General features: G+C 54.5%; 55 protein-coding genes and 1 pseudogene (2 of these 56 cut by a window edge). 10 read left to right on the forward strand and 46 right to left on the reverse strand.

The window, feature by feature from the left end:
- From H8K27_RS09605 to rplM, 11 genes are all read right to left on the reverse strand, one after another.
- A protein-coding gene (locus tag H8K27_RS09605; RefSeq protein ID WP_186862952.1) for an LrgB family protein crosses the window boundary here: on the reverse strand, window positions 1-489 show its 5' portion. The gene continues 237 nt to the left of window position 1, outside the view; 489 of the gene's 726 nt are visible here — the first part of the coding sequence; its start codon is at window positions 487-489; its stop codon lies beyond the left edge, outside the window.
- The gene (locus H8K27_RS09610; protein WP_186862953.1) at window positions 486-818 is read right to left on the reverse strand and encodes a CidA/LrgA family protein; all 333 of its coding nucleotides are present in this window, start codon (window positions 816-818) and stop codon (window positions 486-488) included. The genes H8K27_RS09605 and H8K27_RS09610 overlap by 4 nt, the downstream gene beginning before the upstream one ends.
- A gap of 32 nt (window positions 819-850) precedes the next feature.
- Window positions 851-2,074 carry a glycolate oxidase subunit GlcF gene (gene glcF, locus H8K27_RS09615; protein ID WP_186862954.1) on the reverse strand — a complete coding sequence of 408 codons (1,224 nt, stop codon included), beginning with the start codon at window positions 2,072-2,074 and terminating at the stop codon, window positions 851-853.
- A 6-nt stretch (window positions 2,075-2,080) separates the two neighbouring features.
- Complete coding sequence (glcE, locus tag H8K27_RS09620) at window positions 2,081-3,145, reverse strand: glycolate oxidase subunit GlcE (protein ID WP_186862955.1); 1,065 nt, start codon at window positions 3,143-3,145, stop codon at window positions 2,081-2,083.
- A 30-nt stretch (window positions 3,146-3,175) separates the two neighbouring features.
- Entirely contained in the window at window positions 3,176-4,663 is a 1,488-nt protein-coding gene (locus tag H8K27_RS09625; protein WP_186862956.1) for an FAD-linked oxidase C-terminal domain-containing protein, read from the reverse strand.
- Window positions 4,664-4,799: 136 nt separating this feature from the next.
- The gene (gene erpA / locus H8K27_RS09630; protein ID WP_176802756.1) at window positions 4,800-5,150 is read right to left on the reverse strand and encodes an iron-sulfur cluster insertion protein ErpA; all 351 of its coding nucleotides are present in this window, start codon (window positions 5,148-5,150) and stop codon (window positions 4,800-4,802) included.
- Window positions 5,151-5,201: 51 nt separating this feature from the next.
- Complete coding sequence (locus tag H8K27_RS09635; protein ID WP_186862957.1) at window positions 5,202-5,594, reverse strand: bactofilin family protein; 393 nt, start codon at window positions 5,592-5,594, stop codon at window positions 5,202-5,204.
- Between the two features lie 70 nt (window positions 5,595-5,664).
- Window positions 5,665-6,390, reverse strand: a complete 726-nt coding sequence (locus H8K27_RS09640) for a DUF6776 family protein (protein WP_186862958.1) — start codon at window positions 6,388-6,390, stop codon at window positions 5,665-5,667.
- Between the two features lie 6 nt (window positions 6,391-6,396).
- Complete coding sequence (gene argC / locus H8K27_RS09645) at window positions 6,397-7,434, reverse strand: N-acetyl-gamma-glutamyl-phosphate reductase (RefSeq protein ID WP_186862959.1); 1,038 nt, start codon at window positions 7,432-7,434, stop codon at window positions 6,397-6,399.
- Window positions 7,435-7,575: 141 nt separating this feature from the next.
- Complete coding sequence (gene rpsI / locus H8K27_RS09650) at window positions 7,576-7,968, reverse strand: 30S ribosomal protein S9 (RefSeq protein ID WP_176802760.1); 393 nt, start codon at window positions 7,966-7,968, stop codon at window positions 7,576-7,578.
- 9 nt (window positions 7,969-7,977) lie between these two features.
- The gene (gene rplM / locus H8K27_RS09655) at window positions 7,978-8,406 is read right to left on the reverse strand and encodes a 50S ribosomal protein L13 (protein WP_176802761.1); all 429 of its coding nucleotides are present in this window, start codon (window positions 8,404-8,406) and stop codon (window positions 7,978-7,980) included.
- Between the two features lie 413 nt (window positions 8,407-8,819).
- Here rplM and H8K27_RS09660 point away from each other — a divergent pair, with 413 nt between their 5' ends.
- The gene (locus H8K27_RS09660; protein ID WP_186862960.1) at window positions 8,820-9,275 is read left to right on the forward strand and encodes an OsmC family protein; all 456 of its coding nucleotides are present in this window, start codon (window positions 8,820-8,822) and stop codon (window positions 9,273-9,275) included.
- 84 nt (window positions 9,276-9,359) lie between these two features.
- Here H8K27_RS09660 and H8K27_RS09665 read toward each other — a convergent pair whose 3' ends face one another.
- From H8K27_RS09665 to H8K27_RS09740, 16 genes are all read right to left on the reverse strand, one after another.
- A complete protein-coding gene (locus tag H8K27_RS09665; RefSeq protein WP_186862961.1) occupies window positions 9,360-10,124 on the reverse strand; it encodes a BPSS1780 family membrane protein in 765 nt (254 codons plus the stop codon).
- Entirely contained in the window at window positions 10,121-11,086 is a 966-nt protein-coding gene (locus H8K27_RS09670; RefSeq protein ID WP_186862962.1) for a homoserine kinase, read from the reverse strand. Before H8K27_RS09670 ends, H8K27_RS09665 begins: the two co-directional genes overlap by 4 nt.
- Window positions 11,087-11,107: 21 nt before the next feature.
- Window positions 11,108-11,545, reverse strand: coding sequence for a hypothetical protein (locus H8K27_RS09675; RefSeq protein ID WP_186862963.1), 438 nt, complete (start codon window positions 11,543-11,545; stop codon window positions 11,108-11,110).
- Window positions 11,546-11,728: 183 nt separating this feature from the next.
- Window positions 11,729-12,754, reverse strand: coding sequence for a porin (locus tag H8K27_RS09680; protein ID WP_186862964.1), 1,026 nt, complete (start codon window positions 12,752-12,754; stop codon window positions 11,729-11,731).
- Between the two features lie 347 nt (window positions 12,755-13,101).
- Complete coding sequence (locus H8K27_RS09685; protein WP_186862965.1) at window positions 13,102-14,340, reverse strand: multidrug effflux MFS transporter; 1,239 nt, start codon at window positions 14,338-14,340, stop codon at window positions 13,102-13,104.
- A 70-nt stretch (window positions 14,341-14,410) separates the two neighbouring features.
- The gene (locus H8K27_RS09690; RefSeq protein WP_186862966.1) at window positions 14,411-15,892 is read right to left on the reverse strand and encodes an NAD-dependent succinate-semialdehyde dehydrogenase; all 1,482 of its coding nucleotides are present in this window, start codon (window positions 15,890-15,892) and stop codon (window positions 14,411-14,413) included.
- 156 nt (window positions 15,893-16,048) lie between these two features.
- Window positions 16,049-17,269, reverse strand: a complete 1,221-nt coding sequence (locus H8K27_RS09695) for a THUMP domain-containing class I SAM-dependent RNA methyltransferase (RefSeq protein ID WP_408058430.1) — start codon at window positions 17,267-17,269, stop codon at window positions 16,049-16,051.
- Window positions 17,270-17,408: 139 nt separating this feature from the next.
- Window positions 17,409-17,831: a CopD family protein gene (locus H8K27_RS09700; protein WP_186862967.1), complete on the reverse strand. Its 423-nt coding sequence runs from the start codon at window positions 17,829-17,831 to the stop codon at window positions 17,409-17,411.
- A gap of 65 nt (window positions 17,832-17,896) precedes the next feature.
- On the reverse strand, window positions 17,897-19,162 hold the full coding sequence (locus H8K27_RS09705; RefSeq protein WP_186862968.1) for a glutamate-5-semialdehyde dehydrogenase: 1,266 nt from the start codon (window positions 19,160-19,162) through the stop codon (window positions 17,897-17,899).
- 136 nt (window positions 19,163-19,298) lie between these two features.
- Window positions 19,299-20,318, reverse strand: coding sequence for a DNA polymerase III subunit delta (gene holA / locus H8K27_RS09710; RefSeq protein ID WP_186862969.1), 1,020 nt, complete (start codon window positions 20,316-20,318; stop codon window positions 19,299-19,301).
- Window positions 20,319-20,828, reverse strand: coding sequence for an LPS-assembly lipoprotein LptE (locus H8K27_RS09715; RefSeq protein ID WP_186862970.1), 510 nt, complete (start codon window positions 20,826-20,828; stop codon window positions 20,319-20,321). It lies immediately after the preceding gene.
- 23 nt (window positions 20,829-20,851) lie between these two features.
- The gene (gene leuS / locus H8K27_RS09720; RefSeq protein WP_186862971.1) at window positions 20,852-23,488 is read right to left on the reverse strand and encodes a leucine--tRNA ligase; all 2,637 of its coding nucleotides are present in this window, start codon (window positions 23,486-23,488) and stop codon (window positions 20,852-20,854) included.
- Between the two features lie 89 nt (window positions 23,489-23,577).
- A complete protein-coding gene (locus tag H8K27_RS09725; RefSeq protein ID WP_186862972.1) occupies window positions 23,578-24,027 on the reverse strand; it encodes an ExbD/TolR family protein in 450 nt (149 codons plus the stop codon).
- On the reverse strand, window positions 24,024-24,698 hold the full coding sequence (locus H8K27_RS09730) for a MotA/TolQ/ExbB proton channel family protein (protein ID WP_186862973.1): 675 nt from the start codon (window positions 24,696-24,698) through the stop codon (window positions 24,024-24,026). Before H8K27_RS09730 ends, H8K27_RS09725 begins: the two co-directional genes overlap by 4 nt.
- 44 nt (window positions 24,699-24,742) lie before the next feature.
- The gene (gene dapB, locus H8K27_RS09735; protein ID WP_186862974.1) at window positions 24,743-25,549 is read right to left on the reverse strand and encodes a 4-hydroxy-tetrahydrodipicolinate reductase; all 807 of its coding nucleotides are present in this window, start codon (window positions 25,547-25,549) and stop codon (window positions 24,743-24,745) included.
- 11 nt (window positions 25,550-25,560) lie between these two features.
- Window positions 25,561-26,118 carry an outer membrane protein assembly factor BamE gene (locus H8K27_RS09740; protein WP_186862975.1) on the reverse strand — a complete coding sequence of 186 codons (558 nt, stop codon included), beginning with the start codon at window positions 26,116-26,118 and terminating at the stop codon, window positions 25,561-25,563.
- A 75-nt stretch (window positions 26,119-26,193) separates the two neighbouring features.
- On the opposite strand from H8K27_RS09740, the gene fur reads away from it, so the two are divergent.
- Window positions 26,194-26,625, forward strand: a complete 432-nt coding sequence (gene fur / locus H8K27_RS09745; RefSeq protein ID WP_176802777.1) for a ferric iron uptake transcriptional regulator — start codon at window positions 26,194-26,196, stop codon at window positions 26,623-26,625.
- Window positions 26,626-26,737: 112 nt separating this feature from the next.
- Here fur and H8K27_RS09750 read toward each other — a convergent pair whose 3' ends face one another.
- Genes H8K27_RS09750 through H8K27_RS09760 form a run of 3 tightly spaced genes read right to left on the reverse strand, consistent with a single transcriptional unit; the run spans window position 26,738 to window position 28,899 of the window.
- Window positions 26,738-27,136: a response regulator gene (locus tag H8K27_RS09750; RefSeq protein WP_186862976.1), complete on the reverse strand. Its 399-nt coding sequence runs from the start codon at window positions 27,134-27,136 to the stop codon at window positions 26,738-26,740.
- A 12-nt stretch (window positions 27,137-27,148) separates the two neighbouring features.
- Window positions 27,149-28,168: a heat-inducible transcriptional repressor HrcA gene (gene hrcA / locus H8K27_RS09755; protein ID WP_186862977.1), complete on the reverse strand. Its 1,020-nt coding sequence runs from the start codon at window positions 28,166-28,168 to the stop codon at window positions 27,149-27,151.
- A gap of 44 nt (window positions 28,169-28,212) precedes the next feature.
- On the reverse strand, window positions 28,213-28,899 hold the full coding sequence (locus H8K27_RS09760; RefSeq protein ID WP_230419136.1) for an HAD family hydrolase: 687 nt from the start codon (window positions 28,897-28,899) through the stop codon (window positions 28,213-28,215).
- 74 nt (window positions 28,900-28,973) lie between these two features.
- Between H8K27_RS09760 and H8K27_RS09765 the strand changes: the two genes are divergently transcribed.
- The 4 genes from H8K27_RS09765 (at window position 28,974) to H8K27_RS09780 (ending at window position 33,613) form a co-directional block, all read left to right on the forward strand.
- Window positions 28,974-29,867: an NAD kinase gene (locus H8K27_RS09765; protein ID WP_186862979.1), complete on the forward strand. Its 894-nt coding sequence runs from the start codon at window positions 28,974-28,976 to the stop codon at window positions 29,865-29,867.
- A gap of 76 nt (window positions 29,868-29,943) precedes the next feature.
- Window positions 29,944-31,590, forward strand: a complete 1,647-nt coding sequence (recN, locus tag H8K27_RS09770) for a DNA repair protein RecN (protein ID WP_186862980.1) — start codon at window positions 29,944-29,946, stop codon at window positions 31,588-31,590.
- 77 nt (window positions 31,591-31,667) lie between these two features.
- Window positions 31,668-32,774: a ferrochelatase gene (gene hemH, locus H8K27_RS09775; RefSeq protein WP_186862981.1), complete on the forward strand. Its 1,107-nt coding sequence runs from the start codon at window positions 31,668-31,670 to the stop codon at window positions 32,772-32,774.
- A 2-nt stretch (window positions 32,775-32,776) separates the two neighbouring features.
- Complete coding sequence (locus tag H8K27_RS09780; protein WP_186862982.1) at window positions 32,777-33,613, forward strand: symmetrical bis(5'-nucleosyl)-tetraphosphatase; 837 nt, start codon at window positions 32,777-32,779, stop codon at window positions 33,611-33,613.
- A 125-nt stretch (window positions 33,614-33,738) separates the two neighbouring features.
- On the opposite strand, the gene H8K27_RS09785 is transcribed toward H8K27_RS09780, so the two are convergent.
- The 6 genes from H8K27_RS09785 to H8K27_RS09810 all read right to left on the reverse strand — a co-directional run bounded on the left by H8K27_RS09785 (window position 33,739) and on the right by H8K27_RS09810 (window position 38,409).
- Window positions 33,739-34,479, reverse strand: coding sequence for a lysophospholipid acyltransferase family protein (locus H8K27_RS09785; protein WP_186862983.1), 741 nt, complete (start codon window positions 34,477-34,479; stop codon window positions 33,739-33,741).
- A gap of 159 nt (window positions 34,480-34,638) precedes the next feature.
- Window positions 34,639-35,925, reverse strand: coding sequence for a dihydroorotase (locus H8K27_RS09790; protein ID WP_186862984.1), 1,287 nt, complete (start codon window positions 35,923-35,925; stop codon window positions 34,639-34,641).
- Window positions 35,926-35,935: 10 nt separating this feature from the next.
- Complete coding sequence (locus H8K27_RS09795) at window positions 35,936-36,910, reverse strand: aspartate carbamoyltransferase catalytic subunit (protein ID WP_186862985.1); 975 nt, start codon at window positions 36,908-36,910, stop codon at window positions 35,936-35,938.
- On the reverse strand, window positions 36,903-37,415 hold the full coding sequence (gene pyrR / locus H8K27_RS09800; protein WP_186862986.1) for a bifunctional pyr operon transcriptional regulator/uracil phosphoribosyltransferase PyrR: 513 nt from the start codon (window positions 37,413-37,415) through the stop codon (window positions 36,903-36,905). The genes H8K27_RS09795 and pyrR overlap by 8 nt, the downstream gene beginning before the upstream one ends.
- Window positions 37,412-37,801 carry a Holliday junction resolvase RuvX gene (gene ruvX, locus H8K27_RS09805; protein ID WP_408058431.1) on the reverse strand — a complete coding sequence of 130 codons (390 nt, stop codon included), beginning with the start codon at window positions 37,799-37,801 and terminating at the stop codon, window positions 37,412-37,414. The genes pyrR and ruvX overlap by 4 nt, the downstream gene beginning before the upstream one ends.
- Window positions 37,802-37,812: 11 nt before the next feature.
- Entirely contained in the window at window positions 37,813-38,409 is a 597-nt protein-coding gene (locus tag H8K27_RS09810; RefSeq protein WP_186862988.1) for a YqgE/AlgH family protein, read from the reverse strand.
- A gap of 442 nt (window positions 38,410-38,851) precedes the next feature.
- On the opposite strand from H8K27_RS09810, the gene H8K27_RS09815 reads away from it, so the two are divergent.
- Complete coding sequence (locus H8K27_RS09815; RefSeq protein ID WP_186862989.1) at window positions 38,852-40,354, forward strand: cryptochrome/photolyase family protein; 1,503 nt, start codon at window positions 38,852-38,854, stop codon at window positions 40,352-40,354.
- Window positions 40,355-40,418: 64 nt separating this feature from the next.
- On the opposite strand, the gene H8K27_RS09820 is transcribed toward H8K27_RS09815, so the two are convergent.
- The 7 genes from H8K27_RS09820 to H8K27_RS09850 all read right to left on the reverse strand — a co-directional run bounded on the left by H8K27_RS09820 (window position 40,419) and on the right by H8K27_RS09850 (window position 51,852).
- Complete coding sequence (locus H8K27_RS09820) at window positions 40,419-41,060, reverse strand: glutathione S-transferase family protein (RefSeq protein WP_186862990.1); 642 nt, start codon at window positions 41,058-41,060, stop codon at window positions 40,419-40,421.
- A 345-nt stretch (window positions 41,061-41,405) separates the two neighbouring features.
- Window positions 41,406-47,645 (reverse strand): Hpt domain-containing protein, encoded by a 6,240-nt coding sequence (locus H8K27_RS16530; RefSeq protein WP_230419139.1) that lies wholly within the window; start codon window positions 47,643-47,645, stop codon window positions 41,406-41,408.
- 91 nt (window positions 47,646-47,736) lie between these two features.
- On the reverse strand, window positions 47,737-50,079 hold the full coding sequence (locus tag H8K27_RS09830; protein WP_230419146.1) for a methyl-accepting chemotaxis protein: 2,343 nt from the start codon (window positions 50,077-50,079) through the stop codon (window positions 47,737-47,739).
- Between the two features lie 55 nt (window positions 50,080-50,134).
- Window positions 50,135-50,719: a chemotaxis protein CheW gene (locus H8K27_RS09835; protein ID WP_186862991.1), complete on the reverse strand. Its 585-nt coding sequence runs from the start codon at window positions 50,717-50,719 to the stop codon at window positions 50,135-50,137.
- Window positions 50,720-50,792: 73 nt separating this feature from the next.
- Window positions 50,793-51,158 (reverse strand): response regulator transcription factor, encoded by a 366-nt coding sequence (locus tag H8K27_RS09840; protein ID WP_176802791.1) that lies wholly within the window; start codon window positions 51,156-51,158, stop codon window positions 50,793-50,795.
- 26 nt (window positions 51,159-51,184) lie between these two features.
- Window positions 51,185-51,583, reverse strand: a complete 399-nt coding sequence (locus H8K27_RS09845; RefSeq protein ID WP_186862992.1) for a response regulator — start codon at window positions 51,581-51,583, stop codon at window positions 51,185-51,187.
- A 116-nt stretch (window positions 51,584-51,699) separates the two neighbouring features.
- Window positions 51,700-51,852, reverse strand: coding sequence for a rubredoxin (locus H8K27_RS09850; RefSeq protein WP_186862993.1), 153 nt, complete (start codon window positions 51,850-51,852; stop codon window positions 51,700-51,702).
- Window positions 51,853-52,016: 164 nt separating this feature from the next.
- On the opposite strand from H8K27_RS09850, the gene thiD reads away from it, so the two are divergent.
- Both thiD and hemL read left to right on the forward strand, forming a co-directional pair.
- The gene (gene thiD, locus H8K27_RS09855; protein ID WP_186862994.1) at window positions 52,017-52,835 is read left to right on the forward strand and encodes a bifunctional hydroxymethylpyrimidine kinase/phosphomethylpyrimidine kinase; all 819 of its coding nucleotides are present in this window, start codon (window positions 52,017-52,019) and stop codon (window positions 52,833-52,835) included.
- Between the two features lie 39 nt (window positions 52,836-52,874).
- Window positions 52,875-54,155: a glutamate-1-semialdehyde 2,1-aminomutase gene (hemL, locus tag H8K27_RS09860; protein ID WP_186862995.1), complete on the forward strand. Its 1,281-nt coding sequence runs from the start codon at window positions 52,875-52,877 to the stop codon at window positions 54,153-54,155.
- Window positions 54,156-54,223: 68 nt separating this feature from the next.
- On the opposite strand, the gene H8K27_RS09865 is transcribed toward hemL, so the two are convergent.
- Window positions 54,224-55,501 carry an amidohydrolase family protein gene (locus H8K27_RS09865; RefSeq protein WP_186862996.1) on the reverse strand — a complete coding sequence of 426 codons (1,278 nt, stop codon included), beginning with the start codon at window positions 55,499-55,501 and terminating at the stop codon, window positions 54,224-54,226.
- An 87-nt stretch (window positions 55,502-55,588) separates the two neighbouring features.
- Between H8K27_RS09865 and H8K27_RS09870 the strand changes: the two genes are divergently transcribed.
- Window positions 55,589-56,599 carry a LacI family DNA-binding transcriptional regulator gene (locus H8K27_RS09870; RefSeq protein ID WP_186862997.1) on the forward strand — a complete coding sequence of 337 codons (1,011 nt, stop codon included), beginning with the start codon at window positions 55,589-55,591 and terminating at the stop codon, window positions 56,597-56,599.
- Window positions 56,600-56,621: 22 nt separating this feature from the next.
- Here the strand turns inward: H8K27_RS09870 and H8K27_RS09875 are convergent, their stop codons facing one another.
- Window positions 56,622-57,176 carry a YggT family protein gene (locus H8K27_RS09875; RefSeq protein ID WP_186862998.1) on the reverse strand — a complete coding sequence of 185 codons (555 nt, stop codon included), beginning with the start codon at window positions 57,174-57,176 and terminating at the stop codon, window positions 56,622-56,624.
- Window positions 57,177-57,268: 92 nt separating this feature from the next.
- Window positions 57,269-57,671, reverse strand: a pseudogene (locus H8K27_RS09880) (transcriptional regulator); its annotated part runs 229 nt beyond the window's last position; the annotation flags it as partial.

A 57,671-nucleotide genomic window follows, 5' to 3' on the forward strand; every position in this document is an offset into this window, starting at 1 on the left:
CACCAAAGCAGCCGTCAGGGAAGGCAGACCACCGACCTTTTCCGTGATGCCCATTGCGATTGCCATCGTGACTGACTTTGATGCCAGCGATAGAACGGTAATCCTGGATGCCCCTGTGATATGCGCAATCCCCATTGCAGTCACGATAGCAACCGCACTGCCAAGAACCGATGCCGTTAAAAATGCCAGCCAGTTCCGGCGCAGCTGATTGATTTGCTGATATAGCGGAACTGCCAGCGCCACAGTCGCTGGTCCCAGCAGGAAGTGTACGAACTGAGCACCAGAAAAATACGTACTGTAAGAAGTATTCGTCAGCGTCAGAATCAGGATAAGCAATGCCACAGCAATCGCAACAGGATTTGCCAGTGGACTAAACCGGCACCGGACATAAATCGCATAAGCGAGCTGGTATGCCAGCAAAGTGGCAGTCAGCCCCAGCAAGGGCGAAGTCGCCAGATAAACCCAGATTTCACTGAAACGGCTACTCATTTTTGCAGGTGCTTCGCACACAAGGCAGTGACGACAATCGATAACGCCGTGCTGACCAGCAAAGCCAGCAGCAGCGGCAGCCATTCATTCAGCACACGCTGTCCATGCACCATGATTCCGACGCCGGCAGGTATGAACAGTAACGATAAATGTCTGAGCAAGGCCTGAACATCCGGCAGTAATTTTTCTGCCATGCCTTTTCGCGCCAGCAGGCACAAAAACAGCATCAGCATACCGATTACCGGCCCCGGAACCGGCCAGCCGAACAGATGCACGATCCCCTCACCGATCGACTGGAAAATCAGTAATATCGAGAAAGTCCGCAGCATGTCTGCCTCTTTTCAGAATCAGCAGTAATCACTTAATGCAGGGCCTGTTCCAGCAATTCTATCCAGTGCAGAACAGGTTTGTCGGTACCGGACTGCAAATGCGTGATGCAACCGATATTGGCGGAAACAATCGTATCTGGCGAGGTTGCCAGCAGTTTTTCCAGTTTATTGTCCCGCAAACGGTAAGATAAATCCGGCTGCAATACCGAATAAGTACCGGCAGAACCGCAGCACAAATGGCTGTCGGCGCACAATTGCACATCCACGCCGGCAGCACGCAGGATACCTTCGACTTTGCCACGAATCTGCTGCCCGTGCTGCAACGTGCACGGCGGGTGCCAGGTAATGCGCTGCGTGATTTTTCCTTGCATTCTGGCGGCAATCTGTGACTCGAAGTCCGGCAGGATTTCGCTTAAATCTTTGGTCAGTGCGGAAACCTGACGGGCCTTTTCTGCATAGGCAGTATCGTGCGCCAGCAAATGGCCGTAGTCCTTCACCGTTACCCCGCAACCGGATGCCGTCATGACAATCGCTTCGGCACCGGCTTCAATAGCCGGCCACCAGGCGTCGATATTACGCCGCATGTCGTCCAGTGCGGCTTCCTGATCATTCAGGTGAAACCGGATCGCGCCGCAGCACCCTGCTTTGGGAGCCACGATCAGCTGCACGCCCAGCATATCCAGCACCCGTGCCGCGGCGCTATTGATGTTCGGCGACATGGCAGGCTGTACGCAGCCATCCAGCAGCAGCATTTTGCGTGCATGGTTTGTTACCGGCCATGTAATCGCAGGTTTTTTTTCCGGTACTTTTGCGCGTAACGCCGCTGGCAGCACAGGACGCATCGCCTGTCCCAGGCGCATGGCGGGTTTGAATATCCATGGCCTCGGCAAGAGTTCTTTCAAGCCTGTCCTTAACATCTGCTGCACCGGCGACCGTCCCACTTGCCGCTCGACGACCTGCCGGCCGATATCGAGCAGACGGCCATATTGCACACCGGACGGACAGGTGGATTCACAATTACGGCAAGTCAGACAGCGATCCAGATGCTGTTGTGTTTTCCGGGTCGCCGGCTTACCTTCCAGCACCTGCTTGATCAGATAGATACGGCCACGCGGTCCGTCCAGCTCGTCACCCAGCAACTGATACGTCGGGCAGGTTGCAGTACAGAAGCCGCAATGCACGCATTTCCGTAAAATGTCATCAGCTTCTTTGCCTTCGCGGCTGTCTTTTATAAAATCGGCGAGATTGGTTTGCATGATGAATCAGAAATCCTTATACAAGCGACCCGGATTAAAAATCCCGGACGGATCAAATGCTGCTTTCAGGCGTTGGTGAATACCGGCAATCGCGGGCGCCAGCGGCGTAAAGACGCCAATGCTTTTATCTCCGCCACGAAACAGCGTGGCATGGCCGCCGGCAACCTGTGCCGCAGCACGGATCGCGGCAGGACTCTCGTCTGTGAACAGCCAGCGCTGTGCGCCACCCCATTCTGTGAGGGATTTGCCGCTCAGTGTCATTGGCGGTGCGGTCGAGGCAATGGATAGACGCCAGAGTCCGTGCGCATCGTCCTGACTGAAAAAATCATGCGTCTGATCCTGCAATGCCCGCCAGCTAGCAGCGGCATCCTGCATCACTTCGCCCCCCAGCTTTTGTCTGGCAGCGCGGACCGCAGCTTCAGCCCCCGACAAGCGCAACATCAAGCGACCAACATGCCAGCAGCTGCCCGTGACCGGCAGCGCCTGTCCGGCCCATTCATTCATTTTTCTGATGGCATCGGCCTCAGACATCGCAAACAGCAATGTGGTTTCCGCAAATGGGCGCGGCAATACTTTGACAGACACATTCAACACCAGCCCCAGACTCCCCATGGAACCTGCCAGCAGCCGGGACACATCATAGCCCGCCACGTTTTTCATGACCTGTCCGCCAAACTCCAGTATCTGCCCTTTGCCGTCCATCAGCGTCACACCCAGCACGAAATCCCGCAACGCCCCCAGGTAAGGTCTGCGCGGCCCGGATAGTCCGGCAGCCAGCATTCCGCCCAGCGTGGCGTCCGACCCGAAATGCGGCGGATCAAATGCCAGCATCTGCTGATGTTCTGCCAGCACCGCTTCAATCTCGGCCAGGGGTGTTCCGCAACGTGCGGTCAGTACCAGCTCGGTTGGTTCATAGGCAATGATTCCACGATAAGCCCGGGTATCCAGCAATTCACCCTGTAGTGATTGCCCATACCATTGTTTGCTGCCGCTTCCCTGTATCTGCAACGGCGTTTTCCGCTCGCCAGCCTGCTGAATCCTGCTACGGAAATCATCGAGTATGCTTTTCATGGTGATATCTGTCCCGCTATTTTTTATTTTTCAGAAACGTGGCAACTCAGGAAATGCCAGCCGGCCTTTACTCACGTGCATACGTCCGTATTCAGCGCAACGATGCAGGGTTGGAATCGCCTTATCGGGATTAAGCAGCATGAATGGATCAAACGCTTTTTTGACGTCCCAGAAGGCATCCATTTCCTCGCGGGAAAATTGCACGCACATGGAATTAATCTTTTCAATACCCACGCCATGCTCTCCGGTAATCGTGCCGCCGACGGCAACACACAGCTCCAGGATTTCAGCCCCAAATGCCTCTGCCCGGTGAAATTCACCTTCCTGGTTGGCATCAAATAAAATCAGCGGATGCAGGTTGCCATCACCCGCATGAAATACATTGGCGCAGCGCAAACCGTACTTTTCTTCCATTTTGGTAATGCCGATAAGGACTTCCGCCAGCCGCTTGCGTGGAATCGTGCCGTCCATGCAGTAGTAATCCGGTGAAATCCGGCCGGCAGCTGGAAATGCATTTTTGCGCCCGGACCAGAAACGCAGACGTTCCGCCTCAGTCTGCGACACGGCAATGGCAGTCGCACCTGCCTGCTCCAGCACAGCACTCATACGTGCAATTTCTTCGGCCACTTCTTCTGCCGTGCCGTCGGACTCGCAGAGGAGAATCGCCTCGGCATCAACGTCGTACCCGGCATGAACAAAGGGTTCAACCATGCGGGAAGATGTCTTGTCCATCATTTCCAGACCAGCGGGAATGATACCGGCAGCAATCACATTGGCAACGGCATTACCACCTTTCACCACATCATCAAAGGACGCCATAATGACACGGGCTGACTGCGGTTTAGGAATCAGCCTGACCGTCACTTCGGTCACCACACCCAGCATTCCTTCCGAACCGATCAGCACGGCCAGTAAATCCAGACCCGGTGCATCCAGCGCATCACCACCCAGCTCAATCACCTCGCCGTCCATGGTGACCACCCGCGCACGCAACACATTGTGTACTGTCAGACCGTATTTGAGGCAATGCACGCCGCCCGAATTTTCAGCGACATTACCGCCGATGGTACAGGCAATCTGGGATGACGGATCCGGCGCGTAGTACAGCCCCAACGCCGCAGCAGCGTCCGAAATAGCGAGATTGCGTACGCCAGGCTGCACAACTGCAGTCCGCGCATAGGCATCGACCCGGATAATTTTATTCAGCTTCGCCGTGGATAACACCAACCCGTCAGCAATCGGCATGGCGCCGCCTGACAGTCCCGTACCTGCGCCGCGCGGAACGATCGGTATCTGCAGACGCCGGCAAATCTCCATGACCGCGATTATTTGCGTTTCATTTTCCGGCAGGCAAACCACCATCGGTAATTGCCGGTATGCCGCCAGCCCGTCGCATTCATAAGGCCGGGTGTCTTCTTCCTGCGCCAGAACGCAATGTGCCGGCATGACTTGCCGCAATGCTTCAGCCAGTGTGGTTTGCCTGCTCCGGTCGATCTGCACAGAATTACTTTGCTCCATACCCTCACCTCATTATTTTTTTACCAGTGTAATCGGCTGCCAGCAATTATGGATGAATAGTTTGAAGATGATTCACTGAATAGTTTTCAGGAAAAAAAAAGGACGCCGCAGCGTCCTTTTGTTCTCATTCCGGCGATTAAACCGAGAAAGATGAACCACAGCCACAAGTCGTGCTGGCATTCGGATTTTTAATCACGAACTGCGCGCCTTCCAGATCATCTTTGTAATCGATCTCGGCTCCTACCAGATACTGATAGCTCATGGAGTCAATCAGCAACTGCACGCCGTTCTTGGTCATCGTAGTATCGTCTTCATTGGTGATTTCATCAAAAGTGAAACCATACTGGAAGCCGGAACATCCGCCGCCCTGCACGAAAACGCGCAGTTTCAGTTCAGGATTACCTTCTTCCTCAATCAGCTGCGCAACCTTTGCAGCAGCGCTGTCAGTAAAATTAATCGGTGCGGGCATTTCTGCAACGGCATTCATTTTTTGCTCCTTCAATCGGTGATACCTGACATTATAGTCCTGTGCGCTGAACTATGCATTGGATGCAGCGAGCTTCAGCACTGCATGCTCTTGTTCTGCATCATGTGTCAGCTTGCCGGAGACCAGCGCACCGCTCAGCATTTCCAGTGTTTTATAGTGCACATCGCCCGAAATTCTGGCCTTTGGTTGCAATTCGAGCAATTCCGTAGAGATGACGGGGCCGTGGATCACACCATTGACCACCACATGCGCAGCGCGCACCTCGCCATCAATAATTGCCTGTTCGGAAATGATGAGCATGCTGGATGACTCGGTATCGGCAATGACATTGCCACAGATATGTCCGTCAATCCGGAGTCCGCCCTTGAAATGCAGATCACCTTCAATCTTGGTGGCAGAACCAATCAGGCTGTCTATCGTATTTTTCACTTTGCGGCTAAACATGCGAATCTCCTGTGCGGGACGTACATCAGATCCAGACGCTCCAGAAAATTGGGATAGGTTCTGATGCAGGTTATAAATTGACCGTTTGCTGGGCACGTATCTGGCCTTTATCCAGCACTTTTGCCAGAACAGACTTCACCGCCGTGCCATCCGGAAGGGTAATCAGGCCTTCCACCCTTTGATAATGCCTGAATGACAATTTCAATTTTCCGGCATCCCCGGTTTTCGGATCGGGGAACAGCATCGTAACAGGTTTACCGGCTTGTACCAAGCCCAGAGAAAACTGGAGTTCGCCAGAAAAATCCTTACCGTTTTTCACCCCTTGCATGACGAGCGCACGGTAGCGGATCTGGGTTGGAGACACGACTTCGACCTTCAGATTTTGCAGGGCAACGCCATCCATCCCGGTTGCAGAAGGCATCAGCCCTTCAAAAAAAGCCAGGTCATCTTTCAGCTTCTGGTTTTCCGCAGTCAGAGTTTTCACCTGCTCGGTTAACTCTTTCTGCATGGACCTGTCGATATTTATCTTGCTGTCAATCGTGTTTGCCTCCAGCCGGAGCTGATCGCGCTCGGCAGTCAGCAGCTCAAGCTTCTGGCGCAAGGACTGCACCTGATCCTGATTGAATTGCGGGCCAAATGCAAAATTCCGCCCCAGATCATAAGTCCACCATGCCACAGCGCCGATCAGCGCAATCAGCAGCAAAGACATGGCAAGCTTCATCGGCCAGGGCTGCTGATGCGTAATGGTCATTTTCGACACCAGGTGACGCCGCTGCCAGGTTTGTCTTTTTGCCATACCGAATCAGGGGAGGACGGGTACGTGCATCAAGCCGGTCGTTTCCGGCAGGCCAAACATCAGATTCATACACTGCACAGCCTGTCCTGATGCGCCTTTCACCAGATTATCCTGCACCACCAGCACGATCACGGTATTACCGTTATTTGGACGGTGCAGGGCAATACGCAGCATATTTGAACCACGGGTCGAGCGCGTTTCAGGGTGACTGCCAAATGGCATGACGTCAACGAATGGTTCATTCCGGTAAGCCTGCTCAAACAATGCCTGCAGTTGCTCATTGCTGACATCCGCCGTCAGGCGGGCATACAGCGTGGAATGCATACCACGGATCATCGGAACCAGATGCGGCGTGAACAACAAGCCGACAGGCTGATCGCTCATCCGCTGCAACTGTTCAATGGTTTCCGGTGTATGACGATGCCCGGAAACACCATAGGCTTTGAAAGAATCACTGGTTTCCGAGAACAAAATACCGATTTCTGCCTTGCGTCCGGCTCCGGAGACACCTGATTTGCAATCCGCAATCAGGCTACCGGCATCAATCACTTTCGCCTGAAGCAAAGGTGCGAATCCCAATTGCATGGTCGTCGGATAACATCCCGGATTGCCAATCACACGGGCAGACCGGATAGCGTCGCGGTTGAGCTCAGGCAAACCATACACCGCTTCTGCCAGTACATCTTTACAAGTATGCGGAATACCGTACCACTTCTCAAACTGGGCGACATCCTTCATGCGGAAGTCTGCCGCCAGATCAATGACCTTCACTCCGGCAGCGAGCAATTCCTGCGCCTGCGCCATCGCCACGCCATGCGGCGTTGCAAAAAACACGACATCACACTGCGTCAGATTTGCTTTATCCGGCGAAGAAAACGCGATCTGCACGCGTCCGCGCAAAGATGGGTACATGTCCGCAACCGGCAAACCATCTTCTTTGCGGGATGTAATCGCCGTTAATTGCGCATCGGGATGGGTCGCCAGAATACGCAACAGCTCCACGCCTGTATAACCTGTGCCGCCAACAATGCCAACTTTAATCATTTACTTTCCTTGCAAGAAATTTTTACGCTATTCTAACAGCAGACTTCTTCAACTGAACGATTCAGATAAAACTCGTTACACGGTAGCAGGAAAGAAAAAAGCCGCCTGAACAGGCGGCTTTTTTGCTCCAGCAATAAAATATTAACGCTTGGAGAATTGCTTTGCGCGACGTGCTTTACGCAGACCCACTTTTTTACGTTCAACTTCACGTGCATCACGAGTAACGAAGCCAGCTTTGGACAATTCAGATTTCAAAGTTGCATCGTAGTCGATCAGGGCGCGAGTGATACCGTGACGAACTGCACCGGATTGGCCGGATTCGCCGCCGCCGTGAACGTTCACCATAATGTCGAATGTTTCGAGATTATTAGTCAGTTCCAGAGGTTGACGGATCACCATCAGGCCAGTTTCACGAGAAAAATATTCGCTTGCTGGTTTGCCGTTGACAACGATCTTGCCGCTGCCAGCTTTCAGGAATACACGAGCAACTGCGCTCTTGCGACGGCCAGTACCGTAGTTGTAATTACCGATCATGGCTAATCCTTAGATGTCGAGTACTTGTGGTTGCTGTGCAGAATGCGGATGCGTTGCATCAGCATATACTTTCAGCTTCTTGATCATTGCGTAGCCGAGTGGGCCTTTTGGCAACATACCTTTTACCGCTTTTTCCAGCGCACGGCCTGGGAAACGCTCTTGCATTTTCTGGAAATTGGTTTCATAGATACCGCCTGGGTAACCAGTGTGACGGTAGTATGTTTTGTTCAGGGACTTGGTGCCAGTCACGCGCAGTTTGCCTGCGTTGACGACGATAATGAAATCGCCTGTGTCTACGTGCGGTGTGAATTCTGGTTTATGCTTGCCGCGTAAACGGAGTGCCACTTCGCTGGCAACACGTCCGAGTACTTTATCTGTCGCGTCAATCACGAACCAGTCGCGCTGAACCTCATGGCCCTTAGCGGAAAAGGTTTTCATGTTGAATCCTAAAAAGTTAAATACGCCCTTGGTTACGGTGGTTCTGCCAGTATTTCAGCAGACTCTCCCTTTTCATATCTCGTTCGGGCAAATCGAGAATCGAAAATTATAAAGCCTTTCAAAGACTTAAGGCAAGAAATGTTTAAAAATTAGGCAGTTTTTTTGTTTAAGGCAAAAAAATACCCGAAGACCAGGCTTCGGGCTGAATCCACCAAAGGAGGAGGTGGAGGAGACAATTGCGTGGTAGTCAACAGTAATCTGGAAGAAAACAATTAACTAACCGATGGGTCAATAATAGGATAGGAAATTGTGCAGTGCAAGATAATTCGATCACATTCACAGGAGGACTCCCTCTAATTTCAGATACAGTAAAATCCAGTCCTGATATCAATTAACGTCGAAATGAGGATCACATGGAAGCAACTGTACGCTGGACAGGTTTATCGGGCATGTCATTTCTGGCCGAAACCGGTTCCGGTCATGCTGTACTGATGGACGGCGCACCCGACGGGGGTGGCCGCAATCTGGCGCCACGGCCAATGGAAATGGTCTTACTGGGAACGGGCGGCTGCACTGCGTATGATGTGGTACTGATCCTGCGCAAAAGCAAACAGGATGTCCGCGGCTGCGATGTTCGCCTGCAGGCAGAAAGGGCCGAGGCGGAACCCAAGGTATTCACACAGATACATTTTCATTTCACTGTCCGTGGGCGCAATCTGAAACCTAATCTGGTTGAACGGGCAATCAAGCTATCGCATGAGAAATATTGCTCTGCGTCCATCATGCTCGAAAAAACCGCCACGATCACACATAGCTACGAGATTATTGATGACCTGAGCCTGCCATCCGAGCACGAAGCAGCAGAATAAGCGAAGCAACTCACGACAGCAGGTCAGAAGCGGAGCAGTGATTGCCAAAGATCACTGCTCCGGTATAAGCATTGACGCAACCTTCTATAATGAGTCCGGCTTGCCGAAAATGTCTCTGAAACTGGGATAAAACGAGCAGTACCGGATCGTGGTCAATAGTGCAAGCACCGGCATCATGAGCAGGATCACAAAAACCGTATTATCAGTCATCGCGATGAGTATTTCCACCAGCATGGCTGGCAGTAAGCCGGAAATGACGAACCAGGCGGCGGCATAGACCAGGAATGCGCGCCCTGCACGCTTAACCGAAAAAAAGCTGTAAAACAATGCTTTTCCAACAGACATGCGATGCCACATGATCAATGGTCCCGCAAACCAGAACGCCATCAGCGCCGGAAGAAAACTGAGAGCAGCAACCAGCATGCCGAGCAACAAACGTCCTTGCGGGACATCTTTGGGGTCAAGCGGCTTCTGACTCGATATGAGCTGATATAAGGCACCGTCATCAACCAGTTGGGAAATCAGGGTTGCCAGAGAGATCGCCAGTAAATACAGGCATCCCAGCCCTAATAAGCGCGGTAGCGCAGGTGACCGGAATCCCGCCAGCAACACGCCAGGATGAACCTTTACGCCCTGCTCAATCAAAAAACTGGCATGCATGAAGCTCATTGCAAATACGGGAATCAGCAATAGCGGCATAAAATGCCCCAGCAAGGGCAGCAGGCTGATTGCCATGTTGAGGAACATGTAGGCAAAAAACAGCGTCAGCATTTCCGCAGGCTGGCGGCGAAACAACTGAAACCCTTGTTTTACCCAGGACCATCCGGCGGATGGATGAATCTGACTCATACGTCGCAAGTCAAAGGAGGCACCGGGAATGATTCCCGTAAACGCAAAATCCGCTCAAAATGAGCAGGATCATGCGGCGTCAGCATTTCCGCATCCCGGGGCTGATAATAATCATACAGACGAGACAGCCAGAAGCGCAGTGCGGCAGCCCGCAGCATCGGTTTCCATGCCACCGATTCGTCATCGGTAAAAGGCCTGACTTCGTGATAGGCCTTCAGCAGCGCACGAACCCGCTCAACATCCAGCTCGCCAGTGGCAACATCAATACACCAGTCATTCACGGTCACCGCCACATCAAAAATCCAGGTGTCGCAACCCGCAAAATAAAAATCGAAAAATCCGGTCAGGCGATCACCCTCAAACATGACGTTATTCCGGAACAGATCCGCATGGATCGGGCCTCTCGGTAATGCACGGTAAATCGCGGTACTGTCAAAAGCATCCTGAAAATGCACTTCGGCACACAACAGATGTTTCAGTTCATCGGACAAAAATGGCATGACCTTCGGTGTCGTTTCATGCCACCAGTCAAGAGAACGCAGATTGGCCTGATACATCGGAAAATCCTGTCCGGCCAGATGCATTTTAGCGAGCATGGCACCAACCTCAGCGCAGTGCAAAGGTGCCGGTGCCATTTGCGAACATCCTTCCAGTTTGCTGACGATCGCCGCTGGCTTCCCATGCAAAGACACCACCAGCTCGCCATGAGCATTCGGCACCGGAGCCGGCACCAGTATGCCGCGGTCAGCCAGGTGACGCATTAATTTGAGATAAAACGGCAGTTGTTCAAAATTCAGATTTTCAAATATGGTGAGCACATACTCACCAGACTCGGTGGTCAGAAAAAAATTACTGTTCTCAATTCCTGAAGTAATGCCTTTAATTGCCAGTGCCTTCCCAAGTGGAAACTGCTCCATCCAGGAACTGAGGTCATCCAGTGTAACCGAGGTAAAAACTGCCATTATTAATCGCCAGAAATCAGATTATTTATTGGCAGACGCCGCGCTGGCGGGTGCCGCTTTTTTAGGTTCGGGAGGCAGGACCGGCAAAGGCTCTGGTGCTTCTTTGCTTTCTTTCTTACCGCCGAATTCCAGCACTGTCCATTGCGGTGCCCGATTGGTGCTCGCAGTTCCTTTCGGCGTATTCCCCACTTCCGGGTCAGCTTTCAGCGTGTAATTGCTCTTACCTGACTTGACCTGAACTTCAGTGACTTTACCGGCATTATTACGTTTTTCCGTGACCTTATTCCTGGGCTCTGGCTTACCGACAGACAAGGCGGCTTCCGATGCTGAAATTTCTTCAAGCTTTTCCAGTTTCGGCGGCGCAGGATCGGTTTTAGCTGGCGTCTGCGCAAAGGCTGTGCCCGCTATCAGCAACATACTCAGCGCGTTGACCCAAATATTTTTCGATAGTTTTTTCATCAAGGCATCCCAGAAATAGAGGCAACGAAGCGTTTCTGTCATTGTAACAAACGACTATGATCAACGATACCAATTAACAGAAGGAAAAACACAAAATCACAGTATATGAAAGCGCAATAAAAAAGAGCGGCTGAAAAGCCGCTCTTTTTAGCAAACCATTATCAGGCTAGAGCCTGAGCATGATTAGAACTGGTGACGAACGCCTGCTGTGAATTCAGTAACGTTGGAACCAGCAACAGAACCCAGGAATTTGGATGCTGCGTCTTGAGTAGTACGTGCGTATGATGTGTACAGATCAGTACGCTTAGACAGTGCGTAGGAATAACCCAATGCGAACTGCTTGGAATCAGCAGCAGTATTTGCGCTATCTTTCACTTTTGTGAAGCCAGCCAATACTTTGCCTGTTGCGTCAACAGGTACTGTCACTGCCAGAGAGTAGATCTTCTTGTCGATACTGGATGTATCGTTAGATTGCTTCTGGTAGAAGAATACTGGCTTAGCAACGCCGAAGTCGTAAGAAGCAGCAACTGTGTTTGCTTTCACTGCGTTCACTGTGGAGCCAACAACTGCATTGTCTTTTGCGAAGTTGTAGCCAACTTCCAGAGCGTCAACTTTATAGCCCAGGTTCAGACCGATAGAACGGTTAGCAGAAGTATCGCCAGCAGCTTCACCGAAGCCGTAGGAAACCAGTGCTGTGAAACCGCTCAGGTTAGGTGTGCCGTAGAATACTGCGTTGCTGACGCGACCAGTTGTGTCAGCAGCTGGGTTAGCTGTGCCGCCAACGAAGTAAGCAGCACGGATACCTGTGCCGTTGTTGATCAGTGCGGATACAAACGGATCGAAGTTATCAAAGAACTTCAAAGTTGTTGTCTTGTCACGACCCAGGTTCAGGGAACCGAAATCACCGGACAGACCAACGACGGATGTACGACCGAAAGTACGACCTTGGTCAGAAGCGCCTGTATCCATCTGGATGCCCTGTTCCAGAACGAAACTTGCTTTCAGACCGCCACCCAGATCTTCAACGCCTTTGAAGCCCAGACGGGAACCAGCTTCCTGACCGCTTTGAATACGGGACATACGGCCGTTACCCAAATCCAGGCTTTGGAAACCAACGTCAGCGATACCGTAGATGGTTACGGAAGATTGCGCGAAAGCCGCACCAGAGAATGCACTCATCAGAGCGAGTGCGAGGAATGATTTTTTCATTGTCTAGTATCCAAAAAATGAATGTTAATTTTTGCTGCAGCACAATACTTCATGCGGCAAAAAGCTGAATTGCAGGTCTATTTACAGCCTTGAACCAAAAATTGATTCAATGACAAATGTCACGATACCTGCGAAAAATGACACTTTGATGAAATCGGGCTTTTTAATAAACAAGGACTTACAGAATGTTGCAATTAAAAGACGCGGAATTTTTTACAACCCGGCTTCAAATATTTGCTGCTACGTCATAGCCCAGACCGACATTATAGGCATTTTTTCCATTTGCTGCACAGCATCAAAGATATAAGGGGTATCCACATCTTTTCAAGGGCAGCGAAAAAAATTATTTAGCCGACCGTTTCCCAGGCATTTTGTTTCTGAGCAGTCATCGAACGCCAGTACGCTCTGCCGGTATACCAGAGTGCTGCGCCAATCAGCGCACACGCCAGCTGCCCAGTCGCCAGTGCCAGTACAGAATGATCGAGTACCGGGGCCACCACACCTGCAATCACTGCGCCGATCAGCGTCACAGATGCCGACTGGCAGGAGGCAACGATGCCGCGGATGGAAGGAAACAGGTCAAGCACCAGCAAAGTCGCACCCGGCGCCACTAAAGACATGCCGAAAGTGTAAAAAAATAAAGGTATCACTGACCAGAACAGGACAGGCGCAGAAAACAGGTGAAAACCGACGTTAAACATGGATGCGCCAATTAAAAAGCAGAAACCAATGCTCACCTGTTTCCAGACTGATATCTTCCCAGCCAGCCGGTTAGCCGTTAAGGCTCCCAGAAAAATACCACCGACCGAAGGAATAAATTGCCAGCCAAACTGGTCCGTTCCCAGATGAAGGTGTTGCGTGATAAAGACAGGCGCCGCGGAAATATATAAAAACAGGCCGCCGAAATTAAATGCGATCGTGCCAGCTTTCAGATGAAACAACGGTGATTTAAATACTTTGGCATAGCTTTCCCACAAAAACTCCGCGCTGAATTCCTGACGTTTCTCTTTGGGCAAAGATTCGGGTAACAGTTTGAAACAGGCGAACCACAAGACAATTGTGTAGCCAAATAACAACAGAAAAATAGCTCTCCAGCTCATAAAAACCACAATCCAACCGCCCAGAATCGGTGCAATGGCGGGAGCAATCGAAAAAATCATGGTGACCAGCGACAGCAAACGTTCTGCCTGTGCACCGGCATATAAGTCGCGGATGATGGCGCGTCCGACGACCATCCCGGCGCCTGCTGAGACACCCTGTAAAATACGGAATCCCCACAAGTAATGAATACTGTGCGCCGAGGCACAGCCAAAGCTGGCCACCGCAAAGACGGCCAGCGCAACCAAAATGACATTACGCCGGCCAAAAGCATCAGACAAGGCGCCATGCCACAAGGTCATGACCGCAAATGACAGCATATAGGCAGTCAGTGTCTGCTGTACTTCTAGTGACGTGGCCTGCAAACCGGCCTGAATGCTTGGGAAAGCAGGCAGGTAAGTATCGATCGAAAACGGCCCCAGCATCGCGAGCGCCGCCAGAATGATGGCAAGTCCGGCGCGACCGGGACCGGAATTGTCTGATTTCATTGATTCTCCAATTTCCTGCTAATGCCCCAATCCATGCCCTTACCGCCGGCATGGACTGAGACCGGCGGCATCAGATGCCGCCCATGCATAAATATTTCATTTCCAGATACTCATCCATACCGTACCGGGAACCTTCGCGGCCTAATCCGGACTGTTTCACGCCGCCAAACGGCGCCACTTCATTGGAAATCAGTCCGGTATTAATGCCGACCATGCCGTATTCGAGCTTTTCAGCGACCCGCCAGACCCGGCCGATGTCGCGGGCATAAAAATAGGAAGCGAGGCCAAAATCCGTATTATTGGCCGCAGCGATCACTTCGTCTTCGGATGTGAATGGCATGACGGCAGCAACCGGACCGAATGTTTCTTCATTCATCACCAGCATGTCGGGTGTGACATCCGCCAGCACGGTTGGTTCATAAAAAAGCATACCGGCGGAATGCCGCTTACCGCCCGCCAGCAGCCGCGCCCCGTTTGCCAGCGCATCGGCGACGTGTTCGCTGACTTTGGCCACGGCCTGATCGTCAATCATCGGTCCCTGCTGAATCCCTGTGGTAAAACCGTCGCCGACCTGAATTTTCTGCGCGCCGGCAGCCAGTTTGCGGACGAACTCGTCATAAACCAATGTATGCGCATAAAACCGGTTGGTACAAACGCAGGTCTGCCCAGCATTGCGGTATTTGGACTGCAGTGCACCTTCCACTGCGGCATCGATGTCGGCGTCGTCAAACACGATGAACGGCGCATGGCCGCCGAGTTCCAGCGCCAGTTTTTTGACTGTCGGTGCGGACTGACGCATTAGGATGCGTCCGACCGGTGTTGATCCGGTGAACGACAGATGACGTACAACCGGGCTGTCGCACAAGACCTGTCCGATCGCAATCGAACGTTCCGAATCGGCGGTCAGCACATTCACCACACCGGGCGGAATACCGGCACGGTGCGCCAGTTCAGCAATCGCCAGTGCCGACAAAGGGGTCTGCTCTGCCGGCTTGATCACGATGGAACATCCGGCAGCCACCGCAGGAGCCACTTTACGGGTAATCATCGCAATCGGGAAATTCCACGGCGTGATCGAGGCGCAGACGCCGATCGGCTGCTTCAGCACCACCATGCGCTTGTCGGTCCAGGTGGAAGCCATCACATCGCCGGAAACGCGCTTGGCTTCTTCGGCAAACCATTCCAGAAAACTGGCGCCGTACACGACTTCGCCCCGTGCCTCAGCCAGCGGCTTACCTTGCTCGGCAGTCATGATCGCCGCCAGATCGTCCGCATGGGCAATCATCAGATCAAACCAGCGGCGCATCATCCCGGCGCGCTCTTTGCCGGTCTTTGCGGCCCAGGCCGGAAATGCTGCCTGCGCTGCAATGATGGCCTGTTGCGCATGTTCTGCACCCAGATTGGCAACCTGCGCCAGCACTGCCTGCGTGGACGGGTTGCTGACCTCAAAACGATCCGTGCAAGCTACCCAGTTGCCATTGATGTACGCCGTATCCCGGAGCAGGCTGGCATCTTTCAGTTTCAGGCTGCTGGCTGTTTGTTGTAAGGACATGACTCAGTCTCCGTATTGATCTGAACTAACATTATGAACAGGAAAAGGCATCCGTTCCTGAACAGATGCCGTTAAGAATGAAAGCCTAAAGCAAAACAGCCAGGTCTGCGCTGACTTGGCTGTTTTTTTCACATGAAACAAATTAATCGGCACAGCTTACTGTGGATTCTGGTCCGGTTTCGGTTTTGCTTCTTCGCGCCGGTTAAAGCCGGACACCATATCGAAACGGAACAGACGACATTCCAGCGCACCGTTAAAAAATGGCGTCTTGCGTGATTCCTTGAGACGCAGCAATTTCGGCACTGTCAGATCGGCAGTGAATAGGAAAACGCTCCAGCCGGCAAAACGCTGCTTCAGAGTGGCGCTGAATGCAGTGAAAAACTCTTTTGCCAGATCATCGGATTCCAGGCTGCTGTCACCGCGCACGCCGATCCGTTCTCCATATGGCGGATTGGTCAGCAAAATTCCGGGCTGCGTCGTTGGCGCTTTGATTTCCTGCGCTTCGATCTGCTTCAGCGGCACATCGAAACGGATACCGGCCTTGTTCAGGTTATTGCGCGTCATGACCACCATGTCGCCGGAAATATCGCTGCCGAAAATCGTCGGCTCTGCCGGCAGGGGATGCGGTTTGACTTTGGCTTTGATGTCTGCCCAGATCGCAGGATCGAACTGATGGAATTTTTCAAAAGCGAATTCGCGCCGCATTCCCGGCGGAATTCCTGCCAGAATCTGCGCTGCTTCGATCAGGATCGTGCCGGAACCGCACATCGGGTCAAACAGGGGAACGCCGGGCTTCCAGCCGGAAGTGCGCAACAGGCCGGCGGCCAGGTTTTCACGCAAAGGCGCATCGCCCGTTTCCATGCGCCAGCCGCGCTTGAACAAAGGCTCGCCGGACAAATCCAGATAAATCGTGAAAGTGCGCGCATCCAGAAAACCGACGATGCGCATGTCCGGATTGCGGGTGTTGACGGACGGACGCTGGGTGAACTGATCGCGGAAACGGTCGCAGATCGCATCCTTGATTTTCAGGGTGATGAATTCCAGGCTCTTCAATGGCGATTTCACCGCCGTCACATCGACCCGGATGGTATGGTGATAACCAAACCAGTCTTCCCAGTGCGTATCAAGCACCAGATCATAAATATCGTTTTCGTTGCTGTAACTGGTGTGTCCCATACGCATCAGCACACGCGAGGCAATGCGTGAATGCAGATTGATGCGCCAGCCGTCCTGCAGGCTGCCAGAGCAATGCACACCGCCCGGAACCTGATTGTGGACGGTCATGGTTTGATCCAGCGCTGCGATTTCACCGAGCTCCTCGGCCAGTGCGGCTTCCATGCCGCGCGGGCATGGACAAAAATAAGAGTAACGTGTCATGGGGAACCTTTTATCCGTTGTGTGTCTGTATCAAAAAAAATACCGGCGAAAACAAAATGTGTTTTCGCCGTTGCGCGGAAACCGGAATCCAGACCAAATCCCTGTCCCGCCCTTCCTGCCTGCAGCCATCAGGCATTCCTCAGAATGGCTTGACGATCACCAGAATCAAGACGATCAGCAGTAAAACCACCGGCACTTCATTAAACCAGCGGAACCAGACATGACTGCGCTGGTTACGCCCCTGCTCAAATTTTTTCAACAAGCGGCTGCAGGCATGGTGGTAACCAATTAACAGGATCACGCACAGCAGCTTGGCGTGCATCCAGCCGTTACCCGGCCCTTTGCCGATACCGTATCCCAGCCATAAATACCCGCCCAACAACACCGCGGGCACCATCAGTATGGTCGAAAAACGGTACAGCTTGCGCGCCATCAGCAACAGGCGCTCTGTCGTTGTCGCATCATTTTCCATCGCCAGATTGACCAGAATGCGCGGCAGATAAAACAATCCCGCAAACCAGGAAATCACAAACAAGACGTGCAGCGCTTTGATCCACAGCATAAACTTTTTTCCTCATCGAAATGGCGCGCCAATCCGGTGCGCCGCGTATGACCACGAAGCCTTATTTACTGGCGGACCTCGCCATGCCCAAACACGATGTACTTCAGGGATGTCAGCCCTTCCAGCCCGACCGGGCCGCGTGCATGCAGCTTGTCGTTGGAAATGCCGATTTCGGCTCCCAGTCCGTATTCAAAACCATCGGCAAAGCGGGTGGAGGCGTTCACCATCACCGATGCAGAATCAACTTCGCGCAAAAAGCGCATGGCGCGGCTGTAGTCTTCCGTCACGATCGCTTCCGTGTGTTTGGAAGAATACTGATTGATGTGATGGATCGCCTCGTCCATGTCTGCCACCACTTTGACCGCCAGCACCGGCGCCAGATATTCCGTGCTCCAGTCTTCTTCGGTCGCACTGGCAATCCAGGCATAATCATGCAGCAATGAAGCCGCAACCGGATCGCAGCGCAGTTCGACTTTCTGCGTCGCATAGCGCTCTGCCAGCAACGGCAGAATGCGGGGAGCAATCGCTTTCGCGACCAGCAGGGTTTCCATGGTGTTGCAGGTGCCGTAACGGTGGCATTTGGCGTTGAACGCGATATCGGAGGCTTTTTGCAGATCGGCCTTGTCGTCGATATACACATGGCAGATGCCATCCAGATGCTTGATCATCGGCACCGTGGCTTCCTGCATCAGGCGGGCGATCAGTCCCTTGCCGCCACGCGGCACGATCACGTCCACATATTGCGGCATGGTGATCAACTCACCGACGGCAGCACGGTCGGTGGTCTCGACGATCTGCACCGCATCGGCCGGCAGGCCGGCGCCAGCCAGACCTTCCTTGACCAGTTTTGCCAGTGCCTGATTGCAGTGAATCGCTTCTGAGCCGCCGCGCAGTATCGTCGCGTTGCCGCTCTTGATGCACAAGCCTGCCGCATCCACCGTGACATTCGGACGCGCTTCGTAAATGATGCCGATCACGCCCAGCGGCACGCGCATCTGGCCGACCTGAATGCCGGTCGGACGATATTTCATATTGGAGATTTCACCAATCGGATCGGCCAGGCTGACGATCTGCTCCAGACCTTCTGCCATCGTCGCAATTGCTTTATCGGACAAACTCAGGCGGTCCAGCATCGCGGCTTCCATACCGGCGGCTTTGGCGGCCGCCAGATCGAGTTCATTGGCTGCGCGTAAAGCCGCAGCCTCACGGCGGATAGCTGCCGCAATCAGGCTCAGGGCTTTGTTTTTGGCTGCGGTGTCGGCTTTGGCCATCGCGCGCGATGCAATGCGGGCACGCTGACCAAGGTCGCTCATGTAGTGTTTGATATCCATGATGTTATTTCAGGAGCAAATATACTCCCCCCGTGTATTTTTAAACGCCCTTTATTTTCAAGGGTATCAGGCATGATTTTAGTGATACCCCCCTGTTTTCAGGGTTGCCGGAGATTATTCCGGCAGCATCCGGCAATCAGGCAGCGCTGGCGACCTGCAGACCAAGCTGCAACAGCGCATCCCAGGCATCGCCGGCCAGTGTTTTGGCACGCAAGCCCTTCACCATCTTATCGATTTGTGAGGCTTGCTGCAGCGCAGTCTGCAAGGTCTGCAAACTGACTCTGCGCAGTGCCGGGTCCATGAGCTTTTCTCTGGGCCCCCAGATCCGATATTCCTTCAGCAAAGCCGGCAAGGGCCGTCCCTGGCTCATGCCGGCTTTCAGCTTGAGCAACGTGCGAATTTCTTCCGCCATCGCCCACAGCACCAGCGGCAGGGCTTCGCCCTCACCTTTTAGGCCATTCAACATCCGCGACAAGCGCTTCACGTCGCCCGCCAGCATCGCTTCATTGAGCTTGAAGACGTCGTAGCGTGCCACATTCAACACGGCGTCGTGAATCTGTTCAAAACCGAGCCGGCCAGCCGGGTGCAGCAAGGCCAGTTTCTGAATTTCCTGATGCGCCGCCAGCAAATTGCCTTCGACGCGTTCAGCGATAAATTCCAGACCCTGCCGGTCAGCGCTCTGTTGCTGCAAAGCCAGACGCTGACTGATCCAGTTCGGCAAATGCGCACGTTCAACCAGCGGAATATCAACATACACCGCCGCCTGCTGCAAACTGCCAACCCAGGCGGCTTTCTGCGTAGCCCAGTCCAGCTTGGGCAGGGTAATCAGCGTCAGGTTATCGGGTGACAAATGCGTCACATAATCCTGCAACGCCTGCCCGCCGTCCTTACCCGGCTTACCGGTCGGGATGCGCAGGTCAATCAGTTTTTTATCACCGAACAGGGATTGCGACTGATTCGCCGCCAGCAGCGCACCCCATTTGAAACTGCGCTCCACCGTCAGGATTTCACGCTCAAAAAACCCCTGGGCTTTGGCCGCCCGACGAATCTTGTCGGCAGCTTCCAGCGCCAGCAGATGTTCATCGCTGGTCACCACATACAACGGCGCCAGCGTTTTCGCCAGATGGCCGTCAAGGGCATCAAAGCGCAGCTGCATTTACTGATCCATTTTCACGACTGACAGACGACGCATGATCTGCTGCACCAGATCGGTCTGCATGTCGCGGTACAGCAGGGCTTCTTCGGATTCCTTCGCCAGCACCTGGGATTCGTTGAAGGTGATGCTGCGTTTCAACTGTATCGATACCGGTTCCAGAAATTCCTTGCCTTCGGCATCGCGCAGGCGAAACTTAAACCGGTATAACAGATTGTATTCACGCACGCGGCCCTGGCTGTTGAGCGACAGAATCTGCTTTTCACGCGTCTCGCCGAGCACATCCAGAATCACTTCTGCGTCCTTGGCATCACCGGCAATCTGCGTCTGACCATTGGCACGGATCTGGCGTTTGAGCTCACCGCCTAACGGCGACGCATCCGGCAAGCCGATGTAGATGCTGTGAAACGGAAAACTAACCGGTCCGCGCAAAGCGAAACCGCACGCAGACAACATCATCAGCGCCAGCAAAGCCAGCAGCCATGTCTTGCGGTGGATGATCCATGAACGCATGCGGTTTCTCCTTTTTCTCTTGCTCAGGCCACGATATTGACCAGCTTGCCCGGCACCACGATGATCTTCTTCGGCGTGCCTTCGATAAAACGCTGCACGCTTTCATTGGCAAGCGCGGTGGCTTCGATCGTCGCTTTATCGGCGTCCTTGCCAACCTTAATGCTGCCGCGCAGTTTGCCGTTCACCTGCACCATCAGTTCGATTTCATCCTGCACCAGCGCGGTTTCATCCACCAGCGGCCAGGGCGCATCAATGATTTCTCCCAGCTCTGCGGCAAAGCCAAGTTCCTGCCACAGCGCATGTGTGATGTGCGGGCAAACCGGATACAGGCCGCGTAACAGAATGCTGAACGCTTCACGCAATGCCGCTGCCGATCCTTCAGCTTCCGATTTGAATGACTCGATCGTGTTGAGCAATTTCATCGCGCCGGAAACCACAGTGTTGTATTGCAGGCGCTCATAATCGGCATCAATCTGCTTCAGGGTCAGATGCACTTCACGGCGCAAGGTCTTCACCTCACCGGCATAAGACGCCGGCGCTGCGGCTCCGGTGGCGATAGTGGCAGACAGTTTCAGGGCAGACGCCCACAAACGGCGCAGATAGCGCGAGGCGCCTTCGACACCGCTGTTGCTCCATGCGGCGCTCTGATCCGGAGGTCCGGCGAACATCGTGAACAAGCGCGCAGTATCGGCACCGAACTGGGTGATGATGTCTTTCGGCTCGACCACATTGTTTTTGGATTTCGACATTTTTTCAATGCCGCCCATCTGCACCGGCTGACCATCAGATTTCAGGCTGGCCGATACAGGACGGCCTTTGTCGTCATGCTGGACTTCGATTTCATTCGGATAGAACCAGGTTTTCTTGCCGCTCTCGTCTTCGCGGTAGAACGATTCGTTCAGCAACATACCCTGCGTGAACAGATTTTTGAAAGGCTCGTCAATCTTGACCAGCCCCAGATCGCGCATCGCCTTGGTCCAGAAACGGGCGTACAGCAGATGCAACACCGCATGTTCAACGCCGCCGATGTACTGATCCATTCCCTTAGGACTCATCCAGTAATCATTGCGTTCATCGACCATGGTTGTCGCATCCGGGCAGGTATAGCGCATGAAATACCAGCTGGAATCGACGAAAGTATCCATGGTGTCGGTTTCACGCTGCGCAGGTTTGCCGCATTTCGGGCAAGGCACATTCAGGAAAGCCGCATGCGTTTTCAATGGATTACCGGAGCCGTCAGGGATGCATTCGGTTGGCAATACCACCGGCAAATCTTCGTAAGGCACCGGCACGTCGCCGCAGCATTCGCAGTGAATGATAGGAATCGGCGTACCCCAATAGCGCTGACGGGAAATACCCCAGTCACGCAGACGCCAGGTCGTTTTTTTCTCGCCGACGCCTTTGGCTGCGAGGTCGGCAGCGACCGCATCTACCGCCGCTTTGTAACTCAAACCGTCGTATTTGCCGGAATTGACGGTCACGCATTTTTGTTTATCGCCATACCATTCGGCCCAGGCATCGGTCGTGAAACTTTCACCTTCAACTGCCACCACTTGCTTGATTGCGATACCGTACTTTTTGGCAAATGCAAAATCACGCTCATCATGTGCGGGCACCCCCATCACAGCGCCGTCGCCATAAGTCATCAGCACATAATTGCCGACCCAGACTTCGACCTGCTCGCCGGTCAGCGGATGCGTCACGAATAAGCCGGTCGGCAAGCCTTCTTTTTCCTTGGTCGCCATTTCGGCTTCAGTGGTACCGCCGGCTTTACATTCTTCGATGAACGTTGCCAGTTTTGCGTTATTTTTTGCAGCAACAGTAGCCAGCGGATGTTCCGCTGCCACGGCGCAGAACGTCACACCCATGATGGTGTCAGGACGGGTCGTGAACACATGCAGTTTGCCGTCCTGTACCAGCGCACCGGACTCACCGGCAATCTGGTGCGTGAACGCAAAGCGCACGCCTTCGCTCTTGCCTATCCAGTTGCGCTGCATGGTACGTACCTGCTCCGGCCAGCCATCCAGCGTATCAATACTGCTCAGTAATTCCTCTGCGTATTGGGTGATTCCAAAGTAATAACCAGGGATTTCACGTTTTTCCACCAGAGCGCCGGAGCGCCAGCCGCGACCATCGATCACCTGCTCATTGGCCAGCACGGTCTGGTCAACCGGATCCCAGTTCACGACCTGGGTTTTTTTGTAGGCGATGCCTTTTTCCAGCATCTTCAGGAACAGCCACTGGTTCCAGCGGTAGTAATCCGGATCGCAGGTCGCCACTTCACGCGACCAGTCAAACGCCAGCCCCAGCGGTTCCATCTGCGACTTCATGTCTTCGATATTGGCGTAAGTCCACTCTGCCGGCGATTTTTTATACGCAATCGCGGCATTTTCGGCTGGCAGACCAAATGCATCCCAGCCCATCGGCATCAGCACGTTGTAACCCTTCATACGCAGCTGGCGTGCCAGCATGTCGTTAATCGTGTAGTTGCGCACGTGGCCCATGTGCAGCTTGCCGGAAGGGTAAGGCAGCATGGAACAGGCGTAGTACTTACCTTTAGGGAAACGCGGATTATTTTCTACGGCTTTATAGGCGTCGATTTTTTTCCAATGGGATTGCGCCGATTGCTCGACGTCGGAGGGCGTGTATTTTTCTTGCATGGCGTGACCAGAAGTAGATGCGGAAATGACTCAGAACCTTTGATTATAACTGGTTCGGTGCCAAGTTTGAGTAAAGCAGGCGTTGCAGATCAGGGGCTGGTTGCCTGCACGCCGGCGGGATCGGTGACAAAGGCAATTTTTCCCAGTCCCAGTTTCTGGGCTACGGCCATGACCTGGGCAATCGTTTCGTAGCGTGTCGCCTTGTCTGCACGTAACTGGATTTCCGGTGCGAGCGGCTGGCGCGCAGCAGCTGCGAGCTGGCGTTCCAGCATTACCGGGTCGGTCAGCTGCTGCTCAAAAAAAATCTTTCCCTGCGCGTCAATCGCAATATGCAGGCTGGCAGCTGGCTGCGGCGCAGGCTGCGCGCCGGTTTGCGGTAATTCCAGCCGGATGCTGGGCGCCAGCATGGGGGCTGCCAGCATGAAAATCACCAGCAAAACCAGCATGACATCGACCATCGGTGTGACGTTGATGTCTGCCATCGGGCCAGACATCCTGACGCCGCTGTCGGCCTGGGCTGAAAAGCTGCCGAAACTCATGCGATGTCCCGGGATGCAGGGGGAGGACAAAAATGCAGCAGCAAGTCGTGCGCAAAACCATCCAGTTCCGCCAGTGTGACTCTGTGTACGCGCTGCAAGGCGTTGTAAGCCAGAACGGAGGGAATGGCAACGATCAGTCCGAAGGCTGTCATGATCAGCGCCTCGCCAACCGGTCCTGCCAGCTGATCAATCTGCACCATTCCTGCCGCGGAAATCGAGGTCAGTGCATGATAGATGCCCCAGACGGTTCCCAGCAAACCCACGAAGGGAGCCGTTGCGCCGATGGATGCCAGCACAGTCAGCCCGTTTTCCAGTTTGCGCGTGAGTTTTTGCAATCTTTGCCGCAGATGACGGGTCAGCACTTCGCGCAAGTCACTTGCTGCGCTGAGTGTGGCGGCACGCTCGCTGCGCGCTGCCTCTGCAGCGCTGTCTGCCAGCGACAGGAAAATCTGCTCTTTGTCATGCAGGCGCAGCAAGGACAGCGCATCGTCCAGTGTCGGTGCCAGCCAGAATTGCTGCAGGAAAGGTGCGGCTCGCCGGACGCGCCAGAACGACCAGGTTTTGGCAAAGATCAGCGTCCAGCTCAGCAGAGACAGGCCGAACAATAGATACGCGATCGCATGACCGAACTGATCGGCCTGTTCCCAGTATTGTGCGATAGCAGAATGCATCGTCTGTGGTCGGTATGGAGTCCGTATTGGTTCAGTCAGCCGGATTAATTCAGTCCCAGCACATCGTACATGTCAAACAGCCCGCTGGCCTTGTTGCTCAGAAAACGTGCCGCACGCAGACTGCCATGGGCATAAGTGACCCGGCTGGAGGATTTATGGGAAATCTCGACCCGTTCGCCGATGCCGGCAAACAATACCGTGTGATCGCCGACAATGTCGCCACCGCGGATGGTGGCAAACCCGATCGAAGACGGATCGCGCTCGCCAGTCACCCCCTCGCGCGCAAACACGCCGACTTCGTTCAGATCACGACCCAGCGCGCTGGCGATGACTTCGCCCATTTTGAGCGCAGTACCGGAAGGCGCGTCCACTTTATGACGGTGATGCGCTTCGATAATCTCAATATCGTAGCCGCTGGCAAAGCTTTTGGCTGCCATCTCCAGCAGTTTCAGCGTGACATTAACGCCGACACTCATGTTCGGGGCAAACACAATCGCCGTCTTTTTACCTGCTTCTGCAATCGCTGCTTTACCGGCCTCATCGAATCCGGTGGTGCCGATAATCATCTTGACGCCATGCGCAGCGCAATATGCCAGATGTTTCAGCGTTCCTTCCGGGCGGGTGAAATCAATCAGAAATTCAGCGTCTGCCAGCGCCACATCCAAATCCGATGTAATCAGTACACCGCATGGCTTGCCCAGCGCAGCCGCAGCATCCGAGCCGATCGCCGGCGAGCCGGCCACATCCAGCGCACCTGCCAGCACCATATCATCTGCGCTGGCAATCGCTTCAATCAACATCTTACCCATACGGCCGGATGCACCGGCAACGGCTACTTTCAATACTGTCATACAAGCTTTCTTTACTTTTTATCTTTTTTCTTGGTGGCGCCATCGAAATCGGCCAGCGATTCCACTTTGCTGCCCACCAGTGCCGACTCGGTAATCCGCGCCAGATATTCCTGTTCCGTCGGCAGGTTGCCGCCTTCGAATTTGGCAACCGTGTTATTTTTGAAGAAAATAGTAACGCGGCTGACAATCTGTTCGCCACTCGGCTTGGTCAGGCGGAAAGGGTAATCCCAGCGGTCTTCGTGGAACATATCGGTCAGTAACGCCGTGCCGAGTACGAAACGCACCTGCTCACGGGTCATGCCTTCCTTGATCTGGGACATCATTTCCTGCGACACGAAATTGCCCTGCTGCACGGTGACGCGATACGGTGAGATATAGCCCAGGAATTTTTTCACCCCGGTCGGGGTATACACCTGTGTTCCCGCAGCAGCGGTACTGGTCTGCGCTTTAGCTGCCTGATCCGCCGATAACGGCGTCTGGGATGCGCAGGCAGTCAGACTTGCCAGGACAGCGATGAGCGCCAGATGACCTGTCTTACCCTGAAGGAATTCGGAAAACAACAATCGCATAGGAACCTCAGTAATTGAGCAACATGCCCTAAAACCCGATATCATAAAGCAGATAGCATTCTTTTGACTGAAAACATGACAAACAGCACTCCAAACCTGAAAGCCAGCGGTCTCAAAGCGACCTTGCCACGTCTGAAAATTCTGGAAATTTTCCAGAACAGCAAGGTGCGGCACCTGACTGCGGAAGATGTCTACAAGATTTTACTGAATGACAATATGGATGTCGGACTGGCAACAGTATATCGGGTGCTGACCCAGTTTGAACAGGCCGGTTTACTGCACCGCAATCACTTTGAGACTGGTAAAGCCATTTTCGAACTCAACGAAGGCTCACACCACGACCATCTGGTCTGTCTGGATTGCGGACGTGTGGAAGAATTTTTTGATGCCGGTATTGAGCAGCGCCAGACCGCCATTGCCGCCGAACGCGGTTTTAAGATCGCAGACCATGCACTGGCGATCTACGGTAATTGCACGAAAGAAAACTGCGAACACAAAAACAGGTGATCGTCACCGGACAAAGGGATTGATTCATCATTCATCCACCAACAACGGAAACCTCTGCAACCTGTCCGTCCTATCATGACTGTCAGACGGTTTCCGGCGGCGATCCGGCAAATCATCGCCCAGCGCTATTTTTATTCAGCTTGGCTGCCACCGAATTAACAGTATCAATAATTTTCTGCGCATTGAAGGGTTTCAGGATGAAGCCGTGTATGCCTGTTCTGACCGCCGCACTCACGGTTTCCTGATCCTTGCTGGCAGTAATCAGCAGCACCAGCGAATCCGGCAGCATATCCTTGAGCTTGGGCAGGATATCCAATCCGCTGACTTTCGGCATCACCACATCAAGCAGGATAATGTCCGGTCTGAGCTTCAGCGCCATGTCCAGTCCGGTTCCGCCATCGGTCGCTTCGCCAACAACATGATAGCCCTCGCCACGCAATATCACACGCAAGATCTCCCGCGTGATTTCATTGTCGTCAATGAGCAAAATCGCGATATTTTTTTTATGCATGTCCCCGTCCTTTCAGTGACTCAGGGCACTGGACAGCAATTTTGCAGTGATATCCACAATCGGAATGACTCTCTCGTACGCCATCCTGGTGGGGCCGATCACGCCCAGCGTGCCGACAATCTTGCCATTGACGCCATAGGGTGCCGTCACAATGCTCATTTCTTCCATCGGTACCAGTTGTGACTCGCCGCCGATAAAAATCTGTACACCGCCTGCCTTGCTGGAAACATCCAGTAATTGCATCAGCCCGCTTTTCTGTTCAAACATATCAAACAATTTACGCAGCGATGCCATATTCGATGACCAGTCCTGCACATGCAACAGATTGCGTTCGCCGGAAATCACCACTTCGTCGGCCTGATCTGCCAGCGCGTCGCTGCCAGCCGCAACGGCAGCCTGCATCAGCCTGCTCATGTCGCTCTGGAGCTGCTGCAATTCATGATTGAGCCGCAAACGCGCCTCTTCAAAACCGTGACCGCTGAAATGCTGATTCAGATAGTTGGCAGCCTGGGTCAGTTGTGCCGGGGCGTAATCCACGTCGGTCAGCAGCAGGCGGTTATGCACTTCGCCGCTGGGTTCCACGACGACCAGCAGGATCCGCTTTTCCGACAGGCGCAAAAACTCCACCTGCTGGAATACCGATTCGGTGCGCGGCGTCATCACCACACCGGCAAACTGGGACAGGGAAGACAGGGTCTGCGCCGCGTTGGCAATAATTTTCTGCGGCGGCTGCGACAGGATACCGGGCTGCATGCGCGATTCCAGCGCCGTTTCGTCGATTTCCTGCACCGTCAGCAATTCATCCACAAACATGCGGTAACCGCGCGGTGTCGGGACCCGTCCGGCAGAGGTGTGCGGGCTGGCGACAAAGCCCATGTCTTCCAGGTCTGCCATGACATTTCTGATGGTCGCCGGCGATAACTCCAGTCCGGAAATTCTGGACAAAGCACGGGAACCGACTGGCTGACCATCCGCAATGTAATGTTCAACGAGGGCTTTTAATAAGGTCTGGGCACGATGGTCGAGTTGCATGTCTTCATTCTAGGCGAGTCACAAGGCGATGAACACAGGAAACTTCACAGCCATTGTGTTAAATCGTGTAAATCTTTAAATTCGGCATCCGGCCGGATGTGCTGATGACGCGGATCAGCAGACGGCATACCGCTGCGATTCATCCAGCCTGCGCGCAATCCGGCCTGTTGCGCGCCCTGCACGTCCAGCAGCAGATCATCTCCCACGTACAGGACTGCCTGCGGCGCCAATCCCAGCGCGTCACATGCCGCAAGAAAAATCCGCGGATCGGGTTTGGCGCAACCGAACTGATGCGCGGCGACAGATACTTCAAAATGCGGCGCCAGGCCGATGGCCTGCAGATCGGCAAAGCCATTCGATACCGTGCCCAGCCGCACCCGCTGCGTCAGTGCTTGCAATGCGGGCAATACATCCTCATACAGGCTGACCTGATTGCGGGCTGCCGCAAACACTGCCATCGCCTGATCGGCTTTTGCCGGGTCCTCGTCATGTTCAGCCAGAATCTGGCGCAACAATGTATGACGCAAGGCCCATAAATCATAGGAAAACCGGGGATCGCTCGCCACCAGCGCCTGCCGCCGTTCGCGCAGGCTGTCTATGGTATGCAGGGCAGTGACAGCCGGTGCGTGTTCCTGCATCCAGGCATGCAGGCGGCTTTCTGCATGGCGGATGACCGGTGCGACCGGCCACAGCGTATCGTCCAGATCCAGCAAGACTGCTTTAATTGTCATAAATAGCATTCAATCCGTTCATTTCTTCCTTAATTATGGTCTAATCTGAGGCGTTACGTCACTACTCTTTCTTTATGACTGTCCAGGCCAAAACAATCGCCCTTGTCGGAAAATACAATGCGGCAGGTATTGCCGGTTCTATCAGTGCGCTGGCCAGTTTTCTCGATCAGTCCGGTCATACCGTCGTGCTGGAAGCGGAGACCGCCAGTTATATCGAACTTGATGCGTTTGCCGTCATGTCGGTGCCCGATATCGGCAAGCAGGCAGATGCGGCGATTGTGGTCGGTGGCGACGGCACCATGCTGGGGATTGCGCGCCAGCTGGCACCGTACAATGTGCCGCTGATCGGCATCAACCAGGGCCGGCTGGGTTTTATCACCGATATTCCGCTCGATCGCATGATGCCGGTCGTTGCCGAAATGCTGGAAGGAAAATACACCTCCGAACGGCGCAGCCTGCTGCAGGCAATTGTGGTGCGGGGCGGTGATCAGATTTTCAGCGGCGTGGCCTTTAACGATATCGTGGTGTCGCGCGGCACAGGTTCCGGCATGGTGGAGCTGCGGGTCGAAGTCGATCATCACTTCATGTACAACCAGCGTTCTGACGGTCTGATTGTCTCGACCCCGACCGGTTCGACCGCCTATGCATTGTCTGCCGGCGGGCCATTGCTGCACCCCAGCCTGAGCGGTATCGCCATGGTGCCGATTGCGCCGCACGCCTTGTCCAACCGTCCGATTGTGCTGCCGGACAGCAGTGAAATTGTGATTGAGATCGTGGCAGGCAAAGATATCAGCGTGAATTTCGACATGCAGACTTTTGCCAGCCTGCTGCATCAGGACCGGATCATCGTCAAGCGCTCTGCGCACACTGTCACCTTTCTGCATCCCAAAGACTGGAATTATTACGACACCCTGCGCGAAAAACTGCACTGGAATGAATATCCCTCGGTGGAAGGTGCACTGAGCTGATTCCGGTTGCTACAATAGCAGCTGCTTTTTCCTTCCGTTTTTTGTATTGTGTTTTTTCTGTTGGCACCCCACTACTATGCTGCGCACGCTTGCTATTCGTGATTTTGTGATTGTTGAAGTGGTCGAGCTGGAGTTTTCCTCCGGCTTTAGCGCACTGACCGGCGAAACCGGTGCCGGTAAATCCATCCTGATTGATGCGCTGAGCCTCGCACTGGGCGGACGCGGCGACGCCAGCATGGTGCGCGAATCGGCAGGCAAGGCCGATATCAGCGCTGAATTTTCCACCGGATCGCACATCAACGACTGGCTGGAACAGCATGATTTCAGCACACCGGAGCAACAACTGATCCTGCGCCGCACGATCGATAACGCCGGACGTTCCAAGGCCTGGATCAACGGCATCACCGCCACCGCCACCCAATTGCGGGAACTGGGCGATCTGCTGGTCGATATCCACGGTCAGCATGCCCATCAGTCACTGCTGCGCAACGAAGCACAGCGTGCATTGCTCGATATGCAAGGCAACCTGCAAACCCAGGTGCAGGAAACGGCAAGCCGCTATCAGGTCTGGCGCAAATTACGCCAGCAGCGGGAAGAATTTGAAATCAATGCCAAAAACGTGCTGCAGGAAAGAGAACGGCTTGAATGGCAGGTCGGCGAACTCGACAAGCTGCAGATTCGTGAAGGCGAATGGGAACAGATCAGCCAGGAACACAGCAGGCTGGCGCATGCCGCCAGCCTGCTCGATGGCGCCCAGGAAGCCGCTTCCCTGATTGCGGATGCCGAACATCCGGTGCTGTCCCAATTATCAGCGATGCAGCAAAAACTCAGCAAGCTGCAGGATTATGACGCGGCGCTGCGCCCGGTCACCGAATCACTCGAATCTGCCTGCATTCATCTGCAGGAAACCATGTATGCACTGCATGATTACCTCGGCCGCACCGAACTGGATCCGGCGCGCCTGCGCGAGGTTGAGACAAGGGTGGAAGCCATCCACAGCACGGCGCGCCGCTTTCATGTGGCGCCGGAGCAGCTGCACCGGGAGCATGCGGCACTGACGGAACAGCTGCAACAGCTGGCCGATGCCAGCGACCTGGACAGTCTCCGGATTCAGGAAGACAAGGCCCTGCAAAGCTATCTGCAGACCGCGCAAAAACTCAGCAAGGCCAGACAGAAAATCGCAAAAGAAATGAGCGCCGCCGTCACGGCAGCAATGCAGGATCTGAGCATGAGCGGCGGCAGTTTCAGCGTGGCGCTGCATCCTGCCGAACCAGCCGCGCACGGTCTGGAACAAGTGGAATTCCTCGTGGCAGGACACACCGGCGTGCAGGCACGGCCATTGGCACGGGTGGCGTCCGGCGGCGAGCTGGCGCGGATTTCGCTGGCGATTTCCGTCATCACCTCCTGTGCCACAGCTACCCCGACCCTGATTTTTGATGAAGTCGACAGCGGTATCGGCGGCGGCGTTGCCGAAGTCGTCGGTCGTCTGCTGAAACGTCTGGGACAAGACCGCCAGGTGTTGTGCGTCACCCATCTGCCGCAGGTCGCCAGCCAGGCCAACCATCATTTCCAGGTCAGCAAAGACCAGCAGCGCGGCAAGACCATTTCCCGGATTCAGCTGCTCGACAATCCGCAGCGGGTTGAGGAAATTGCCCGTATGCTGGGAGGTATCGAAATCACGGCAACCACCCGCCAGCATGCCAGGGAATTACTGGCCTCCTGATACCGCGGCTGGCAGCATGGATTTACCGACACATTGATCCGCCCCATTTATCCGAACCATTACAACAGAACTGACACATGCGCTTTTTGAAAGAACCTGATTACTCGCACGGCAAAACCGGAAAAACGGCGGTCGTGCTGATCAATCTCGGCACGCCGGATGCACCGACCACATCGGCAGTGCGTCGTTACCTGAAACAATTTCTGTGGGACAGACGGGTGGTGGAAGTGCCGCGATTCATCTGGTGGCTGATCCTGCGCCTCATCATTCTGCCGTTCCGCTCCGGCCAGTCGGCCAGAAAATATGCATCTATCTGGACCAATGACGGTTCGCCGCTGCTGGTGCATACCGCCAAACAGGCTGCGCTGCTCAAGGGCTATCTGGGCGAGCGCGGCCACGAAGTGCATGTTGCTCATGCCATGCGCTACGGCTCGCCGTCGATCCCGTCCGTGCTGGAAAAACTGAAAGCAGACGGTTACGACCGCCTGCTGATGCTGTCGGCGTATCCGCAATATTCCGCCACCACCACGGCATCCAATTTCGATGCCGTATTCCAGCACTATCAGCAAGTACGGAATATTCCTGAATTGCGTCTGGTAAAAAATTATCACGACCATGAGGCTTACATCGAAGCGCTGCGCCAGTCCGTGTTGCAGCACTGGCAGACTGAAGGCCGCCCTGAAAAGCTGGTCATGAGTTTTCATGGCCTGCCCAAGGCATTTCTGCTGCGTGGTGACCCGTATCATTGCGAATGTTATAAAACCGCCCGCCTGCTGGCAGAAAAGCTGGGGCTGAGCAAAGAGGAATACATCGTCAGCTTCCAGTCCCGCCTGGGTCGCGCAGAATGGCTGCAACCCTATACCGCGCCAGTCGTGAAACAGCTGGCGAAAGACGGCATCAAGCGGATCGACGTGATTTGCCCCGGCTTTATTGCCGACTGCCTGGAAACGCTGGAAGAAATCGCAATCGAAGTCCGTGCTGAATTCATGCAGGCAGGCGGCAAGGAATTTCATTACATTCCCTGCCTCAACGAATCGCCCGTATGGATGCGCGCACTGGCAGAAATCGCCGAGCAGCATCTGATCGGCTGGCCGACCATGCTGACCGCCAGCATGCGTGAAGAGCAGAAAAAGCAGGCGCTGCTCAGCCGCGCCGAAGCAAAACGGCTCGGTGCCGATCACTGAGCATGCCAGTCACGTATTTCATCGGCGACATTCAGGGCTGCGCCACCGAGCTGCGCCAGTTGCTGGCGCGGATCGAAGCCAGAGCACCGGATGCCCGCTATCTGTTTGCCGGTGATCTGGTGAACCGGGGGCCGGAATCACTCGACAGCCTGCGCCTGATCCGCAGCCTGCAACAACAGGGCCGCGCCGACAGCGTGCTGGGCAATCACGATCTGCATCTGCTGGCGGTGGCGCATGGAATACGGCCGGCACACCGGGATGACACGCTGCAGGAAATCCTGCAGGCGCCAGACCGCGAAACGCTGCTCGGCTGGTTGCGCCAGCGGCCGATGGCGATCATGGAACAGCAGCATCTGCTGATCCATGCCGGACTCTACCCGGCATGGAGTGCCGGCCAGACCCTGCAACTGGCAGGGGAAGTGGAGAACATGCTGCGCGGGCACGGCTGGCTGGACTTTCTGCGCCACATGTATGGCAATCAGCCGGATACCTGGAATGACGGCTTGCAGGGCGACGACCGCCTGCGCTGCATCATCAATGCGCTGACCCGTATGCGCTTTTGCGATCAAAGCGGACGCATGGATTTTGCCATCAAGGATGGTGCCGCCTCGGCACCGCCCGCTTATCTGCCCTGGTTTGACCTGCCGCGCCGCAGCGCAGATTGCACAGTGGTGTTCGGACACTGGTCCACGCTGGGACTGGTGTTGCGCCCGAACCTGATCAGCCTGGATACCGGATGCGTCTGGGGCGGCAAACTGACTGCCGTCTGCCTGGAAACCCGCGAAGTGATTCAGATAGACAGCCCACAGCACCGCAAACCAATCCAGTGCCCGACCTGATGGAGCGTAAAATATACTCCCCCCAGTATGTTTGAAAGCCCTTTATTGACGCAGAGAATAGGGCATTTTTAAGGAATACTCCCCTTAAAAATCAGTCATACCAGTTGGTTTTTTCAGAAAAACTGTCAGGTCTCGGCAGACACACCCAGCGCCTGCATCACTGCGCTGCGCGCCTGTTGCGCGACATCGCGGCGGTGTGCGCCTTCGGTGGAAATGGCAGGCAGACGAATCAGTTCGGCGGTCATGCGCGGCGCCGTCAGGATGACGCGCAGGCTGTCGACAAACGTCATCTCGCCAATGAAATCCGCCGCTGTGTGAAACTGCCCGCTGGCATCGATATAGCGAATCACGAATGGCTGCACCGGCACCTTTGCCTCAATCGCGGCCTCGAACAGATTGGCGTGAAATGGCAGCACCGTTCCCTGCGCGGCAGTCGTGCCTTCGGGGAAAAAAGCAATCCGCTTGCCTGCCTGAATCTGATGCACCAGTCCTTCATAAATCCGGCGTACCTCGCGCTGCTTGCCGCGCGCCAGGAAAATCGTTCCGGCCTGCTCACATAACCAGCCCACCAGCGGCCAGCTGCGAATATCTGCCTTAGCGACAAAATGGCAGGGATGCAAGGTGTTAATCACAAAAATATCGAGCCAGGAAACATGGTTTGACACGATCAGCGCCGTTTTCGCCACGACACCTTCGCTGGCATCCTGGAATGCCACATCGACGGTGCAGATTGCCAGCAATTGCTGCGACCAGCGACGTATCAGACGTTCACGCCGCTCAGGGCTGGAAAAAGGAAACTGGCAGGCACAGGTCAGCATGCCTGCCATCAGGTGAATGAAGATACGGAAAAAATGCCAGACAATCATGCCAAACCTGTCAGATATCCAGAGTAGATATCGCTAATCATGTTTCTTGTTGATCGGAACCGGCTCCGCTGCAGTAGCCGCCGGAGCCGGATGGTGATGCGTATGCGTTTCAGGTCTTCGCATCAGGCAGGCTGTACCCAGCCTGATGATGCTGTCCGTTTAATGCAGGGCGTCATAAGCGACATGGCCGGCAACCATCGTGAGCTTCACCACCCCGGGCAATTCATAACCGAGGAAAGGGGTATGCTTGCCCTGGCTGACCAGCGCCGAAGCGGTGACGGCCCAATGGACAGCAGGGTCAAACACACACAGATCCGCCCCCTGCCCCACCTGCAGGCAACCCGCAGGAATACCGGCCACCCTGGCTGCATCCTGGCTGATTTTTGCCAGTGCCTGCGGCAGGCTGATTTCTCCGCGGCTGTCTGCCGCCCATTTCAATGTCAGTGACAACAGCAACTCCAGCCCGGTGGCGCCAGGGGAAGCTTCTGCAAACGGCAGCAATTTCTCATCATCGTCCACCGGCGTATGGTCGGAGCAGATCGCATCGATCGTGCCATCCTGCAATGCCGTTTTAATCGCATCGCGATCGCGCTGGCTGCGCAGTGGCGGCGTCATGCGGGCATTGGAATCAAAAAAGCCGATATCGGCATCCGTCAGATGCACATGATGTGCGCCCACATCGCAGGTCAGCGGCAAACCTTCCTTTTTCGCCTGCCGCACCAGCTCCAGCCCCGCTGCCGAGGAAATCCGGCACAGATGCACCTTGGCGCCGGTGGCGCGCATCAGTTCAAACAAAGTATGCAGCGCAATGGTCTCCGCCATCACCGGCACACCGGACAAGCCCAGCCGCGATGCCAGTGGCCCGCTGTGCGCCACACCGCCCTTGCCGATATAGGCATCCTGCGGCCGCAGCCAGACCGTGTAGCCGAAGGTGCTGGCATATTGCAGTGCGCGCTGCAGCGTGCCGGTATCCCTGACGGGCTCTTCTGCCTGTGAAAAACCGATACAGCCGGCATCGGTCAGTGCCGCCATTTCCGTCAGCGCTTCGCCGCGCAGGCCAATGGTCAGCGCACCCAGCGGATACACATGCGCCTTGTTCTGGGTGCGGGCACGCTGCTTCAGCATTTCTACCAGTCCGGATTCATCCAGCACCGGATCGGTATCCGGCGGACACACCAGGCTGGTCACACCGCCGCGCATGGCTGCCTGCAATTCAGACTCCAGCGTCGCCTTGTATTCAAAGCCCGGTTCACGCAGGCGCACGCTCAGATCCACCAGCCCCGGTGCGACCACCAGTCCGGCGGCATCAATGACTTTGTTGGCGACGAAATCTGCCGGTGCAGCACCGAGCGCGACAATTTTTCCTGCCGCAATAAACACATCCTGCACCGCATCCACGCCATTCGCCGGATCGATCACGCGGCCATTTTTAATCTGTATTTTCATCTTGTTTTCCTCAGGCGTCGCTGCCACTGTTACCGGCAACAATACTCATCACCGCCATGCGCACTGCAATCCCGAACGTCACCTGCGGCAGGATCACGGCCTGCGGGCCGTCTGCCACGGCGGAATCAATTTCCACGCCGCGGTTCATCGGCCCCGGATGCATCACGATGGCATCCGGTTTCGCCAGCGCCAGACGTTCCGGTGTCAGGCCGTAGCTTTTGAAATATTCCTGCGCCGATGGCAGCAACGCGCCGCTCATGCGTTCATTCTGCAGACGCAGCATGATGATCACGTCCACGCCCTTCAGACCTTCGTTCATATCGGTGAATACGCGCACGCCCATCTGCTCCAGCCCGCCCGGCAACAGCGTATGTGGCCCGATCACGCGCACTTCCGGCACCCCCAGCGTGGTCAGTGCATGGATGTCTGAGCGTGCGACACGGCTGTGCAGCACATCGCCGACGATCGCTACCGTCAGGTTGGTGAAATCTTTTTTGTAGTGGCGGATGGTGTACATGTCCAGCAAACCCTGCGTCGGATGCGCATGGCGGCCGTCACCGGCATTCACCACATGAACGTGATGCTGTTTCGTGTCGTTCAGATGTTTAGCGATCAGGAAAGGCGCGCCGGAAGTCGCGTGGCGCACCACAAACATATCGGCGTGCATGGCGGCCAGATTGTCGATCGTATCGAGCAGCGATTCGCCTTTGCTGGTGCTGGAGGCAGCGATGTTGAGGTTAATCACATCCGCTGACAGGCGTTTGGAAGCGATTTCGAAAGTCGTGCGGGTGCGCGTCGAATTTTCAAAAAACAGATTGAACACGCTTTTACCGCGCAGCAGCGGCACCTTTTTCACTTCACGGTCGCTGATGCTGACGAAAGAAGACGCGGTATCGAGAATGTGATTCACGATCGCTTTCGGCAAACCTTCAATCGTCAGCAGGTGCTGAAGTTCGCCATGTTTATTGAGCTGGGGGTTATACATGATCAATAGAAAAACTCAGTGTGCCGTCTTCTGCGCGTTGCAGATTCACAGAGACAGCGGGTTCAAAGGCGGCGACATGCGCCACGAAATCAGCAGCAACCGGCAACTGACGTCCGCCGCGGTCAACCAGCGCAGCCAGCATCACGCGGGCCGGACGCCCATAGTCAAATAATTCGTTGATTGCCGCCCGGGTAGTACGTCCGGTGTACAGCACGTCATCCACCAGAATGATCTGAGCATCATCAACCGCAAATGGGATATAGGTTGGCTTCACATCCGCATGCAGCCCCTTTGCGGCATAGTCATCGCGGTAAAACGAAACGTCAATCAGCCCCGGCTTATTTTTGAGGCCGAGATCATTCACCAGGCGTTCCGCAATCCAGGCGCCACCGGAATAGATACCGATGATGGCAAGCTGATCATTGGCGGCGGCCAGCGGTTTGATTTGCTGCAAAAGCTGCTGGTACAAGACTTCCGCATCAAGTGGAGTGGAAACTGTCATCATGGGTTCTCATCAAAATATTGTTGCAGGATCAGGGCAGCGGCAGCATCATCAATGCGCTCCCCCCGTTTGCCATGCAGCACCGCGGATGAAAAGCGCTCATCCACCAGTGCAGTACTGACTTGAAACCGGCCTTGCAGCTGATTGGCAAAGCGCTGGCAGCGCACGGTCATTTCATGGTCAGTGCCATCCGGATGACGCGGCAGCCCCACCACGCACAACACCGGCTGCCAGTGCGCAATCACTTCCGAGAGCGCGGCAAATTTGCCATCGTTGGTCGGCGCATCGATAATCTGCAAAGGCTCGGCCTGCTTCAGAAATGTATTGCCAACGGCAACGCCAATGCGTCTGAGGCCAAAATCAAAGGCGAGCACAGTCCCTTCTGTCACGCCCCCTGCCATCAGGCATGCCCCGCGTCAGACGCCAGCATCACCGGATCAATGCCGAGCAGTTTGATGGCGGCGTGAAAGCGCTGTTCCAGCGGCAGGTCAAACAAAATATCGGCCCTGGCCGGAACTGTCAGCCAGCCATTGGCCAGTATTTCGCGCTCCAGCTGGCCTGCGCCCCAGCCAGCGTAACCGATGCTCATCAGCACATGCGCCGGCCCTTCGCCGGCAGCAATCGCTTCCAGTACATCGCGGGAAGTCGTGAATGCGATCTCGTCGGTCACCTTGAGGGAAGAACTGTATTTTCCGGCGGGTGTGTGCAAGACAAAACCGCGATCGTCCTGCACCGGGCCACCGAACATCACCGGCTGGCGGCCGATCGGATGCGAATCCGGAATGATTTCAAGTTTCAGATCGATCCGGTCAAACAGGCCGGAAACGGTCATGTCGGTCGGGCGGTTGATCACCATGCCCATGGCGCCACGCCGGCTGTGTTCGCACAAGTACACGACGGTGCCGCCAAATACCGGGTCCTGCATCGATGGCATCGCGATCAGGAAATGATTGGTTAAATTTAAATCCAGCGGGGAAACTGTTTCGTCGTCCGTCATGGACTCCTGATCTGCAAATGTGTCAGCAGGAACAGGAGACTGCGTATGCAGCCCTGAGTGGGAGGTTTTTTTTTGCTTCGGCATGGCAGGATTTTAGCATTTCTGACGGAGTTTTTCGATCTGTGCGAGGAAGCAACGGGCCTGCCGGCAGGATTGCAGCACGTGTGCGCGATACAAAAAATACTGGCACACAATGAAATATTGATGTGCAGAACAATTTCTTTATCCATTGGCAACACCGGCATCCGCTGCATGAAGGCAAGCTGACCAATTTTTGCATCGGACAGACGAATCATGTGCTCACCAACCGGCAAGAATACTGGCTTTGTGGCAGGATGGCGGCTGAACGCCCCATCAGCGATCTCTTGCCGCGCGGGTATTTTCCAGTCAGAAACAGGTCGCTTATTTTTGCGTGACTGTTGAATGAAAGACGTATTACAGCATGACAAATCAGAAAAAAAATTCCCCCTCATTTCAGCGCTCACTGGTCTGGTTCCGGCGCGACCTGCGCTGCCACGATCATGCTGCGCTGTATCATGCGCTGCGTCAAAGCCAGTCCGTATTCTGCGTCTTTATTTTTGACCGTACCCTGTTACACGGTTTGCCCGCAAATGACCGGCGGGTACGCTTCATTCATGACAGTGTGCGTGAACTACGGGCAGACATTGAACAACAGGGTGGTTGCCTGCTGGTCGAGTATGCCGATCCGCTCGAAGCGATTCCCCGGATTGCTGCCGGGCTGGAGATTGATGCCGTATTCGTAAATCACGATTACGAACCGGCCGCTATGGCGCGGGATGCTGATGTGGCGCGCACGCTGTCGCAAAGCGGGCGTGCGTTCCTGAGCAGCAAAGATCAGGTCATTTTTGAAAAAGATGAGGTGTTGTCGCAATCAGGCAAACCGTTCTCGGTATTCACACCCTACAAAAATGGCTGGCTGCGCCAGTTGTATGCGGACGGTGGCGATTTTTATGCCAAAGCCTATCCGGTCAGCGATTATGCGGCGCATTTTGCCTCTCACCCATCAGCTCCGCTGCCGGATCTGGCCGAGATGGGATTTTCCGCCGACGATGCACACAAAATGCCGGTGCCAGCCGGCATGTCCGGCGCCAGCAGCTTATTTCAGGAATTCATGGGCCGTATGCAAAACTATGACGCGGCCCGTGATTTTCCGGCGATCAAAGGACCTTCCTATCTGTCTGTCCATTTACGTTTCGGCACAATCTCGATACGCAGCCTGGTCAGGGCAGCATTACAGGAAATCCGCACCGCCAGCCAGCGCGGAGCGGAAGTCTGGTTATCGGAACTGATCTGGCGTGATTTCTATTTTATGATCCTGCATCATCATCCTTCAGTGACAACACATGCGTTTAAGCCGGATTACGATGCCATCCAGTGGGAAACAGGGCCGCAGGCCGATGCATTGTTTCAGGCGTGGTGCGAAGGAAACACCGGCTATCCGCTGGTCGATGCCGCGATGCGGCAGCTGAATCAGACCGGCTACATGCATAACCGCCTGCGCATGGTGACCGCCAGTTTTCTGATCAAAGATCTGGGTATCGACTGGCGGCGTGGCGAGGCTTATTTTGCGCTCAGGCTCAATGATTTTGATCTGGCTGCCAATAATGGCGGCTGGCAATGGGCGGCCTCGTCCGGCTGCGATGCCCAGCCCTATTTCCGCATCTTCAACCCGATCACGCAATCAGAAAAATTCGACGCCGACGGTAAATTTATCAGCCGCTATCTGCCACAACTGGCGCCGCTGGCACGACTCGCCCCCCGTTCGCTGCATGCACCGTGGAAAGCCTCTCCTGCCCTGCTGCAACAGGCCGGGATACGTCTCGGGGACAATTATCCCTGCCCGATCATCGAGCATGAACAGGCGCGGCAACATACCCTGAGCCGTTATGCTGTCGTCAAAAAACCGGGAACGCACATCGACTGAAATGTTTGGGCAGCCATACCAGCCACAGCGCGACAGCCGAAAGGCAGCCGTGCTCCTCTCCTGCTCAGGGATTGGCGACCTGCGATGCCTGCCAGATGGCATCTGCCTGTTCCACCCTGGCCACACCCGGCAAACGCCATACCGATTCGACGTAGGCACGCAGGACCGGCAATTCGGGCACGATCTTGAATGCCATCAGCCAGTGCAGCGCGATGCCCCATAAAATATCGGCAGCACTGATTTTGTCGCCAAGCAGATACGGTGTTTTTTCCAGCTGCGCAATCAGCACCTTGAGTTGTGTTTCCAGATCGCGCCAGGGAGTTGTCGAAGCCGGCCCGGTTTCCCGTTTCAGAAAAGCATCCATGATGGCCGGCTCAAAACAGGAACCGTATTGCGTAATCCAGCGCAGATAGGATCCCCGGCGAGGATCATCCATTGCCGGTGCCAGCCCTGCCGCCGGAAACAGATCTGCCAGATAGATGAACAAAGCCACCTGTTCGCTGACCAGCGTATCGCCATGCAATACGGCAGGCACTTTGCCGTACGGATTTACGGCCAGATATGCCGCCTGCAGCTGATCAGATTTTTTCAAATCCAGATAATGCACCTGATAATCCGCATTCAATTCTTCCAGCAATACCCGTACGGCCAGTGAGCGGCTCTGTGGCGCATAAAACAAAACCAAAGGCATATTCAGTGTGCGCATATTTCCCTCATGGAAAAGATCGAAATTGAAAGGCTAGATTCACTGATCAGGTCTACCTGTACTTTTGCAAAATAGACCACTTTCTGAGTATAACCTGTCCCCGAAAAAATGCGGCTACAAAGTCTCAATCATTGCTGGTATGGCGCTGGCGCCGCCAGGTCGGCACATGCAATAACTGTCTGCCGGACTTACGCATGCACATCATTGCATTACCATAAAAATGACTGAAAACCCCTGATGTGATGTCCGGGTATCCAGCCAATTTCAGCGGCAGGATAAAAAAATCCCCCGCAAAACGAGGGATTCTTCTGTGACACAACCGCTGCAAAGTACAGGCGCCGTCAATCAGACCAGCGCCGCATGCTCCTTGCCGATCAGGCCAATAATCGCTTCCAGCAGATCATCTTCGCGATAAGGTTTGCCGAAGTATTCGTTAACCCCTAATTCCTTCGCGTAATTCCGGTGTTTGTCGGCAGTCCGCGAAGTAATCATGATGATAGGAATATGGCTGGTACGGGCGTCGTTACGAACGTTACGGGTCAGATCGAAACCATCCATGCGCGGCATTTCGATATCCACCAGCATCACGTCCGGCGTTACCGACTGCAGCTGCTCCAGCGCGTCAATGCCGTCCTTCGCCAGAATTACCTGATAACCTTCACGGGTCAGCAGGCGCTGTGTCACACGGCGTACAGTGAGTGAATCATCCACCACCATGACGATATGCTGCGTGCGCAATCCCTGCACCGGCTCCGAACGGTTCTGGGCAGATACTGAATCAGCCTGCAAATCAGCCACCGCGCCCATTTCCGGCAACATCTCACTGCCAGATTGCGGCAGGCGTGCGCGCTCATGTTCCAGACGCTGCGCCAGTGGCACAGGATTCAGGATCAGCACAATTTCACCGGAACCCAGCACTGTCGCACCGGCAATACCCGCCATCCGTGCGAGCTGCGGGCCGATATTTTTCACGACCACCTCGCGGTTACCGATAATTTCATCGACGTGAATCGCGACCCGTTCAGTACCGCTCTTCATGACCAGCAATGGGGTATATTGCTGCGCCAGCGGCACCGCATCATTCTGTCCGAGAATCGTGGACAGGTAGTACATGGAAACCCGTTGCCCCTGCCACATCACCGCACCATCGTTGTAGGCATTGGCAAGCGCATTCGCTTTCAGATGCTGCACCTGCTCCACCAGCACTGACGGCACGGCTAAAGTTCTGCCGCCGGCATTGAGCAACACCACCTGAGTGACGGCCAGTGTTAATGGCAGGTGAATTGTAAATTCCGCACCCTGACCAGCAGTGGTCGATACTTCGACCCGTCCGCCCAGCGACGCCGCTTCGGAACGCACTACGTCCATCCCGACGCCGCGCCCAGCCAGCTCGGTAATCTCGGTGGCAGTTGAAAAACCCGGTTCAAAGATCAGGCTGGCAGCTTCTGCATCATTCGGCGCCTGTTCGCTGCTGATCATGCCCAGGCTCAGTGCTTTCTGGCGGATATGCGCCAGATTCAGTCCCCGTCCGTCGTCATTGAAGCGGATCACCACTTCATTACCTTCCTGGCGGATTTCGATCAGCAGCTCACCAGTCTCGTTCTTGCCAAGCTGACGCCGTACATCCCGTGCTTCGATACCATGCACAATCGCATTGCGCAGCAGATGTTCAAACGGACCCACCATTTTTTCCAGAACGCCACGATCCATTTCCACACCGGCGCCGCGGATATCCAGATTCACGCGCTTATCCAGTTCTTTCGCGGTCTGGCGTGTGACCCGGTATAAACGTTCCGAGACGCTGGCGAAAGGAATCATCCTGACCCGCATCAGATCCTGCTGCAATTCGCGGGTCAGACGAGCCTGGATGTGCAGATTGCCAGAGGCACCGTCAATCGTGCGCGTCAGATTGGTCTGCACCGTGGCAACGTCACTGACGCTTTCCGCCATCATCCGCGTCAGTTCCTGCAGGCGTGTGAAACGATCGAATTCAAGCGGATCAAATTCGCGGTCCGCCGAGTGCGCCATACGGGAAGTAATCTGCGTTTCTGCCTGAATCTCCACCTCGCGCAACTGATCGCGCAAACGGCTCACGTTTTCAGTCAGTTCGCCCAGCGAAGCCCTTAATGTTCCGACCTCGTTTTCCAGACGGGAACGGGAAATCGATACCTCACCGGCCTGGTTGACCAGACGGTCCAGCACGTCGGCACGGACACGAACCAGCGGCACGGGTGCGCCGGGAGCAGCCGGCAGACTGACCTGGGTAGCAGATGCCGAAGTTCTTGTCGCCGGGGTATTGACTGCCAACGGCATCAAAGGCGTCAGACTGACCAGCTGGCTGTCCGCAGCCTCCGTTGCCGGAACATGCTGCGCCTGTACCTCGCTGGCCACCTGCGCATCCTGGAACTGATCCAGCTCTTGCGCAGCAGTCAATACTTGCGGAACAGCTGGCGCCGATGCCGCCTCCGGATGCTGCAAACGTTCAAACAGCTGCATACTGTGATCATGACGGGCCAGCAAATCATCCATCAATGGCTGCCGTACCAGATGGCCGGTATGCATGAGGCTTTCAATACGGGTTTCCATGTCATGGATGTGCTGTCCCAGCCCCATGGCACCCGCCATTCTGGCGCTGCCTTTGATGGTATGCATCAAACGGGCAATGGATTGCGGGATCGCGGTGTCTGCCGGCTGTTCCTGCCAGCTGCGCAGCAATTGCCCGACCATCGGCAGCAGATCATGCCCTTCCTCCAGGAATACCGGCAGCAAATCGTAGTCGAGTTCGTCTTTGATCTGTACAGACTGGTCTGACAAGGATTCGGTCGATACCGGCAATACCGTGGCAGGCAAATCAGCCTCAACCAAATTGGTCAAGTCTGCAGCATCGTCTTCCGGCAGGCCAGACAGATCGGACAAATCGAGCTTCTCATTAGTCGAAGTAACGAATTCTTCATCCGCACCGGCACTGGAACGCGCAATCACATGTTGCAGCAATTGCTCCAGCTGACGTACTTCGTCCGGTGCAGCTTCTGCCATTTCGGATAAGGCGAATTTCTGCAGCATGTGTTTAGCCGTTTCCAGCGCATGATCCAGCACATCGAATTCTGCGTTTTCCAGACTGACCGGATGGCGTTCCAGTCTCTGCAAAACCAGTTCCAGACTGTGCGCCAGCTCATGCAGCGGCTTCAGTCCCACCGTTGCAGAACTGCCCGCCAGCGAATGGCTGGCGTGAATCGCATGTGTGGAAACATGCCGGTGCGGCTCATGCCGCCATTCTGCAAAGTCCTGCGTCAGGAAACGGACGATTTCATCGGTTTCCGCCATGTAAATCGAATATAGCGGCACACTGATTTCGAGGTCGCCAATCCGCTTGATATTGTCATCGACGGGCGCGGCTGTCTTGCTCAAATCAGGGAAGCCAATAATTTTTGCACCGCTGACAGGTGTCGTTTCCTCTGCAATGCCGTGGTCAGTCTCTGCAGTCACAGCTTCCGTCTGATGCGTATCTGACGCGACCTCGGCGGCAACGCTGTCCTCTGCGTCCCGTACTTCCAGTCCTGCAGACGCTGCAATCTCATGCGGCATCTCTGCCGGATGCATAGCCGTATTTTCGAGCGGCATGTGCGGTAGTTCATCTGCCACGATTGGCAATGTTGCAGCTATTGCAGGCACGACGTCGGCTACGCCAGCAACAGTTTGTGCTGCCGGTTCGGCCAGCAGATTGGCTGCGCTGGGTAAATCATCAAAAGCGCTGAGTTCAAAATGTTCCGTATTCGCAGCACTGGCTGTCTCCGGCATGTCAGGCGCAGTCAGTACTGCGTCCGTTGTGGATGCCACAGACATCGATTCGGCGAATTCCGGCAACAGCTCGGCTTCCTGCAGTAATGTCTCAAACGATACGGCTTCCGGAGCCGTGGCAATAATAGTTTCTGTCGCGCCCTCCCCACTCTCAGGCTGAGATACCGGAGCCGCTGCAGTGGTCTCTGCAGGCAGGTTACCGGGCATTTCCGGCGGCATCAGGATTGCCTGTGGCGTCTCAAAATTCAGCCCGGCCTTCACGCGTTCAGCGGCAGCAATAATATCCGCACCAGTTCTGGCTGAATAGCCATGCTGTTTCAGCTCATCAACCCAGATCACCATTTCTTTTGCCGTATGCTCCAGCAAGGCGTACAGGTTCTGGTCACCACGCCGGGATTCCGACAACCACAGGTTCATAACCTGTTCTATATTCCACGCAGCCTCACCAAATACGGTCAGGCCCACCATACGGCTGCTGCCTTTGAGGGTGTGGAAGGAGCGGCGCAGACTGGTCAGATGTTCCTGATTGTCGGCATCATCGCGTGACAAAGGCAAGGTATGCTGGACAAACGCCAGCACTTCTTCAGCCTCAGTCAGGAAGATGTCGAGCAATTCAGCATCAATGGCTTCATCACTCTGAGGCAGAGAAACCGGTGCGGCAGAAATTTTTTCCTGGGTGGCGACCGGAGCAGTCGCCGCTACCAGATGTTGCAGATTTTCGGAAGTACGTCCGGCATCGGCAGATGCCAGCAGGCCGATCGCCGCATTGGCACGCCCGCTGGCATCGGTATCATCCAGCAAGGTTGCAACGGAACGTTCAGACTCCAGCGACTGTTTCAGTTGTGCCTGCAACGCCTTGTCTTCCGGATGTTCCGCCAGCGAGACTGCCAGCCGCGCGGATTCCTGCTGCTGGTGCGCCAGTTCCTGTTCCGTGGTACGAACGGCAGTCTCAATCGAATGCGGACTGTCTGGCAACACAATATGGGCAAATTCTTCCCGCTCCGGCAGCAGTTCTTTTTGAACTACCTGCTCCAGCAGATTAGAACGGAAAATTCCCGACTCCTCGTCGAAACTGAATTTCTTTTTCGCTGTATCAGGCTGGGACTGCAAAGTCTCGATGAAGAAGCTCAGGGCACCAATATTCTGGGCTACTTTCTGGTGCAGTGCTTCGATATGCACGCCATCCGAAGGCGCTGAATCCGTCGTCGCGGTGGCGTCAACAAACTGTGCAACAACCTGCCGGGTATATTCGACAGCCTGCATCGCTGCATCCTGATCGAGAATAGCCAGCGCTCCGCCAATCTGGTGCAGAACACCATCAATCGATCGCAAGGAATCATGTTGTGCCGGATCGCGGAAATATTCGTCCAGTGTCTTTTCAACCTGCCGCAGGCTGGTCTGCATTTCCGTCACCAGCACTGCCATGGTCTGACGCTGTTGCGCTTCCCTGGAAATTTCACCCATCCAGGCAGCCTGGGATTCCGGTTCTTCACCGGAAACCACCGACAACAGACGCGCTGTGATTTCCTCAGCACGCTCTGAAAAATGTGCCGGCAAGCGCGTAATATGGTCTAAGGCATTCTCAACAAACAGCAGGCTGGTTGCCAGTTCGATCGCCAGTTTTGAGCCATCGGCAGAATGCGCCACATGACGGGCAATCCCGCTCAGTTCCCGCAGTAATTTCGACAGCGATGGCGAATTCAGCTGATCACCCGTCTCTGCCAGGTCTTTCATTTTCTGGGAAAATTTATCGGCAAGGTTATTATCACCGTTGGCGATCCGGCCCCATAAATTTTTCACCGCAGTCAACTGCTCTTTAGCAGTAGTCAGCACCCCCGCCGCAATTTGCCCATAATTTTTCTGTACGTAATCCGCCGGGACTTTATTGTCGAGATCGTATGCCTGGCGGACGTTGGCAACAAAAGGTGTCGGATGCTGAACCTGTGCCAGAAAGAACAAGGCGTCGCGCAATAGACGCTCAGGAATCGTATTCACGCCATCCATCAAGCGGCGTATCTGCAGATTAATGCGCCCGAAAATCTGTTTGACGTATTGCTGATTTTCAATCTGTCCATTTGTGACTGCTTCGACAAAAGCCCGCATCACGACCCAGAATGCCTTGGCCTGCGAATTGGTCTGCGCGTGATCAATCTCACGGATCAGCTCATGCATAGATGTCAGTGCCAGCTGCTGTTTTTGCGGGTCTTTACCGGTCAGTACCGTCAGTAATAATTTTTCAAAACGCTGACGCAGATCTGTGTAATTTGCCGGGACAACCGCCTGAGCCACTGCCAGCTCGGGAATTTTTTCCTTCGCAGACAATGCAGGGAAAAACAAATCCGCCGGATGAATCCGTTCAGCACCTTTCAATTCCAGCAGTGCGCGGTAATAGGGAAATAATCTGACTGGCTGATGGACGGAGCCAGACAATAAATCTTCCAGATAGCGCAACACAGCATGAAACGCATCCAGAATGACATCAACGTTTGCCTGCGTCATCTCCAGTTGTGCGCTCTGCAAACGATCAATAAGCTCCTCGATGGTTTCCGTCACAATCGAAACACCATCGATATCCACAATCTGCAGGGCTCCATGTGCCTGATGCAGATAGTTTTTGGCATGCAGCAAAGTAGTGGACCGGACGTCAATATCCTGTGCCAACGCATCTGTCAGCATCTTGCCGGCATTGGTCATCGCCTCCCGCACTTCCGGCATCACCCAGGACAATGGTCCGGTATCAAACTGTTCCTGCGGAAAATGAGAGGAATTTGAAAAATCGGATGTCATGCATACTCCGCGAACTCAAGAGACGACCAGCCGCACGGCTCATCGTCTTGCAAATATGGCGGGCTGCCATTGCAGCCCAGGAACGGACAGATCAGGCCGCAACGCGGAAACGGGACACGGAATTTTTCAACTCCTCCGCCAGCAAAGACAATTGTTTAATCGACTCTGCCGTTTGTTGTGTACCGCTCTGGGTCTGCTCAGTCATCGTCAGAATGTGCTGGATATTTTGTGCCACACCGTTCGCAGAAGTCGCCTGCTGCTCCGTCGCCAGCGAAATACCCTGAATCAGTTCCGCCAGGCGGTTCGAAACGCTACGGATTTCAGACAGTGCCGTACCGGCCGCATCGGACAGTTTGGCTCCCTCAACCACACCCTGAGTGGATTTTTCCATCGCGGCTACCGCATCGTGGGTATCGGTCTGAATCGTACGCACCAGCGCACCGATCTGCTTGGTCGCTTCAGCCGAACGTTCCGCCAGACGCTGCACCTCTTCCGCAACCACCGAGAAGCCGCGTCCCGCTTCACCCGCAGACGCCGCCTGAATCGCCGCATTCAGCGCCAGCACGTTGGTCTGTTCGGTAATATCAGAAATCAGTTCCGTGATCTCACCAATCTCCTGAGAGGACTCACCCAGACGCTTGATTCGTTTTGACGTTTCCTGGATCTGTTCGCGAATCTCATTCATACCCTTGATCGCGTCTTCCACCGCATGCGCACCCTGCTCCGCCGCCGCAACCGACTGACGCGCAACCTCTGCCGACTCATTCGCCGAGCGGGAAACGTCAGTAATTTCCGCCGCCATCGTCAGAACAACCTGGCCGGCATCAGTGATTTCGCGTGACTGCTGTTCGGATGCTTCCAGCAAGTCGTTGGAAATATTCTGCGCCTGATCGGACGCCGAAGTAACCTGTTCTGCAGTCGAGGTAACACGGCCGACCAGACCGCGCAACTCTTCCACCGTATAGTTAACCGAGTCGGCAATCGCACCGGTAATATCTTCAGAAACCGTTGCCTGCACCGTCAAGTCACCGTCCGCGACTTCCTGCAATTCATTCATCAGCCGCAAAATCGCAGCCTGATTCTGATCGTTGGCGGCTTTTGCTTCTTCTTCCTGTTTCTGCGCCTGCAACATCTGTGCCGCAGCTTCCTGACGGCGTTCATTCGCTTCTTTAGCGCGATTACGGCTGTCCTGCAACAGAACCAGCGCAATTCCCACCGCAGAAGTCAGCGCGATCAGTGCCGAGAGCATCAGCAACCAGAACGACAGGCTGGTGGAATCCTGCTGTGCAGTGTAAGTTTTTTGCAGCTTGGTCAGTTTCGATTTCAGATCTTCGTTTTCGTTAAAGATCAGCTGTTCGGATTGTTTGGCTGCAATAAAATTCTGCAAATTACCCAGAATGGTCGAAACCGATGCCTGATACTCAGTAAAAGTTTTTTGCAGTTCTTCCAATTTTTCCCGTGTATCGGCATCCTTGGTCATCGTCAGGCGCAACACCTCGCTGCCTTTCAGGAAACCATCCACCAGATCGCGGAAAGTATTGGTATCTTTACCCAGGAGGAAAGCCGTTTCCGGATTAACACCTTCAGAAGTCAAGAATTCATTCGCACTGCGGCCCAGACGCTGGGTCAGCATCACCAGCTGGCCGGATGCAGAAATTTCACGCGCAGATCCGCCCCCCTGCACTTTCAGCGTCGAAATCTGCTCTGTCAGTTCCAGCAATACCGGCGACAGCGAGTTCAGTTTCTGCAGTGTCTCACCGAAACCGGTCAGCTCTTTACGTCTGGCCAGAATGGTTTCCGATGCTTTATTGGAGTTTTGCCAGGCCTTGATCGTTTCTTTTAAAACAGGCTCCAGTGTGCTGTCCGCCGGTTTCACATCACGTCCCTGATAATTACCGCCTTCCAGCAGAATTTTCAGATCGTTGTTGATTTCCTTGCGGCTGTCTTCCAGCTGTTTAAACGCTTCGACGTTACCCTGAATCGAGTTTGGCGCAGCTTTACCGATACGCTGCGAGTGCATCAGCACGTCACCGGAAATCTGTACTTGCGTCGACACCAGCGCAGACTGGTTGGCATTGAGCCAGACGAAAAAACCACCCGCCAGCAATGCAACCGCCATCGTGACCGACAGCACGCGCATCTGCTTCTGCAGCGACATTTTGCCGATCAGCGGCAACTGAATATCGCCGCCTTTTTCCAGCGCATCACCGATAAAAGTCGCATCGGCGCGTTGTGCATGCGACACAGGAGCGGCAGTTTCCTGTTTGACTCCGGCATCTGCTTCAGTTTCCGTATTGAGCATTCTGACGTTGCTGGCTTCTTCAATCTCAACCGAATCAGCATGACCAAATGACCTTGCCGCCATCTCTGCTCCATCAATTTCCGTAACCGGATCATCTTTTTTCTTGGACAAGAACGGTACTTTCAAAGCCATTACTAAGTCTCCTCAACGATTGAAAATCTGTCAGCCGTACTTCAAAAAAGACTGACTATAAACCTATATGCAAAAAATCCTGATCCTGCACCAGTGCAGCCAGGCTCAACTCACGCCAGATATGACCATCACGGTCACGGAACTGCCGTTGCAACCATGCGCGGTGCCCGGTTTCCTGCGTATCTGACGCCACCTCATCCATCTCGGCAATATTGCGCAAACCCAGAACCTGCGTCACCAGCAATGCGCTGTTAAATGCCAGCCCGGGAGCAAAAGCGATGATGCGGCACGTCGGATCCAGTACGGTGGATTCATTTCCCTGAAAGCGCGACAAATCAACCACACTGGTCAGATTACCCCGGATATTCGATAAGCCGACATACCAGTCTCTGGTCAATGGTACCTCTGTCAAAAGACCGGCGCTGACAATTTCACCCGCCTCGCGCAAATCGAGCAGGTAACGGTTCTGCCCGATCAGAATCCCCAACTGATTGAGTTGTGAAAAACCGCCACGCTGCGCAGCCTGCATTCTTTCAACCAGCTGCGCCTGAAACTCCCTCAAACGGGTGCGCCGCACCCCGCTGTCCGGAGAGGCAGCTTCGAGATTTACAGCTTTAGGGTCACTCAACGTCTGGGTCATGAGCTTGTCCGCGAATTTCTGAAATGGGTAAGGCTTTTATTGCTGTCAACGATGTACCGGTTGTCTGCAGACATCAGCCCAGTGCGGCGATTTTAGCCAGCAATTCCTGCGGGTCAATCGGCTTGACCAAGTAATCACGTGCGCCCTGGCGCAGTCCCCAGATACGGTCCGTTTCCTGGTTTTTACTGGTGCAGATAATGACAGGAATATCCTGCGTTTCCGGATCTTTTGCAATGGCACGGGTAATCTGGAAACCATTCTGACCAGGCATAACAACATCCATCAGAATCAGTTGCGGCTTATCTGCCTTGATCTTGGTCAGCGCCTCTTCGCCGTTTTCTGCCGTTGAAACAGAAAAGCCGTTTTTCGCCAGCACATCCGTGAGGAAGTAGCGTTCGGTTGGAGAATCATCTACTACTAAAATTTTTTGAATTGCCATTTCGCTCATTCCTTACATTAACTGAATTATTGCTGCTCTCCGGAAGTGTAATTCCGGACAGTTTTCAGGAGACTGTCTTTTGTAAAAGGCTTGGTCAGATATTCGTCCGACCCCACCATCGCACCACGCGCCCGGTCAAACAAACCATCTTTTGACGACAGCATGATGACCGGCGTATCCCTGAATTTCGCACTTTTTTTAATCAGAGCACAAGTCTGATAACCATCCAGACGCGGCATCAGAATGTCACAAAAAATCAGGTCGGGGTGAGAATCATTGATTTTTGCCAGGGCATCAAATCCATCTTCAGCCAGGACAATTTTATAACCAGCCTGCCCAAGAAAAATCTCCGCTGAACGACGTATTGTGCTGCTATCGTCAATCACCATGATTTTCAAGTTTTCATTGCCAGCCAATGTTGACATAAGTTCATCTTCCCGACAGAATTATAGCAAGCTAGCACTTTAACAAAAAATCTTTAAAGTGCTACTTATTTTCCGTGAATAAACATTCAATATAGCCAAAAATACACAAGTCGAGGTTAAATCGCAACCATTTCAAAATCTTCCTTGCGGGCGCCGCATTCCGGACAGGTCCAGTTCATCGGAACATCATCCCATAAAGTCCCCGGTGCGATGCCCTCATCAGGCAAACCTTGCTCCTCATCATAGACCCAGCCACAAATCAGACACATCCACGTTTTATACTGCGGCTTATTACCCACATTATCGCTCACGACTAAAACCCTTCAATCAAGTAAAATACGAACATACCGCACAAAAATGACAAAGAGATTGTCACTTCCATACTTCGGACGAAAAAAAGTCCGGCAAAGCCGGCTATATTAATCTACCCACCGTGCAAAACCAAATTTCCCCACTTATCCTCAGTTTTGGGGCTGCCGATCCGGTGGCTGCCACAGGCTTATATGCGGACACCGCATCATTTGCCGCAATGGGCTGTCACGGACTCCCGGTCACGACAGCGATACTCACCGGCGATACCGGTCAGGTTGACAGCATTCATGCGCTGGATGCCGATCTGGTCGACGAACAGGCAAGAACCGTGCTGGAAGACATGCCTGTGATTGCCATCAAAGTCGGACTGGTAGGCAGCGTCGAAAACGTTACGGCCATTGCCGAAATCGTCTCAGACTACCCAGACATGCCGCTGATACTCGATCCGTTTAATGCTGCCGTGGCGGAACACATTGCCGATACCGAGGATCTGTCCCTGTCGATTCGTGAATTGCTGATACCGCAGGCAATGCTGCTCGTCATTTCCGCGATCGAATTATCACGGCTGGCTGAAACCTGGAAAGAGCAGGGCGAATCTGATGATCTGACAGCCGATGCCATGACGCTCATTGATTCCGGCTGTGAATATGTGCTTGTGACCGGCACCCCGTGTCAGGCCGGAGAAATTGCCAATATGCTGTTCAATGAATCGGGCATGGTCAGGCGGGATGTCTGGCAGCGCTCTCCCGGTTCCTACATGGGCGCCGGGACCACCTTGTCTGCTGCGCTGACAGCCCTGCTGGCGACCGGCATTCCGGTACCGGAGGCGGTACTGGAAGCCCAGGAATTCACGCTGGCGGCTGTTCAGCATGCGCAGCAGTTCGGCATGGGGAAACTTGTACCAGACCGCTATTTCTGGGCCAGAGAACCGGCACAATAAGCCTGCCGCCACCCCTCGATTTTTATCTGAATCCATATCATGACGAATCATAACGAAACCTTATTTGCACGCGCCCAGTTATCCACTCCCGGAGGGGTCAATTCTCCTGTACGGGCATTTCGCTCCGTAGGAGGAACACCCCGTTTCATCACCCGTGCGGAAGGTCCTTATTTCTGGGATGCCGACGACCGTCGCTACATTGACTATATCGGTTCGTGGGGCCCTGCCATTGTGGGGCACGCACATCCGGAAGTCGTCAGCGCAGTGCAGGAAGCTGCGGCACGCGGCCTGAGTTTTGGCGCGCCGACAGAGGGTGAAATTCTGATGGCCGAGGAAATCTGCAAGCTGGTGCCCGGCGTAGAGCAGCTGCGCCTGGTTTCCAGCGGTACGGAAGCGACCATGAGCGCACTGCGTCTGGCCCGCGGCGCCACCCGGCGCGACAAAATCATTAAATTTGAAGGCTGCTACCACGGTCATGCGGATTCATTGCTGGTTAAAGCAGGCAGTGGTTTGCTGACTTTCGGTAACCCGACTTCTGCCGGTGTGCCGGAAGATTTCAGCAAACACACGCTGGTTCTCGACTACAACAACAGCCAGCAACTCGAAGAAGTGTTCCGTACTGTCGGTGATCAGATCGCCTGCGTGATTGTGGAGCCCGTCGCCGGCAACATGAATCTGGTCCGCGCCACACCGGAATTTCTGCAAACCATGCGCCGTTTATGCTCACAGTATGGCAGCGTCCTGATTTTCGATGAGGTGATGTGCGGCTTCCGGGTGGGTCTGCATGGCGCACAGGCTTTATACGACATTCAGGCCGATCTGGTGTGCCTGGGCAAAGTCATCGGGGGTGGCCTGCCGGTTGCTGCATTCGGCGGTCGTGCTGATCTGATGAAACATATGGCGCCATTGGGCGGTGTGTATCAGGCGGGAACGCTGTCAGGTAATCCGGTTGCCGTTGCTGCCGGACTGACGACGCTGAAAATTATTCAGCGCGAAGGTTTTTACAGCACACTGACCGCGCAGACCCGTGAGCTGGCAGAACGCCTGACCGCAGCAGGGCAGGCTGCCGGACATCCATTCTGCGCGGATGCCGTCGGCGGCATGTTCGGCCTTTATTTTGCCTCGCAGATTCCCGATTCCTATGCGGCAGTCATGGCCAGCGACAAAGAAAAATTCAACCGTTTCTTCCATCTGATGCTGGACACCGGCGTGTATCTCGCACCGTCTGCATTTGAGGCTGGCTTTGTTTCTATTCAGCACGATGGGCAAATCATTGACGCCACGATTGAAGCGGCAAAACAGGCATTCGCACGTCTTTAAAATCTTTTATGCCCAATCAGGCGATCCGGTCGTCAGACGAAATAACCGGATCGCCCGCAATATCTGCCTCATCTCCTGAAATTTACAAAATTGCCGCGTCCCGGCAAATCCAGTCGCGCTTCCATCCTGGGAGTTTCACTGATAATTTTGCCGCGCCGGATAACGTATCGGCGCACAGGGCGCAAGCGCAATGCATCAATACAGTCAGGCGCATCCAGCATCACCAGATCGGCATGACTGCCCACTGTCAGTCCATAGCCCGGCAAGCCCATGATACGGGCAGGAATAGTAGTCACCGCCTCAAAACACTGATGCATCGCCTGCTGTCCGGTCATCTGGGCAACATGCAGCCCCATGTGCGCGACTTCCAGCATATCGCCGGAACCAAGACTGTACCAGGGGTCCATGACACAATCATGCCCGAATGCGACATCAATACCCATCGCCAGCATCTCGGGCACCCGCGTCATACCGCGTCGTTTCGGGTAAGTATCATGCCGCCCCTGAAGCGTAATATTAATGAGAGGATTGGCGATCGCCGCCACCCCAGCCTCGCGCATCAATGGCAACAGTTTGCTGACATAGTAATTATCCATGGAATGCATGGAAGTCAGATGCGACCCTGCCACCCTGCCCTGTAAGCCCAGCCTCTGGGTTTGGAATACCAGAGTCTCAATATGACGCGACATAGGATCGTCAGATTCATCACAATGCATATCGATGCGCAATCCCTGCTCTGCGGCAAACTCGCATAACAGACGTATCGATTCCGCGCCGTCTGCCATCGTGCGCTCAAAATGCGGAATGCCGCCCACAACGTCGACACCCATCGCAACCGCACGTTTCAGATTGTTAAAAGCGCCCGGGCTGCGCAACAATCCGTCCTGAGGAAATGCGACCAGCTGCAAATCCAGATACGGTGCCACCCGGCGGCGCACTTCCAGTAATGCCTCGACTGCCAGCAGACGATCATCGCAAATATCGACATGAGAACGGATGGCCAGCAAGCCCTTTGCAACCGCCCAATCACAATATTGCATTGCACGTGCGATCAACGCTTCCTGCGTCAATTGCGGCTTCAGCTCCCCCCAAAGCGCGATTCCCTCTAACAAGGTACCGCTTTGATTCACCCTCGGCAAACCGTAGGACAGCACCGCATCCATATGAAAATGTGCATCGACAAACGGCGGACACACCAGATCACCCGCCGCATCCAGCTCCCTGATTCCTGGCCTGATGCCGGACAATCCGGTATCGATGGCTTCAATCAATCCTGACCGGATCAGAATGTCCATTCCGCGACGCCCATCGGGCAAACTGGCATTACGAATCAACAAATCCTGCATAGCGGCTCCTGTCGGTATGTTGGTAAAAATTTTAACCGTTTCCTTTATCCTGCGTCATAATCACAGGATCGACATGCAGGAATTTTTATGGCAACAATGAAGCAGGTCGCGGAAAAAGCCCGCGTCTCAACCACCACCGTTTCCCACGTCATCAACAATACCCGGGTCGTCAGCGAAGATGCGCGGGAACGTGTGCTGTCCGTCATTCAGGAGTTGCGCTACATCCCAAGCGCAGTTGCGCGCAGTCTGAAAAATGACCGGACCCACACACTGGGTATGATGATCCCGAATAATTCCAACCCTTATTTTGCCGAAGTGATTCAGGGGATTGAAGATGCTTCGTTTAAACTCGGCTATAACATCATCCTCTGCAATTCCGATGACAATCCCAAAAAACAGGCAGCCTATATCCGGGTTCTGATGGAAAAAAGAATCGATGGCCTGATCCTGGTTTCGTCAGGTTCGGACGAAGAACTGAGCCAGCTACTGGCTGATGAAGGCATTCCGAAAGTGCTGGTGGACCGGGAGGTGTCCGGCGTTTCTGCTGATTTCATTGAAGCTGACCACGTACAGGGCGGCTACGATGCCACCAGTTATCTGATCAGCCTCGGACACCGGAGGATCGCATGCGTCGCAGGGCCAGATACGCTCTTGCCCAGCGGAGGACGCGTGACCGGCTATCTGCGTGCACTCAAAGAAGCCGGACTGGAATTCCGGGACAAATATCTGGTGCACAGCGACTTTACCAGTCAGGGCGGTTTCAATGCGTTTCAGGAATTGCTCGCATTACCGGAACGCCCTACCGCTATTTTTGTCAGCAATGACCTGATGGCCATCGGCGGTATTTGTGCAGCCAACGCAGCAGGCGTCAGAATCCCGCAGCAATTGTCCGTGGTCGGCTATGACGACATTGCGCTGGCATCGTTCAGCACGCCTCCCTTAACAACGATTGCCCAGCCAAAACATGCCATTGGTGAGCTGACCGCCAAAACACTGGTTGACCGGATACAGCATCCCGACGCCCCCTTGCGGCGTGAAATGCTGCAGTCACGCCTGGTCATCCGTCAATCCACAGCAGCACCGGGACACAGGGACTAATATGTGCTGGGTTCTGTCCGGCTCAGTAAGTCGTCGTCAGCAAGCGGGGCAAGGCTTCATTCAGTACCTTGCTCAGAACCTGCAGTATGATCAAAACCAGCAATGGCGAAAAATCCAGGCCGCCCAAAGACGGCAGCAGTCGCCTGAAAGGCGCTAGCAAAGGCTCGTTCAACGCACGCACAAACGGTGCCAGAGGTGCATGCGGATTAATCCAGCTGAATACCGCCTCAATCAACAGCAGAGCCATCAAGCCATACAGCGCCCACTGCGCCACCCGGAAAACGGTCAGAATCAGAATTATTCCCGGTGATACCTGGGACAGCAGCCAGAAATCCAGCAGCACCGGCACCAGCGCCGTCAGGAACACGGCCGTCAACGTCGCCCAGTCATATCCCCTGAACCCGGGGATAATGCGGCGTATCGGATGCACAATCCAGTCTGTAATCTGAAAAATCGCCTGCGCCAGAGAGGAAGGAGGACGAACCCGTTGCACCTGCATCCAGAAGCGCAATAACAGGAAACCGGCGAAAAAACCCGTCACGATGTCGATAATGAATGTAAAAATTCCGTGTAGCACGAATTGTTTCCTTCAAAAAAATACCCACTGGCGATGTATCACACAGTGGGTATTGTGCCTGAATAAGATCAGGCAACCAAGTTCGCCAGAGATTAAGCCGGACGATTACCTGTTGGAAATGGCCATGCGGCATTTGGGCTGACGACAGTTTTTGCGTCAGGTGTCGCTGGTTTAGCCGGTGCCGCTTTTTTTACCGCCGCCTTTTTCGCTACTGGCTTTGCTGCCGCTTTCACTGCCGGTTTTTTAGCTGCTGGCTTCGCTGCGACTTTGGTTGCTGCTTTCGCTGCGGGTTTCGCTGCCGCTTTTTTCGCTGCTGGCTTCGCTGCGACTTTCGCTACCGCTTTTTTTGCTGCTGGCTTGGCGGCTGCCTTTGCTGCAGGTTTCGCTGCTGCCTTCGCTACCGGTTTCGCTGCCGCTTTTTTCGCTGCTGGTTTCGCTGCGACTTTCGCTACTGCTTTCTTTGCTGCTGGCTTAGCGGCTGCCTTTGCTGCAGGT

It is taken from the genome of Cognatundibacterium griseum (assembly GCF_014284195.1).
GTDB classification, from domain to species: Bacteria; Pseudomonadota; Gammaproteobacteria; order Burkholderiales; family Burkholderiaceae_D; genus Undibacterium; species Undibacterium griseum.

Bases quoted from the DNA above. Each gene is read 5' to 3' on its own strand.
- H8K27_RS09670 (WP_186862962.1), bottom strand. From the start codon at position 11,086: ATGGCAGTTTTTACCTCGGTTACACTGGATGACCTCAGTTCCTGGATG.
- leuS (WP_186862971.1), bottom strand. From the start codon at position 23,488: ATGCAAGAAAAATACACGCCCTCCGACGTCGAGCAATCGGCGCAATCC.
- H8K27_RS09700 (WP_186862967.1), bottom strand. From the start codon at position 17,831: ATGCTGTGGATCAAAGCGCTGCACGTCTTGTTTGTGATTTCCTGGTTT.
- H8K27_RS09610 (WP_186862953.1), bottom strand. From the start codon at position 818: ATGCTGCGGACTTTCTCGATATTACTGATTTTCCAGTCGATCGGTGAG.
- hrcA (WP_186862977.1), bottom strand. From the start codon at position 28,168: ATGCAACTCGACCATCGTGCCCAGACCTTATTAAAAGCCCTCGTTGAA.
- H8K27_RS09705 (WP_186862968.1), bottom strand. From the start codon at position 19,162: ATGGATATCAAACACTACATGAGCGACCTTGGTCAGCGTGCCCGCATT.
- fur (WP_176802777.1), top strand. From the start codon at position 26,194: ATGACAAACAGCACTCCAAACCTGAAAGCCAGCGGTCTCAAAGCGACC.
- H8K27_RS09730 (WP_186862973.1), bottom strand. From the start codon at position 24,698: ATGCATTCTGCTATCGCACAATACTGGGAACAGGCCGATCAGTTCGGT.
- H8K27_RS09845 (WP_186862992.1), bottom strand. From the start codon at position 51,583: ATGTCAACATTGGCTGGCAATGAAAACTTGAAAATCATGGTGATTGAC.
- hemL (WP_186862995.1), top strand. From the start codon at position 52,875: ATGACGAATCATAACGAAACCTTATTTGCACGCGCCCAGTTATCCACT.
- H8K27_RS09795 (WP_186862985.1), bottom strand. From the start codon at position 36,910: ATGTATAACCCCCAGCTCAATAAACATGGCGAACTTCAGCACCTGCTG.
- pyrR (WP_186862986.1), bottom strand. From the start codon at position 37,415: ATGATGACAGTTTCCACTCCACTTGATGCGGAAGTCTTGTACCAGCAG.
- H8K27_RS09785 (WP_186862983.1), bottom strand. From the start codon at position 34,479: ATGATTGTCTGGCATTTTTTCCGTATCTTCATTCACCTGATGGCAGGC.
- argC (WP_186862959.1), bottom strand. From the start codon at position 7,434: ATGATTAAAGTTGGCATTGTTGGCGGCACAGGTTATACAGGCGTGGAG.
- H8K27_RS09870 (WP_186862997.1), top strand. From the start codon at position 55,589: ATGGCAACAATGAAGCAGGTCGCGGAAAAAGCCCGCGTCTCAACCACC.
- H8K27_RS09635 (WP_186862957.1), bottom strand. From the start codon at position 5,594: ATGTTTAGCCGCAAAGTGAAAAATACGATAGACAGCCTGATTGGTTCT.
- dapB (WP_186862974.1), bottom strand. From the start codon at position 25,549: ATGACAGTATTGAAAGTAGCCGTTGCCGGTGCATCCGGCCGTATGGGT.
- H8K27_RS09790 (WP_186862984.1), bottom strand. From the start codon at position 35,925: ATGAAAATACAGATTAAAAATGGCCGCGTGATCGATCCGGCGAATGGC.
- H8K27_RS16530 (WP_230419139.1), bottom strand. From the start codon at position 47,645: ATGACATCCGATTTTTCAAATTCCTCTCATTTTCCGCAGGAACAGTTT.
- H8K27_RS09715 (WP_186862970.1), bottom strand. From the start codon at position 20,828: ATGCGTTCATGGATCATCCACCGCAAGACATGGCTGCTGGCTTTGCTG.
- H8K27_RS09690 (WP_186862966.1), bottom strand. From the start codon at position 15,892: ATGTCCTTACAACAAACAGCCAGCAGCCTGAAACTGAAAGATGCCAGC.
- H8K27_RS09665 (WP_186862961.1), bottom strand. From the start codon at position 10,124: ATGAGTCAGATTCATCCATCCGCCGGATGGTCCTGGGTAAAACAAGGG.
- H8K27_RS09815 (WP_186862989.1), top strand. From the start codon at position 38,852: ATGACAAATCAGAAAAAAAATTCCCCCTCATTTCAGCGCTCACTGGTC.
- H8K27_RS09830 (WP_230419146.1), bottom strand. From the start codon at position 50,079: ATGGCTTTGAAAGTACCGTTCTTGTCCAAGAAAAAAGATGATCCGGTT.
- H8K27_RS09760 (WP_230419136.1), bottom strand. From the start codon at position 28,899: ATGACAATTAAAGCAGTCTTGCTGGATCTGGACGATACGCTGTGGCCG.
- H8K27_RS09675 (WP_186862963.1), bottom strand. From the start codon at position 11,545: ATGAAAAAACTATCGAAAAATATTTGGGTCAACGCGCTGAGTATGTTG.
- rpsI (WP_176802760.1), bottom strand. From the start codon at position 7,968: ATGATCGGTAATTACAACTACGGTACTGGCCGTCGCAAGAGCGCAGTT.
- H8K27_RS09725 (WP_186862972.1), bottom strand. From the start codon at position 24,027: ATGAGTTTCGGCAGCTTTTCAGCCCAGGCCGACAGCGGCGTCAGGATG.
- H8K27_RS09685 (WP_186862965.1), bottom strand. From the start codon at position 14,340: ATGAAATCAGACAATTCCGGTCCCGGTCGCGCCGGACTTGCCATCATT.
- H8K27_RS09840 (WP_176802791.1), bottom strand. From the start codon at position 51,158: ATGGCAATTCAAAAAATTTTAGTAGTAGATGATTCTCCAACCGAACGC.
- holA (WP_186862969.1), bottom strand. From the start codon at position 20,318: ATGCAGCTGCGCTTTGATGCCCTTGACGGCCATCTGGCGAAAACGCTG.
- erpA (WP_176802756.1), bottom strand. From the start codon at position 5,150: ATGAATGCCGTTGCAGAAATGCCCGCACCGATTAATTTTACTGACAGC.
- rplM (WP_176802761.1), bottom strand. From the start codon at position 8,406: ATGAAAACCTTTTCCGCTAAGGGCCATGAGGTTCAGCGCGACTGGTTC.
- H8K27_RS09820 (WP_186862990.1), bottom strand. From the start codon at position 41,060: ATGCGCACACTGAATATGCCTTTGGTTTTGTTTTATGCGCCACAGAGC.
- H8K27_RS09640 (WP_186862958.1), bottom strand. From the start codon at position 6,390: ATGGCAAAAAGACAAACCTGGCAGCGGCGTCACCTGGTGTCGAAAATG.
- H8K27_RS09750 (WP_186862976.1), bottom strand. From the start codon at position 27,136: ATGCATAAAAAAAATATCGCGATTTTGCTCATTGACGACAATGAAATC.
- H8K27_RS09765 (WP_186862979.1), top strand. From the start codon at position 28,974: ATGACTGTCCAGGCCAAAACAATCGCCCTTGTCGGAAAATACAATGCG.
- H8K27_RS09695 (WP_408058430.1), bottom strand. From the start codon at position 17,269: ATGACACGTTACTCTTATTTTTGTCCATGCCCGCGCGGCATGGAAGCC.
- H8K27_RS09680 (WP_186862964.1), bottom strand. From the start codon at position 12,754: ATGAAAAAATCATTCCTCGCACTCGCTCTGATGAGTGCATTCTCTGGT.
- H8K27_RS09850 (WP_186862993.1), bottom strand. From the start codon at position 51,852: ATGTGTCTGATTTGTGGCTGGGTCTATGATGAGGAGCAAGGTTTGCCT.
- H8K27_RS09780 (WP_186862982.1), top strand. From the start codon at position 32,777: ATGCCAGTCACGTATTTCATCGGCGACATTCAGGGCTGCGCCACCGAG.
- H8K27_RS09865 (WP_186862996.1), bottom strand. From the start codon at position 55,501: ATGCAGGATTTGTTGATTCGTAATGCCAGTTTGCCCGATGGGCGTCGC.
- glcE (WP_186862955.1), bottom strand. From the start codon at position 3,145: ATGAAAAGCATACTCGATGATTTCCGTAGCAGGATTCAGCAGGCTGGC.
- glcF (WP_186862954.1), bottom strand. From the start codon at position 2,074: ATGCAAACCAATCTCGCCGATTTTATAAAAGACAGCCGCGAAGGCAAA.
- hemH (WP_186862981.1), top strand. From the start codon at position 31,668: ATGCGCTTTTTGAAAGAACCTGATTACTCGCACGGCAAAACCGGAAAA.
- H8K27_RS09810 (WP_186862988.1), bottom strand. From the start codon at position 38,409: ATGACGGACGACGAAACAGTTTCCCCGCTGGATTTAAATTTAACCAAT.
- H8K27_RS09660 (WP_186862960.1), top strand. From the start codon at position 8,820: ATGGAAGCAACTGTACGCTGGACAGGTTTATCGGGCATGTCATTTCTG.
- H8K27_RS09625 (WP_186862956.1), bottom strand. From the start codon at position 4,663: ATGGAGCAAAGTAATTCTGTGCAGATCGACCGGAGCAGGCAAACCACA.
- recN (WP_186862980.1), top strand. From the start codon at position 29,944: ATGCTGCGCACGCTTGCTATTCGTGATTTTGTGATTGTTGAAGTGGTC.
- H8K27_RS09740 (WP_186862975.1), bottom strand. From the start codon at position 26,118: ATGCGATTGTTGTTTTCCGAATTCCTTCAGGGTAAGACAGGTCATCTG.
- H8K27_RS09835 (WP_186862991.1), bottom strand. From the start codon at position 50,719: ATGACCCAGACGTTGAGTGACCCTAAAGCTGTAAATCTCGAAGCTGCC.